Origin of the sequence: Streptomyces rhizoryzae, assembly GCF_023155275.1 — a bacterium.
Taxonomy (GTDB): Bacteria; Actinomycetota; Actinomycetes; order Streptomycetales; family Streptomycetaceae; genus Streptomyces; species Streptomyces rhizoryzae.
On record NZ_JALMUV010000004.1, the window covers coordinates 224,316 to 274,299 of the forward strand.

At 75.4% G+C, this 49,984-nt stretch carries 41 protein-coding genes (1 of these 41 running past the window's edge); 21 read left to right on the top strand and 20 right to left on the bottom strand.

What is annotated here, in order from left to right; translation table 11 throughout:
• From MUU72_RS05815 to MUU72_RS05825, 3 genes are all read right to left on the bottom strand, one after another.
• Nucleotides 1-770 carry the start of a carbamoyltransferase C-terminal domain-containing protein gene (locus MUU72_RS05815; RefSeq protein WP_248012025.1) on the bottom strand. 910 nt of this gene lie to the left of the window's left edge, so the window shows 770 of its 1,680 coding nt (coding positions 1-770); its start codon is at nt 768-770; its stop codon lies beyond the left edge, outside the window.
• 63 nt (nt 771-833) lie between these two features.
• On the bottom strand, nt 834-3,263 hold the full coding sequence (locus MUU72_RS05820) for an ATP-grasp domain-containing protein (protein WP_248012026.1): 2,430 nt from the start codon (nt 3,261-3,263) through the stop codon (nt 834-836).
• Between the two features lie 168 nt (nt 3,264-3,431).
• Nucleotides 3,432-4,706 carry a condensation domain-containing protein gene (locus tag MUU72_RS05825; protein ID WP_248012027.1) on the bottom strand — a complete coding sequence of 425 codons (1,275 nt, stop codon included), beginning with the start codon at nt 4,704-4,706 and terminating at the stop codon, nt 3,432-3,434.
• A gap of 281 nt (nt 4,707-4,987) precedes the next feature.
• Between MUU72_RS05825 and MUU72_RS05830 the strand changes: the two genes are divergently transcribed.
• The 6 genes from MUU72_RS05830 to MUU72_RS05860 all read left to right on the top strand — a co-directional run bounded on the left by MUU72_RS05830 (nt 4,988) and on the right by MUU72_RS05860 (nt 14,793).
• The gene (locus MUU72_RS05830; RefSeq protein WP_372503003.1) at nt 4,988-6,625 is read left to right on the top strand and encodes an AMP-binding protein; all 1,638 of its coding nucleotides are present in this window, start codon (nt 4,988-4,990) and stop codon (nt 6,623-6,625) included.
• Entirely contained in the window at nt 6,622-7,860 is a 1,239-nt protein-coding gene (locus MUU72_RS05835; RefSeq protein ID WP_248012029.1) for an MDR family MFS transporter, read from the top strand. Before MUU72_RS05830 ends, MUU72_RS05835 begins: the two co-directional genes overlap by 4 nt.
• Nucleotides 7,861-7,903: 43 nt before the next feature.
• Nucleotides 7,904-9,256, top strand: coding sequence for an ATP-grasp domain-containing protein (locus tag MUU72_RS36005; RefSeq protein ID WP_443743059.1), 1,353 nt, complete (start codon nt 7,904-7,906; stop codon nt 9,254-9,256).
• Nucleotides 9,253-11,496, top strand: coding sequence for a SpoIIE family protein phosphatase (locus MUU72_RS05850; RefSeq protein ID WP_248012030.1), 2,244 nt, complete (start codon nt 9,253-9,255; stop codon nt 11,494-11,496). Before MUU72_RS36005 ends, MUU72_RS05850 begins: the two co-directional genes overlap by 4 nt.
• Nucleotides 11,493-12,266 carry a uracil-DNA glycosylase gene (locus MUU72_RS05855; protein WP_248012031.1) on the top strand — a complete coding sequence of 258 codons (774 nt, stop codon included), beginning with the start codon at nt 11,493-11,495 and terminating at the stop codon, nt 12,264-12,266. The genes MUU72_RS05850 and MUU72_RS05855 overlap by 4 nt, the downstream gene beginning before the upstream one ends.
• 91 nt (nt 12,267-12,357) lie before the next feature.
• Nucleotides 12,358-14,793 (top strand): SpoIIE family protein phosphatase, encoded by a 2,436-nt coding sequence (locus tag MUU72_RS05860; protein ID WP_248012032.1) that lies wholly within the window; start codon nt 12,358-12,360, stop codon nt 14,791-14,793.
• 15 nt (nt 14,794-14,808) lie between these two features.
• Here MUU72_RS05860 and MUU72_RS05865 read toward each other — a convergent pair whose 3' ends face one another.
• Nucleotides 14,809-16,221 carry a tetratricopeptide repeat protein gene (locus MUU72_RS05865; RefSeq protein ID WP_248012033.1) on the bottom strand — a complete coding sequence of 471 codons (1,413 nt, stop codon included), beginning with the start codon at nt 16,219-16,221 and terminating at the stop codon, nt 14,809-14,811.
• Between the two features lie 128 nt (nt 16,222-16,349).
• Between MUU72_RS05865 and MUU72_RS05870 the strand changes: the two genes are divergently transcribed.
• From MUU72_RS05870 to MUU72_RS05890, 5 genes are all read left to right on the top strand, one after another.
• Complete coding sequence (locus tag MUU72_RS05870) at nt 16,350-17,537, top strand: CaiB/BaiF CoA transferase family protein (RefSeq protein ID WP_248012034.1); 1,188 nt, start codon at nt 16,350-16,352, stop codon at nt 17,535-17,537.
• Nucleotides 17,538-17,610: 73 nt separating this feature from the next.
• The gene (locus MUU72_RS05875) at nt 17,611-18,573 is read left to right on the top strand and encodes a trypsin-like serine peptidase (RefSeq protein ID WP_248012035.1); all 963 of its coding nucleotides are present in this window, start codon (nt 17,611-17,613) and stop codon (nt 18,571-18,573) included.
• A 204-nt stretch (nt 18,574-18,777) separates the two neighbouring features.
• On the top strand, nt 18,778-19,671 hold the full coding sequence (locus MUU72_RS05880; RefSeq protein WP_248012036.1) for an alkaline phosphatase family protein: 894 nt from the start codon (nt 18,778-18,780) through the stop codon (nt 19,669-19,671).
• Nucleotides 19,672-19,676: 5 nt separating this feature from the next.
• Nucleotides 19,677-20,957 carry an MFS transporter gene (locus MUU72_RS05885; protein WP_248012037.1) on the top strand — a complete coding sequence of 427 codons (1,281 nt, stop codon included), beginning with the start codon at nt 19,677-19,679 and terminating at the stop codon, nt 20,955-20,957.
• On the top strand, nt 20,954-21,976 hold the full coding sequence (locus MUU72_RS05890) for a TolB-like translocation protein (RefSeq protein WP_248012038.1): 1,023 nt from the start codon (nt 20,954-20,956) through the stop codon (nt 21,974-21,976). The genes MUU72_RS05885 and MUU72_RS05890 overlap by 4 nt, the downstream gene beginning before the upstream one ends.
• A gap of 21 nt (nt 21,977-21,997) precedes the next feature.
• Here MUU72_RS05890 and MUU72_RS05895 read toward each other — a convergent pair whose 3' ends face one another.
• The 7 genes from MUU72_RS05895 to hsaA form a co-directional block, all read right to left on the bottom strand.
• On the bottom strand, nt 21,998-22,927 hold the full coding sequence (locus MUU72_RS05895; RefSeq protein WP_248012039.1) for a DMT family transporter: 930 nt from the start codon (nt 22,925-22,927) through the stop codon (nt 21,998-22,000).
• A gap of 303 nt (nt 22,928-23,230) precedes the next feature.
• Nucleotides 23,231-24,898, bottom strand: a complete 1,668-nt coding sequence (locus tag MUU72_RS05900; RefSeq protein WP_248012040.1) for an FAD-dependent oxidoreductase — start codon at nt 24,896-24,898, stop codon at nt 23,231-23,233.
• A gap of 26 nt (nt 24,899-24,924) precedes the next feature.
• Nucleotides 24,925-25,833 (bottom strand): MaoC/PaaZ C-terminal domain-containing protein, encoded by a 909-nt coding sequence (locus MUU72_RS05905; RefSeq protein WP_248012041.1) that lies wholly within the window; start codon nt 25,831-25,833, stop codon nt 24,925-24,927.
• The gene (locus MUU72_RS05910; protein ID WP_248012042.1) at nt 25,833-26,309 is read right to left on the bottom strand and encodes a flavin reductase family protein; all 477 of its coding nucleotides are present in this window, start codon (nt 26,307-26,309) and stop codon (nt 25,833-25,835) included. Before MUU72_RS05910 ends, MUU72_RS05905 begins: the two co-directional genes overlap by 1 nt.
• Complete coding sequence (locus MUU72_RS05915) at nt 26,306-27,202, bottom strand: VOC family protein (RefSeq protein WP_248012043.1); 897 nt, start codon at nt 27,200-27,202, stop codon at nt 26,306-26,308. The genes MUU72_RS05910 and MUU72_RS05915 overlap by 4 nt, the downstream gene beginning before the upstream one ends.
• 25 nt (nt 27,203-27,227) lie before the next feature.
• On the bottom strand, nt 27,228-28,091 hold the full coding sequence (gene hsaD / locus MUU72_RS05920; RefSeq protein WP_248012044.1) for a 4,5:9,10-diseco-3-hydroxy-5,9,17-trioxoandrosta-1(10),2-diene-4-oate hydrolase: 864 nt from the start codon (nt 28,089-28,091) through the stop codon (nt 27,228-27,230).
• The gene (hsaA, locus tag MUU72_RS05925; protein WP_308403780.1) at nt 28,088-29,257 is read right to left on the bottom strand and encodes a 3-hydroxy-9,10-secoandrosta-1,3,5(10)-triene-9,17-dione monooxygenase oxygenase subunit; all 1,170 of its coding nucleotides are present in this window, start codon (nt 29,255-29,257) and stop codon (nt 28,088-28,090) included. The genes hsaD and hsaA overlap by 4 nt, the downstream gene beginning before the upstream one ends.
• Before the next feature lie 211 nt (nt 29,258-29,468).
• Between hsaA and MUU72_RS05930 the strand changes: the two genes are divergently transcribed.
• The gene (locus MUU72_RS05930; protein WP_248012046.1) at nt 29,469-30,344 is read left to right on the top strand and encodes an IclR family transcriptional regulator; all 876 of its coding nucleotides are present in this window, start codon (nt 29,469-29,471) and stop codon (nt 30,342-30,344) included.
• 58 nt (nt 30,345-30,402) lie between these two features.
• On the opposite strand, the gene MUU72_RS05935 is transcribed toward MUU72_RS05930, so the two are convergent.
• The 7 genes from MUU72_RS05935 to MUU72_RS05965 form a co-directional block, all read right to left on the bottom strand.
• Nucleotides 30,403-31,431 carry a ferredoxin--NADP reductase gene (locus tag MUU72_RS05935; RefSeq protein WP_248012047.1) on the bottom strand — a complete coding sequence of 343 codons (1,029 nt, stop codon included), beginning with the start codon at nt 31,429-31,431 and terminating at the stop codon, nt 30,403-30,405.
• On the bottom strand, nt 31,424-31,693 hold the full coding sequence (locus MUU72_RS05940) for a hypothetical protein (RefSeq protein ID WP_248012048.1): 270 nt from the start codon (nt 31,691-31,693) through the stop codon (nt 31,424-31,426). The genes MUU72_RS05935 and MUU72_RS05940 overlap by 8 nt, the downstream gene beginning before the upstream one ends.
• 11 nt (nt 31,694-31,704) lie before the next feature.
• Complete coding sequence (locus MUU72_RS05945) at nt 31,705-32,841, bottom strand: 3-ketosteroid-9-alpha-monooxygenase, oxygenase component (RefSeq protein WP_248012049.1); 1,137 nt, start codon at nt 32,839-32,841, stop codon at nt 31,705-31,707.
• Between the two features lie 13 nt (nt 32,842-32,854).
• Nucleotides 32,855-33,880 carry a 4-hydroxy-2-oxovalerate aldolase gene (gene dmpG, locus MUU72_RS05950; protein ID WP_248012050.1) on the bottom strand — a complete coding sequence of 342 codons (1,026 nt, stop codon included), beginning with the start codon at nt 33,878-33,880 and terminating at the stop codon, nt 32,855-32,857.
• Nucleotides 33,877-34,785, bottom strand: a complete 909-nt coding sequence (locus MUU72_RS05955; protein WP_248012051.1) for an acetaldehyde dehydrogenase (acetylating) — start codon at nt 34,783-34,785, stop codon at nt 33,877-33,879. The genes dmpG and MUU72_RS05955 overlap by 4 nt, the downstream gene beginning before the upstream one ends.
• Before the next feature lie 42 nt (nt 34,786-34,827).
• Nucleotides 34,828-35,610, bottom strand: a complete 783-nt coding sequence (locus MUU72_RS05960; RefSeq protein WP_248012052.1) for a 2-keto-4-pentenoate hydratase — start codon at nt 35,608-35,610, stop codon at nt 34,828-34,830.
• A 411-nt stretch (nt 35,611-36,021) separates the two neighbouring features.
• Complete coding sequence (locus MUU72_RS05965) at nt 36,022-36,723, bottom strand: lysophospholipid acyltransferase family protein (protein ID WP_248012053.1); 702 nt, start codon at nt 36,721-36,723, stop codon at nt 36,022-36,024.
• A 347-nt stretch (nt 36,724-37,070) separates the two neighbouring features.
• Here MUU72_RS05965 and MUU72_RS05970 point away from each other — a divergent pair, with 347 nt between their 5' ends.
• From MUU72_RS05970 to MUU72_RS05985, 4 genes are all read left to right on the top strand, one after another.
• A complete protein-coding gene (locus tag MUU72_RS05970; protein WP_248012054.1) occupies nt 37,071-37,409 on the top strand; it encodes a thioredoxin family protein in 339 nt (112 codons plus the stop codon).
• Between the two features lie 228 nt (nt 37,410-37,637).
• The gene (locus MUU72_RS05975) at nt 37,638-38,144 is read left to right on the top strand and encodes a flavin reductase family protein (RefSeq protein WP_248012055.1); all 507 of its coding nucleotides are present in this window, start codon (nt 37,638-37,640) and stop codon (nt 38,142-38,144) included.
• 212 nt (nt 38,145-38,356) lie between these two features.
• On the top strand, nt 38,357-39,145 hold the full coding sequence (locus tag MUU72_RS05980; RefSeq protein WP_248012056.1) for an electron transfer flavoprotein subunit beta/FixA family protein: 789 nt from the start codon (nt 38,357-38,359) through the stop codon (nt 39,143-39,145).
• 128 nt (nt 39,146-39,273) lie between these two features.
• Nucleotides 39,274-40,236: an electron transfer flavoprotein subunit alpha/FixB family protein gene (locus MUU72_RS05985; protein WP_248012057.1), complete on the top strand. Its 963-nt coding sequence runs from the start codon at nt 39,274-39,276 to the stop codon at nt 40,234-40,236.
• A gap of 99 nt (nt 40,237-40,335) precedes the next feature.
• On the opposite strand, the gene MUU72_RS05990 is transcribed toward MUU72_RS05985, so the two are convergent.
• Complete coding sequence (locus MUU72_RS05990) at nt 40,336-40,854, bottom strand: DinB family protein (protein WP_248012058.1); 519 nt, start codon at nt 40,852-40,854, stop codon at nt 40,336-40,338.
• Nucleotides 40,855-41,057: 203 nt separating this feature from the next.
• Here MUU72_RS05990 and MUU72_RS05995 point away from each other — a divergent pair, with 203 nt between their 5' ends.
• Together MUU72_RS05995 and MUU72_RS06000 are read left to right on the top strand one after the other, a co-directional pair.
• Nucleotides 41,058-42,341 (top strand): DUF6986 family protein, encoded by a 1,284-nt coding sequence (locus MUU72_RS05995; protein WP_248012059.1) that lies wholly within the window; start codon nt 41,058-41,060, stop codon nt 42,339-42,341.
• A 428-nt stretch (nt 42,342-42,769) separates the two neighbouring features.
• The gene (locus tag MUU72_RS06000; protein ID WP_308403781.1) at nt 42,770-43,564 is read left to right on the top strand and encodes an SDR family oxidoreductase; all 795 of its coding nucleotides are present in this window, start codon (nt 42,770-42,772) and stop codon (nt 43,562-43,564) included.
• A 4-nt stretch (nt 43,565-43,568) separates the two neighbouring features.
• On the opposite strand, the gene MUU72_RS06005 is transcribed toward MUU72_RS06000, so the two are convergent.
• A complete protein-coding gene (locus MUU72_RS06005) occupies nt 43,569-44,609 on the bottom strand; it encodes a LacI family DNA-binding transcriptional regulator (RefSeq protein WP_248012061.1) in 1,041 nt (346 codons plus the stop codon).
• Nucleotides 44,610-44,792: 183 nt separating this feature from the next.
• Here MUU72_RS06005 and MUU72_RS06010 point away from each other — a divergent pair, with 183 nt between their 5' ends.
• From MUU72_RS06010 to MUU72_RS06020, 3 genes are all read left to right on the top strand, one after another.
• Complete coding sequence (locus tag MUU72_RS06010) at nt 44,793-45,749, top strand: ROK family protein (protein ID WP_248012062.1); 957 nt, start codon at nt 44,793-44,795, stop codon at nt 45,747-45,749.
• 505 nt (nt 45,750-46,254) lie between these two features.
• A complete protein-coding gene (locus MUU72_RS06015) occupies nt 46,255-48,333 on the top strand; it encodes a serine/threonine-protein kinase (RefSeq protein WP_248012063.1) in 2,079 nt (692 codons plus the stop codon).
• Nucleotides 48,334-48,666: 333 nt separating this feature from the next.
• The gene (locus tag MUU72_RS06020) at nt 48,667-49,701 is read left to right on the top strand and encodes an NUDIX hydrolase (protein ID WP_248012064.1); all 1,035 of its coding nucleotides are present in this window, start codon (nt 48,667-48,669) and stop codon (nt 49,699-49,701) included.
• Nucleotides 49,702-49,984: the final 283 nt, after the last annotated feature.

The window sequence follows — 49,984 nt, forward strand, 5'->3', positions numbered from 1 at the left end:
TCCTCGGGGGCGCCGGGGCCGTCGGCGCCGGCGAGCGCCGCGTACCGCGCGCGCCAGCGGCCGACGACGGTGTCGTACTGCTCCTTGATCTCGTCGGCGGTGGCGGTGCCGCGGTGTTCGGCGAGCGGGGCGACGGCCATCCGGAAGTCGTCGGCGGTGAGCTCGACCAGGGGTTCGGTGGCCAGGCCGGCGGCGCGGCCGTAGGCGGCCAGGCCCATGGTCTTGCCGGCGTTGAGGAACGAGAAGCCGAGCCAGGTGGAGGCGGCGTCGTAGGCGTAGCCGAGGGACGCGGTGCGCTGCCAGCTGCGCTCCAGGCGCGGTTCGGCGCCGTCCTCGTAGGTCCAGATGGTGGAGGACTCGTTCTCGCCGTGGCCGTCGATGACCAGGACGCCGGCCTTGCGGAACGGTGAGGCGTAGAAGGAGGAGGCGGCGTGCGCCTGGTGGTGCGGGACGCGGACGACCTCGGGGGTGCGGGTGCCGAAGTCGAGGCCGACGGCGTAGGCGAGGAACTCGGCGTCGGAGGCGAAGCGGCGCGGGTAGAGCTGCTCGCTGTCCCAGCCGAGGGCGACCACGTCGATGTCGTCCGGGGTCAGGCCGGCCTGGGCGAGGACGAAGCGGGCGGCGCTGTTGGGCTTGCGGTAGAGGGAGTGGCGGTGGCGGTTGAGGCGCTCCTCCTCGGAGAAGGCGACGATCCGGCCGTCCTGGTCGATGAGGCAGGCGGCGCTGTCGTGCCAGCCGGTGGGCGGGGCGTTGACACCAAGGATCCACATGGGGTGATGCGTCTCTCTCTTCGTGGGCGGTGGGCGGTGGGCGGGGCGGGGCGGGCCCGGCCGTTACCGGAGGGGGGCGAGGGAGGACCGCACGGCCCGTTGGGCGCGGTCGAGGGCGGTGGCGCAGGCGCCGGGGGTGTCGCCGGTGGCCAGGAGGGCGGCCAGGCGGGGGACGATGCCGCGCGGGGGGAGCCGGAGTGCGGTGCCCGGGGCGGCGAGCGGGACGGCCCGTTCGATGCCCGGGACCCGGGCGGCGGCGGTCACGTCCAGGTGGCGGACGGTGCCGTCGCGGTCGGGGTAGAGGAAGCGGACCTCGGCGCAGCGGTCGCGGACGGCGGTCGTGTCGGGGGTGCGGCCGAGCGCGATGTCGGCGGCGGCCAGGACCGGGTCGACGCCGGTGGCGAGCGTGCCGAGGAGCGGGATGAAGTCGCCGCCGAGCCGGCCGTTGACCTCCACCACGCGGGGGCCGCCGGCGGTGAGGCGGAGTTCGGTGTGGGTCAGGCCGGTGCGGATGCCCAGGGCGGTGTGGGCGGCGGCGACCACCGCGCGGACCTCGTCGGCCCAGGGCTCGTGGCGCCAGGGGGCGACCAGGTGGCCGGTCTCCTCGAAGTGCGGGGCGAAGCCGAGGCGTTTGCGGGCGACGTTGACGACGGTGGCCTCGCCGCCGGTGACCGCGCAGTCCACGCTGATCTCCGGTCCGGCGAGATACTCCTCCACGATCGCGCCGTCGAGGGCGCCCAGTCCCGGGAAGGCGGCACCGACCGCCTGCGCGTAGGCCGCGGCGGCCTCGTCGGGGCCGGTGGCGAGGGTGACGCCGATGCTGCCGGCCAGGGCGCGGGGTTTGACCACGACCGGTGCGCCCAGTTCCGCCGCGGCCGCGCGCGCCGCGGCCGCGCTGTGGACGTGCCGGAAGCGGGCGGAGGGCACCCCGGCGCGCTCGAGGAGCCGCCGGGTGGTGAGCTTGTCGCGGCAGCGGCGGACCGCCTCGGGGCTCATGTGCGGCAGCCGGAGCCGGCGGGCGACCTCGGCGGTGGTCTCCAGCAGCGCCTCGTCCCAGGTGAGGACGGCGCCGGGCCCGGGGTGGCCGGCCAGCAGGGCGGCGGCGGCCCGGGTGGTGGCGGCCGGGTCGGCGGTGTCGGCGGTGCGGAACCGGTCGGCGACGTAGCGGCGCTGCCAGTCGGGCTCGGCGGGCTGGACGAGGGCGGTGTCGCCGCGGGCGGCGAGGGTGTGCAGGGCGTACTCGCGGTAGGGCGGGTTGCCGCAGCCGATGACGACGAGCCGGGCCGGGGCGGCGGGGTCGACGGGGGTGCAGTCCAGGACCGCGCCCCGCAGCGTGCGGTGCACGGCGGCGGTGACCTCGGCGCTGCTGCGGCCGCGGAAGCGGAACCGGGCGCCGGCGTGCTCGTACCCGCCGCCGGTGAGCAGCGCGCCGGCCGCGGGGACGGCCCGGGCGTACGGGCCGTCGGCGGGGGCGGCGGGCGGGGTGCGGACGCGGCAGGGCATCGGGACGTTCGGCGGGACCAGCAGCCAGCCGGCGACCTCGGCCGGCGGTCCGGCGGGCAGGGCGGGCGGCTCGGTGCCGGCCTGGTGGGCGCAGGCCACCGCCATCAGGTCGATGCCGTGCACCTCCCGCCAGACGAAGGGGACTTCGGCACCGCCGGGGCGGCAGCCGATCTCCAGCACGGTCAGCGCTCCGTCGTCGTCCGCGAAGAGTTCCAGGTGGAAGACGGCGGGCCCGGTGAGCAGGGCCCGGGCGGTGGCGGTGGTCATCTCCGCGACGGCGGCGAGGACTTCGGGCTCGTCGATCTCGACGGAGGCCAGTGCGGTGCCGGTGGTGAAGTCCAGGCAGGTCGTCAGGTAGCGGGAGGCGCGCCAGGGTCCGAGGCGGTCGCCGTCGAACACGCCGTCCACGTGCAGGATGCCGTGCGGCAGCCACGGCTGGACCAGCATCGCGCTGTCCGCGGGGAAGGTGTAGCGGGCCAGGTCGGCCGGGGAGTCCAGGCGGGTGATGCCGGCGCTGGCGGTGCCGCGGCGCGGCTTGACCAGGACCGGCCAGCCGTGCCGGGCCGCGAAGGCGGCGATCTCGGCCGGCCCGGGGGCGTCCTCGGTGGGCGGGACGGCGATACCGGCGTCCGCCAGCCGGCGGGCCATCAGGAGTTTGTCACGGAGCGGGGCGAGGTCGGGGCCGCGCTGGCCGGGCAGGCCGAAGGTCTCGCGCAGGTCGGCCCCCAGGTCCAGGTCGGTTTCCTGGAGGGCGACGATCCGGGTGACCGGGCCGGCGTGGTCGGCCAGGTCGTCGATCGCCTCGCGGACCGCTTTGGCGTCCTCGGTGCTGTCCACGAGCCGTATGCCGGCGGCCTGTTCGGCGGGCAGGTGGCGGGCGGCGCGCTCGGTGGTGACGTAGCTGACGCGGTGGGCGGTGTGGTCGAGGTAGGCGGCGTAGTCGGCGTAGCGGTCGGTCCAGCGGTGCAGGACGAGGACGTGTTCGGGCAACCGGGGGCTCCTGGGGCGAGGCGGGCGCGGGTGGGGCGGGTGGCCGGGCGGCGGGCGGGCCGGACTCCGATGGGGCGCGCGGGGCGGACGCGCCGGGTGGGAAGGGCGGTGGAGGGCCCGGCGGCCGGGGCCGCGCCGGGCCCCGGCCGGGTGGGGCGGGGCGCCCGGTCAGTGCGGGGCGGCGGCGGCCAGCAGGGTGCGGTGCATCCCCGTCAGCAGGTCGGCGCAGGCGTCGCGGCCGAGGTCCTTGGCGGTGAGCCGGACGGTCAGGTCGCGGTCGCTCTCCAGGACCCGGGCGTAACACCGCGGCCCGATGGTGGTGAAGGGCTCCTCCCAGGTCAGGACGGGTTCCCCGGCGGGGGCCGGGGCGACGGGGGCGTCGAGGGGGGAACTGCCGGGCAGCGTCACGTAGTTGAAGGCGCAGGTGGGTTCGGGGGCGTCGGGCCGGCTCGCGCGCAGCGCGGCGACGGCGGTGACGTCGTGCATGCCGTGCCGGACGGCGGCCAGCGCGCTCCAGTGGACGGCGTCGGCCAGGGTGACGAGGTCGTCGCGGCGGGCCTGCTCGATCAGGGCCGGGACCCACTGGTTCATGGAGGTGACCAGGTCCTTCCAGCGGCCGCCGAAGCGGTTGGCGCTCATCAGCTGGACCAGCAGGGTGTCCGCGTCGCACCGGGCGGCCACGGTGTGCACGTAGGCGGCCAGGACGACGCTGGAGACGGAGACCCGGGCGCGCTCGGCGACCGCGTGCGCGGCGGGGCGGGCGGCGGCGGAGCGCAGGGTGGCCTGGACGGTGCCGCCCTCGGCCCCCGGGGTGCGGGGCAGCGCCACCGAGGGGGCGCGGTCGAGGAGGTGGGCCCAGTGGCCGAGGGCCGCGGCCTGGCGGCGGAGTCCGGTGGGGGTGTGCTGGTCGGTGGCGAGGTCGGCGGGTCCGGGCGGAGGGGGTCCGAGTGCACCGGGGTCGGTGAGCGCCCGGCGGAACTCGCGGTGCAGGAGTTCCTGGGCCCAGGCGTCCGCGGCGATGTGGTGCTTGGCGAAGAGCAGGTGGGACGGGTCGCCCCGGCGGGTCAGCAGGCCGGCGCGCCAGCCGTGGTCGCGGCGGAGGTCGAAGGGGCGGGCGGCCAGGCCGGCGGCGCGGGCGTCAGGGTCGGCGGGGCTGCCGGGTGGTGCCTCCTCGGCCGCCACGGCGGGCAGCTGGTCGTCGAAGTCCTCGTCGGGCGCCAACTGCCGTGGGGCGCCGGCGTCCTGGACGTCGTAGCGGGTCCGCAGGGACGGGTGCCGGGTGACGATTGCGCGCAGTGCGGTGCGGGCCTGCCGGGCGGTGGTTCCCGGTGGCAGGGGCCAGGCGGCGGCGTTGTTGGGCTCGTGCCACCGCGGGGCCGGCAGGTCCCTGATGTCGTGCCACACCGAGAGCTGACCCAGCGACAGCGGTCCTGCCTCGGACATACAGATCCCCCATGACGCATTTCCGTTATGCGGAAGGTGAATTCCATGCAGAAGGTGACGCTGCCATAAACCGTTGAACGTGGCAAGAAGCTGCCGAAGTAGCCAAGTGATCTACCTCACAAGGGAAGGGCCGCGAAGACATGAGAGTCTGAATGCCGCTTCCCGGAATCTCGTTTCCAGATTCCGGAACAGGCGGGCAGGGCTTCCCACGCACCTCTCCTCCCCTGCCCCGTTTGTGCTCCAGACCGTCGTGTGTGAACGCCACAGGGGGCTTCAGCAACGTGAGTCAGCAGCCGCACACCTTCGCCGACGCCGACGCGGGCCTCCGCCAGGACTTCCTGCACTCCTTCCTGCTGGACCCGGCGCGGCACTCCCCCGGCGCCCCCGCCGTCGTCGAATCCCCCGGGGCCGGCCGCACCACCGTCACCACCTACGCCGAACTCACCGCCCTGACCGGCGAGTTCGCCGCCGCGCTGACCGCCCTGGAGCTCGAACCGGGCGCCCGGGTCATCCTGGAGGCGGACGCCGGCGCCGCGGCCATCGCCCTGCTGCTCGCCTGCTCGCAGGCCGGCCTGACCTTCGTCCCGGTGAGCCCGCAGACCCCGCGGCCGCGCCTGGACCTCCTCCTGGACACCGTCCGGCCCGCCCTGCACGTTCAGGAGGTGAACGGATCGCGGACCGACCTCCCGCCCCCCGTGGGGACCGCGCGGTTCGGCCCCGCGGGCCTGACCGTCGAGCGCGCCCCCCGGACCGGCCCGCCGCGCCGCCGCACCCCCTGCCCCACCGACCCCGCCTACATCATCTTCACTTCCGGCACCACCGGCCGGCCCAAGGGCGTGGTGATGAGCCACCGCGCGGTGGTCGCCTTCTACCGGGGCATGCTGGCCCACCGGATCGCCGCCCCCGGCGACCGGATCGCCAGCACCTCCCCCCTCCAGTTCGACTTCTCACTGCTCAACATCGGGCTGGCGCTGGGCAGCGGCGCCGCCGTCGTCCCCGTACCGCCCTCCCTGGTGCGCTGGCCCCGGCACCTGCTGCGGGTGCTGCGCGAGACCGGCGCCACCCAGGTCAACGGCGTCCCGTCGATCTGGCGGCAGGTGCTGCGCCACGAACCGCGCCGGCTCGCCGCGCTGACCGGCCTGCGCGGGGTGCTGTTCTGCGGCGAGGAGTTCCCGCTGCCCGAACTCCGGCGCCTCCAGGAGCTGCTGCCGGGCACCCGGATCGTCAACTGCTACGGCGCCACCGAGTCCATGGCCTGCTCCTTCGCCGACGTCCCGCACCCGCTGCCCGAGGACACCGAGCGGCTCTCCATCGGCGTCGCCCACCCCGGCGCGGAGATCCTGCTGGTCGGCGCGGACGGCCGGGTCATCGACGAGGCCGGGGTCCCCGGCGAGATCCACCTGCGCAGCCCCGCCCTGTTCTCCGGCTACTGGGACGACCCCGAGGCCACCGCGGCCACCCTGGTGCCCGACCCGCTCTGCCCGCAGTCCGGCCAGCGGGTGCTGCGCTCGGGCGACCTCGCCGTCCGCGGCCCGGACGGCACCTTCGCCTTCACCGGGCGCACCGACTCCCAGGTCCAGATCAACGGCAACCGCGTCGAACTCGGCGAGGTGGAGCGGCGGCTGGCCGCGTACCCGGGCGCCACCGCGGCCGCCGCGCTGCCGCTGCCGGTGCCCGGCGGCGGCCTCCAGCTGGCCGCCTTCGTGGTGCTCGCCGCCGGGGCTCCCCCGGCCGACGCCGGTGAACTCCGGGCGTTCTGCGCCGAGTCGCTGCCCTCCTACATGGTCCCGCAGGAGATCCGCCTGCTGGACCGGCTGCCGGTCACCGCACACGGCAAGGTCGACCGGGCCGCGCTGGCCGCCGGCGCGACGGCCGGCACCGGCGCGGCCGCCCCGGCGGATGCCGGGGGCGCCCGGTGAGCGGAGCCGACCGGTCCGCCGCGGTCACCCCCGGCGGCCTCCGGGAGAGCCGGCTGCGGGCCTTCGTCCGGGTGCGGGCCGGCGGGCTGCCGGGCGCGTTCTGGGTGCTGTGGGGCGGTTCGCTGGTCAACCGGCTGGGCGCGATGGTCAATCCGTTCCTCAGCCTGTACCTCACCGGCGTCCGGCACGTCCCGCTCGCCACCGCCGGCCTGGTGCTCGCCGTCGGCGGCATCGGCTCGGTGATCTCCCAGCCGCTCGGCGGCTTCCTCGCCGACCGGTTCGGCCGCCGGATCGCGCTCACCGGCGGCATGCTGGCCAACGGCGCGACGCTGCTCACCCTCGGCCACGCCCGCAGCCTGCCGGTGCTGGTCGCGTCCTGCTTCGTGCTCGGCATCACCCTGGACCTCTTCCGGCCGGCCGCCCAGGCGCTGGTCGCCGACGCGGTGCCGGCCGCCGACCGCACCCGCGCCTTCGGCCTGCTGCTGTGGGCCGTCAACCTCGGCTTCTCGCTGGCCATGGTGCTCGGCGGCTACCTCGCCGCACACGGCTTCGGGCTGCTGTTCTGGCTGGACGCCGGGGCCTGCGCGGTCTTCGGGGCGCTGGTGTGGCTGGCCGTCCCGGAGACCCGGCCGGCCGGCCGCGCCCCCACGGCCGGCGGCTTCGGCACCGTCCTGCGGGACCGGGTGATGGTGGCCTTCGCCGGGATCATCGTGCTCTACGCGGTGGTCTTCCAGCAGGCGTTCGCCACCCTGCCGCTGGCGATGCGCGCCACCGGGATCTCCAGCGGCGCGTACGGCGCGGTGATGGCCGTCAACGGCCTGGTCGTCATCGCCGCCCAGCCGCTGATCGGCCACCGGCTGGACGGCCACGACAAGAGCCGGGTGCTGGCCACCGGCTTCGCCGTCGCCGCGGCCGGCAACGCGCTGACCGCCACCGCCGCCTCGGCCCCCGTCTACGGCCTGGCGGTCGCGGTCAGCACGCTCGGCGAGATCCTGGTGTTCGCGGTCACCGCGGCCGTCGTCGCCGACCTGGCGCCGCCCGCGCTGCGCGGCCGCTACAACGGCCTGATCGGCATGGCCTGGGGCACCGGTTTCCTGATCGCCCCGGTCGCCGGCACCCGGCTCCTGGCCCTCGGCCCGGCCGCCCTCTGGCTGAGCTGCGCGGCACTGGCCCTGCTGGCGGCGCTGGCCCAGCTCGCGCTGGCCCCGGCCCTGCGCCGCCGGTCGTCCCGCTGACCCGCGTACCGCCCGCCGGCCGCCCCGCACCGGAAGGAACCCCGTGCCCGCCACCCCCCGCAGGAAAGTGCTGGTCCTGGAAGCCGACGTCGCCGCCGGCGGCGATCTGCTCGCGGCCGCCGCCGCCCTCGGCGCGGACGCGTACGTGGCCACCCGCGAGGACCTCTACGCGCGCTACCGCCCCGAACTGACCGACCGGATCGCCGGGACCGCCTTCACCGACTTCACCGACCCGGAGGCCACCCTCGCCGACCTGACCGCCTTCTGCCGGGACACCGGCATCGACGGGATCGTGCCCTGCTGGGAGTTCCTCACCCCGCTGGCCGCCCGGCTGGCCGCCGCGCTGGGGCTGCCCGGCCACCTCCCCGGGCCCGCCCCGGCCGGGCGCAACAAGCGGCTGATGGCCGAGGCGTTCGCCGCGCACGGCGTCCCCGCCCCGCGCACCGTCACCGCCCCGGACCCCGGCGCCCTCGCCCGGCGCGCCGACGCCGCCGGGCTGGGCTACCCGCTGGTCGTCAAACCCGCCGAGGAGGCCGCCTCGATCGGCGTCTCGGTGGTCGCCGCGCCCGCCGCGCTGCCCGCGGCCGCCCGGCGCGCGCAGTCGCGGCCCCGCAAGCTCCCGCACGGCATCCCGCTGGACACCGCCCTGGTGGCCCAGGAGTACGTCGCCGGGCCGGAGTTCAGCGTGGAAACGGTCCTCGCCGGCGGCACCGTCCACCACCTGGCGGTCACCGAGAAGTTCACCACCACCGGGGCCCGGCGCGCCGAACTCGGCCACACCGTGCCCGCCGCGCTGTCCCCCGCCGCCCGGGCCGCGGTGTACCGGGCGGCCACCGCCGCGGTGACCGCGCTCGGGCTGCGCGCCGGGCTCGCCCACACCGAGCTGAAGCTGGACCCGGCCGGCCGCCCGCGGGTCATCGAGGTGGGCGCCCGGCCGCCCGGCGACCACATCATGCGGCTGGTCCGGGAGGCGCTGGGCATCGACATGGCCCGCGCCCACCTCCAGGCCGTCCTCGGCGAACGCCCCGACGTCACCCCGCGGCGCGCCGCGGCCGCCGCGATCCGCTTCCTGACCGCCCCGGAGGCCGGGACCCTGCACCGGGTGGGCCCGCTGCCCCGGGGGGGCGCACATCGTGGAGACCGCGCTGACCAAGCTGCCGGGCGACGCGGTCGGCGGCCCGGACGACAACCTCTCCCGGATCGGCCACGTCCTGCTGCGGGCCGGCTCCCCGGCCGCGGCCAACGCGGCCGCCGAGGCGGCCCTGGCGTCGGTCACCGTCGAACTCGCCACCCGCTGGTAGTCCCGGCAGCCGGCCCCGGGCCGCCGGGCCTGCTTCCGGCGGCCCGGCGGCGTAACGTCAGCACTGTGCCGCGGCTGACAGCAGGTGCGCCATGACGCCCCGCGGGACCGGGGAGGTCCCCCTGGGGCGCGCGCTGCTGCGGGCGATGCGGGAGACCGGCGCGTCCGCCGCGATGGTCTACGAGCTGGCGCCGGACGCCCCGGTGCTGCGGCTGGCCGCGCTGAGCGGCATCCCGCCGCCGGTGCTGGACCCCTGGAAGCGGATCGCGCTGGCGGCGCCGCTGCCGGTCGCGGTCGCGGCCCGCCGGCAGCGCCTGGTCTGGGCGGCCGGCCACCAGCAGCTGGCCCGGGAGTTCCCCCGGACGGCGGTGGCGCTGCCGTACGACTTCGCGCTGGGCGCCGCGCCGCTGACCGACGGGAGCGGGTGCCTGGGCGCGGTGGTGCTGGTGTGGCCGGCCGGCCACCCGGCGGAGCTGTCCGGGGCCGAGCGGGCCGCGTTCGACACCGCGTGCCGCCGGCTGGCCGCGCTGCTGCCCACCGGCGGCGGCCCGGATGGACCGCTGGTGGTCGTGCCGCCGCCGGCCCGTGCGGTCGGCGCGGACGAGGCGCTGGCCGCCATGGACTACGTGGAGCGGCTGCCGGGCGGCGGCTGCGCGCTGGACCTGGAGGGGCGGATCACCATGCTCTCCACCGGCGCCGCGGAGCTGCTGGGCGTGGCGGCCGCCCGGATGCTGGGCAGGCGGCCGTGGGAGGTGCTGCCGTGGCTGGCCGGGCCGGTCTTCGAGGACCGCTGCCGGGCCGCGGTGATCAGCCGCCGCCCGGTCTCGTTCACCGCCTTCCGGCCGCCGCAGCAGTGGCTGGCGTTCCGGCTGTTCCCGGACGGCCGCGGGGTGAGCGTGTGGATCAGCGCCGACGAGGAGCCGGACCCGGTGGCGCGCCGGCCCGCCGAGGCGATGCCGGTGCGCGCGGCGCAGATGTACCACGTGCTGCACCTGGCGGCGGCGCTCACCGAGGCGGTCGGCGTCCAGGACGTCACCGACCTGTTCGCCGAGCAGATCGTGCCGGCCTTCGGTGCCCAGGGGATGCTGATGTACGCGGCGGAGGCCGGGCGGCTGCGGACGATCGGCCAACGCGGCTATCCCGCCCGGGCCGTGGAGGCGTACGAAGGCGTCCCGCTGACCGCCGCGAACAGTCCGACGGTGCGCGCGCTGGCCACCGGCGAGCCCAGCTTCTTCACCTCGGCGGAGGAGACCGAGCGGCACTTCCCGGGGCTGGCGCGGCTGACCGGGATGGCGGCGCGGGCGGTGCTGCCGCTGATCGTCTCCGGCCGCCCGGTGGGCTGCTGCGTGCTGGCGTACCGGCATCCGCGGACCTTCACCCCCGAGGAGCGGCAGGTCCTGACCTCACTGGCCGGGCTGATGGCCCAGGCGCTGGACCGGGCCTTCCTCTACGACACCAAGCAGCAGCTGGCGCACGACCTCCAGGCCGGGCTGCTGCCGCACCGCCTGCCGCCGGTCCCGGGCCTGGCGGTCGCCGCGCGCTACCTGCCGTCCACCCGCGGGATGGACATCGGCGGCGACTTCTACGACCTGATCCGGCTGGACGAGCACCAGGTGGCCGCGGTGATCGGGGACGTGCAGGGCCACAACGCGGCGGCCGCGGCGCTGATGGGCCAGGCCCGTACCGCGGTGCACGCCTACGCCTCGGCCGGCGCCGCCCCGGGCGAGGTACTGGCCCGCACCAACCGGCTGCTGGCCGACCTGGGCCCGGACCTGTTCACCAGCTGCCTGTACGTCCACCTCGACCTGCGCAGCCAGCTGGCCTGCCTGGCCAGCGCCGGCCACCCGCCGCCGGTGCTCCGGCACCCCGGCGGCCGCACCGAGGTGCTGCGGACGCCGCCCGGGCTGCTGCTGGGCATCGCGCCGGACACCCGCTACGCGGCCACCACGGTCGTCCTGCCGCCCGGCGCGCTGCTCGCCCTCTACACCGACGGGCTGGTCGAGCGGCCCGGCACCGACCTGGACGAGGGGGTGGCGGCGCTGGCCGCCGATCTCGCCGGGATCCCCTGCGCCGACCCCGGCGCGCTGGCCGACGCGGTGCTGTCCCGGCGCGGCACCCAAGCGGAGCGGCTGGACGACGTGGCGCTGCTGCTGCTCGCCCCGGACGGCGCGGAGGAGGCGGCCGGGGAGGCGGCGGAGGCGGCCGGTGCCCCGGCGGAGGCATCGGACGGGCCGGGCGGAGCAGACGCAGGAGGAGAAGCGCACGCACCGGCGCGCGCAGAAGCGGACCGTACGGACGGCGCGGAGGGCGCCGGGGAATCGGGAGGGGACGGATGAGCGAGGCGACGGGCGGGGCGCCGCGGGAGACGGCGGACGCGGCGTACCCGGCCCGCCGGGCGGCGCACTGCGCGGGGCTGCCGGACCTGGACGCCGCGGTCGCCGACTGCCGGGCCTGCCCGCGGCTGGTGGCCTGGCGGGAGCGGGTGGCGGCGGAGCGCCGGGCGGCGTTCCGGGACTGGGAGTACTGGGCGCGGCCGGTACCCGGCTTCGGCCCGCCGGACGCGTCGCTGGCCGTGGTGGGCCTGGCGCCGGCCGCGCACGGCGGCAACCGCACCGGCCGGATGTTCACCGGTGACGCGTCGGGGGACTTCCTGTTCGCGGCGCTGCACGCGGTGGGCCTGGCCTCGCAGCCGACCGCGACGCACCGGGACGACGGGCTGGAGCTGTACGGGGTGCGGGTCACCGCGCCGGTGCACTGCGCGCCGCCGCAGAACCGTCCGACCACCGCGGAGCGGGACACCTGCCGGCCGTGGCTGGAGGCGGAGCTGGGTCTGCTGGCGCCGCGGCTGCGGACCGTGGTGGCGCTGGGCGGCTTCGCCTGGCAGACGCTGTGGCCGGTGCTGGGCGCGGCGGGCTGGCCGGTGCCCCGGCCCCGGCCGGCGTTCGGGCACGGCGCCGAGGTGACCCTGCCGGGCGCCGGGGACCGCGGTGAGCTGCGGGTCCTCGGCAGCTACCACCCGAGCCAGCGGAACACCTTCACCGGCACGCTCACCCGGGAGATGTTCGTCGCGCTGCTCACCCGCGCCCGGGAACTCGCCGGGCTGTGAGACGGGGGCCGAACGGCCCGGGGCCAGTAGCCTCAGACGGGGTAAATGTCACATATAACGCAATTCGGCCGGCAGGGACGGAACCGCACAGATGGTGGAGTTCGAGGGGCACGCCCACGGCGGGCGGCGACCGGCGCTCGACATCGCCGACGCCGCGCTGGTGCTGTGCGACGCCCGGGGCCGGGTGGAGAGCTGGCCCGGCACCGCCGAACGGCTGCTCGGCCACCCCGCCGCCGACGTCCTGGGCCGGCCGGTCGCGGCGCTGCTGGACCCGGACGACGCGGCCCGGCTCCCCGAGCTGGTCGCCGCGTGCCGGGCGCACGGCGGCTGGAGCGGGCCGCTGACCGCCTGCCGCAAGGACGGCGCACGGGTCGGCGTGCTGGCGCAGCTGGCCCCGGTGACCGACCGCACCGGCGCCCCGCACTGGCTGGCGGTGGCCGCCGAGGCGTCGCCGTTCCCCGGGTGGGAGATGAGCCGGGCGGTGCTGGAGCGGATGCTGACGCAGACCCCGGTGGGGATGGCGGTGGTCGACACCGAGCTGCGGTTCGTCTGGTCGAACCTCGCACTGGAGCGGTTCGGCGGCGGCCCGGCGCGGGAGCGGATCGGCCGCCGGCTGGCCGAGATCCAGCCGGGCATCGACGCCGACGCCCTGGAGGCGCAGATGCGGCGCGTCCTGGAGAGCGGCGAACCGGTCCTGGGCTACGAGCACATCGGCCACCCCCGCTCCGAACCGGCCCAGGAACGCGTCCACGCCATGTCGTTCGTCCGGCTGGACAACGGCGGCGGCCGCCCGATCGGCGTCTGCTACACCGTCATCGACATCACCGAGCGCCACCGCAACCAGCAGCGGCTGCTCCTGCTGGACCGGGCCGGCTCCGCCATCGGCCGCACCCTGGACGTGACCCGCACCGCCCAGGAGCTGGCCGACGTGGCGGTGCCGGACCTCGCCGACTTCGTCGTGGTGGACCTGCTGGACTCGGTCATCCAGGGCGGGGAGCCGCTGACCGGGCCGCCCGGCGACAACGACCTGGTCGCCCTGCGGCGGGCCGGCCAGCAGTCGGTGCGGCCCGGCATCCCCGAGGCGGTGGTGGCGGTCGGCGACCTGGCGGCGTACCAGCCGTGGTCCCCGCCCGTCCGCGCGCTGACCGACGGCCGGTCGTGGCGCGCCGAGCGGCTGGACCCGGACGGCGCGGAGTGGGCCCCGGAGGTCCCCGGCGGCCGGCGCCGCCGGCTGCTGGCCCAGGGGCTGCACACCGCCATGGTCGTGCCCATCCGGGCGCGCGGTACGACGATGGGCGTCACCAGCTTCTTCCGGGCCGAGCGCGGGGAGCCGTTCGGCGCCGACGACCTGCGGCTGGCCGAGGAGTTCGTGGCCCGGGCCGCGGTCTGCGTGGACAACGCCCGCCGCTACACCCGGGAGCGCGAGGCGGCGCTCACCCTCCAGCGCAGCCTGCTGCCGCAGGGCGTCCTGGAGCAGAACGTGCTGTCCCTGGCGACGTGTTACCGCCCCGCCGACGAGCTGGCCGGGGTCGGCGGCGACTGGTACGACGTGATCCCGCTGTCCGGGGCGCGGCTGGCGCTGGTGGTCGGCGAGGTGCGCGGGCACGGTATCGGCGCGATCGCCACGATGGGCCGGCTGCGCACCGCGGTGCAGACCCTCGCCGCCCTGGACCTGCGCCCGGAGGAGCTGCTGGCCCGCCTCGACGACCTGGTCCGCCGGGTCTCCGAGGAGGGCGGGCAGGGCGCCGGCACCGGCGCGGTCGGCACCAGCTGCCTCTACACGGTCTACGACCCGATCGGCCGCTGCTTCACCCTGGCCAGCGCCGGGCACCCGCCGCCGGTCCTGGTCGCCCCCGACGGCACCGCCGTGTTCGCCGACGTGCCGGTCGGCCCCGAACTCGGCGTCAGCGGGCTGCCGTTCGAGTCCGTGGAGGTGCCCGTGAAGGAGGACAGCGTGCTCGCGCTCTACACCGACGGGCTGCTGGCCGGCGCGGACTCCCCGGCGGGCGAGCCGCCGCCGGAGCGGCTGCTGCGCGCGCTCACCGCACCCGGCGCCTCCCTGGACGCGCTGGGCGAGTCGGTGCTCGCCGGGCTGGTGCCGCGCCGCCGGCACGACGACATCACCCTGCTGCTGGCCCGCACCCGCGGACTGGACCCGGACCGGCTCGCGTCCTGGGAACTGGCCTGCAACCCGGCCGTGGTGGGCCGGGCCCGCGAGATGGCCGGCCGGCAGCTGGCCGACTGGGAGCTGCCGGACCTCACGTTCACCACCGAGCTGGTGGTCAGCGAACTGGTCACCAACGCCATCCGGTACGGCTCCGGGCCGATCCGGCTGCGGCTGATCCTGGAGCACACCCTGATCTGCGAGGTGTGCGACGGCTCCAGCACCTCCCCGTACCTGCGGCACCCGCGGACCACCGACGAGGGCGGCCGGGGGCTCTTCCTGATCTCCCAGTTCACCCACCGCTGGGGCACCCGCTACACCGCCGACGGCAAGGTCATCTGGGCCGAGCAGCTGCTCGGCTGACCCGCCCGGCCCGGCTCACCCGGCCGTCCCGGCCGCCTGCTCGCCGGCCCGCGCCCACGCCGCCGCCGCGCGCGCCCCGTCGCCCTCCCGCTCCGCCAGCCGCGCCTTCGCGGACCAGTTGTACGGGCAGACCGGGCGCAGCCGGCTGCGTTCGCTGAGCAGGGCGCGGGTCAGGTCGCCGCGGCCGGCCCGGAGCGCGGCCTCCACCAGGGTGCGCTGCACGGCGTCGCGCTGGGCGTGGCTGCCGCCGAACTCGTGCAGCCGGTACCGGACCGGCAGCAGCAGGTCGGCGGCGGCGCCGAACGCGCCCCGGCCGTAGGCGAGCAGCGCCCGGCAGACGGGCAGGCCGATCTCCTCGGTCATCGCACGGTTCGCGGCCGGGCCGCCGGCCGGGGTCGCGGCCAGCCAGCGCTCGCGGTCCCGGATCAGGCGCTCGGCCCGCTCCGGGCGGCCCGCGCCGACGTACGCCATCACCGCGTGGGCGTCGTTGAAGGCGTAGTGCGGGCCGTCGTCCCGGCGCTCCCAGGCATCGGCCAGCGCGGCCCAGCGGGCGGGCTCCGCACGGTCGGCGAGGTACAGGCGCCACAGCAGCGCGGCGGCGTTGACGAGTTCCAGGGCGCCGTCCTCCGCGCCGGCCTCGCACAGCACGGAGTCGTAGATCTCCAGGACCCGGCGGGTGTCGCCGCACTCCAGCGCGTAGAGGGCGTAGTGCCACCAGGTGTGGCCGGTGAGCAGGGTGCCGGCCGCCCAGTCGTGGGTCCGGGCGTCCAGGAAGCGGAGGCCGTCGGTGAACCGGCCGCGCATCTCGTAGGTGTGCACCACGCCGTGGATGCCCCAGACGTCGTCGGGGCGGCGCTCCAGGGCGGCCAGGCCGGTCTGTTCGGCGTGCTCGTAGTGGCCGTTCTCCTCCAGGCCGAAGGTGTACATGCCCAGCAGCGGGCCGTAGTGCGGATCGTCCTCGTCCCACGCGTCGAGCGCACCGCCGATCCGGTCCCGCAGCCGGGGCGCGTCGCCGACGAGGAAGTCCAGGTGGTGGCCGGCGAAGAGGGCGAGCAGATCGCGCGGGTGGGCCAGGCCGGTCTCGTCGAGGATCCGGCCGGCGGTGCGGTAGTCGCCCTCCAGCCCGGCGGCCGCGGCGGCGAGGTGGCTCCGCTCGCGCGGGGTGAGCCGGTCCGGGTCGCACTGCGCGCGGAAGGCGGTGAAGGTCGCGCGGGCGGCCGCGGCGGCCCGCGCGTCGGTGGCCAGGACGCCCAGCTGGGCGGCGAGCGCGTGGCCCATCGGCGAACGGGGCGCGGCGGCCAGCACCGCGCGCGCCGCGTCCTCGACACCGGGGCGGAAGAACACCAGGTCGTCCAGGGCCCGTTCGTAGTGGCCGAGGGCCTCGGGGCCGGTGTCGGTCATGGCGTGCCCGTGCCGGTCGGCTGTCATGGTGACTCCTGCGGGTAGGGGTGGTGCCGCCGGACCCTGGCGGATCCGGGGATCCGTCCGGGATCCACGGGCGGATAGGTACCCGCCTCGCCCGGCTCCGTCCCGTCTCCTCAGGAAAGGTCCCGTTCATGCTCCCTCTGGACGGCATCACCGTGGTCGCGCTCGAACAGGCGGTCGCGGCCCCCTTCGCCACCCGCCAGCTCGCCGACCTCGGCGCCCGGGTCATCAAGGTCGAACGGCCCGGCACCGGCGACTTCGCGCGCGGCTACGACGAGACGGTGCGCGGGATGTCCAGCCACTTCGTCTGGCTCAACCGCGGCAAGGAGTCGATCGCCCTCGACGCGAAGGAGCCCGGGGACGCCGCGGTGCTGCGGCGGCTGATCGGGCGGGCCGACGTCTTCGTGCAGAACCTCGCGCCGGGCGCGGCCGAGCGGCTGGGCCTGGGTGCCGCCGCGCTGCTGGCGGACCACCCGCGGCTGGTGGTGTGCGGGATCTCCGGCTACGGCACCGGCGGCCCGTACGCGCGGGCGAAGGCGTACGACCTGCTGGTGCAGTGCGAGGCCGGGGCGATGTCGCTGACCGGCACCGAGCGGGAACCGGCCAAGATCGGCATCCCGGTGGCCGACATCGCCGCCGGGATGTACGCCTACACCGGCGTCCTGACGGCCCTGTACGAACGCGAACGCACCGGCCGCGGCGGCGCGTTCGAGGTGTCCATGCTGGAGGCGCTGGGCGAATGGATGGGCTACCCCGCCTACTTCACCCGCTACGGCGGCACCGTCCCGCCCCGCTCCGGCGCCGAGCACGCCGCGATCGCCCCGTACGGGCCGTACCGGACCGCGGACGGCACGCGGGTCTTCCTGGGCGTGCAGAACGAGCGGGAGTGGGCCGCGTTCTGCACGCGGGTGCTGGAACTCCCGGAGCTGGCCGCCGATCCGCGGTTCGCCCGGAACTCCGCCCGGGTCGCCCACCGGGCCGCGCTGCGCGAGCGGATCGAGGAACGCTTCGCGGTCCTGCCGGCCGAGGAGGTTCAACGGCGGCTGTCCGCGGCCCGGATCGCCCACGCCCGGCTGCGCAGCGTCGCGGAGTTCACCGCCCACCCGCAGCTCGCCGCCCGCGACCGCTGGCGGACCGTGGACTCCCCGGTGGGACCGCTGGACGCGCTGCTGCCGCCGGTCACCGTCGCCGGGCGGGAGCCCCGGATGGGCCGGATCCCGGCGCTGGACGAGGACCGGGAGCGGATCCTGGCGGAACTGCGCGCCGCGGAGGGGGAAACGGACGGGGAATCCGGCCGGCCCGCCGGCACCGGCCGGTGACGCCCCTCTGGCCGGACGCCGCGCGCGGTACGACGATGTCGGCCGTACGCCGCGTCCCCGAAAGGAGCCCCCCATGGGCAGACCCCTCGCCGCCCGCGGCCGCCCGGCCCGCGCGCTGCCGCTGACCGCCCTGCTGGCGCTGGTCCTCGCGCTGTGCACGGTGCCCGCGCCGACCGCCCGGGCCGCCACGGCCCCGGCCCCGCCCGCCGCGGCCGTCGACGCCTACTGGACCGCGGGCCGCATGGCGGCCGCCCGGCCCGTGGCGGTGCCCGGTGAACCGGCCGCGGCCCGGCCCGCCGCGGCCGGCCCGGTCCCGCCCAGCCACCCCTTCGACGGGCTGCCGCAGGTCGGCACGTTCTTCTGGACGGACGCCACCGGCACCGGCCGGTTCTGCGGCGGCACCGTCGTCCGCAGCCCGCACCGCGACCTCGTCGTCACCGCGGGACACTGCCTGCGCTCCCCCGACCCGCGCAAGTACCTGGCGTTCGTACCGCAGTACCACGACGGACTCAAACCGCACGGCATCTACCCCGTCGAGCGGATCTACCTCGACCAGCGCTACTACGACCTCGGGACGGACGCCGGCGCCCGCTGGGACTACGCGGTGGTCCGGGTCGGCCCCCGGGAGGACGGCGCCCGGGTCCAGCGCGTCACCGGCGGCTTCGACCTGCTCCCCTACCCCGGCTACGACCACTCCGACGTGCGGCTCATCGGCTACCCCGGCAGCAGCGACGCCCGCTACCCCAAGCCGCTGGACTGCTCCTCGTCCACCCACCGCTACACCAGCGCCGACCCCGCCGCGCCCGGCGACTTCCTGGAGATCGCCTGCGCCGGCTACATCGGCGGCACCTCCGGAGGCCCGTTCCTGGTACGGGACGTGGGTGGCTACGCGCTGATCGGCGTGATCGGCGGCTACCACACCGGCGGCGACACCCCCGACGTCTCCTACAGCTCCTACTTCACCGCCGACCTGCTGCTGCTCTACCTGCACGCGGTGCGCGGCGACACCCCGGCGGCGCCGCGCACCCCGGCCTGACGGGCGGGCCGGGCGGGCCGGGCGGGGAAGGGTGGCCGGAACTCCCCTGTGCGGACGGGCGGTTGGCCGTCACTCTCATCTTTCCGTGGCGGCCATCGTTCGTCTGTTCTTCACCCGGTGGGCGCGGCCGCGTCCATCCGGCCGCTCCTAGGGTTACCGCGCTCCCTCCCCCGCACGCCCGTGACCGACCTCCGGAGGACCGTCATGACCGCAGCCAAGGCGCGCAAGCGCACCCGGCGTTCCCGCACCGCAGTGGCCGGCGCGGCGGCCCTCGCCGCCACCGCGGCCGGGCTGTGGGCCACCACCGGCACCACCGCGTCCGCGCAGGCCGCCAGGGTCCCCGCGCCCGACCACATCGTGGTGGTGGTGCTGGAGAACAAGGCGTACAGCCAGGTGATCGGCGCCTCCGGCGCGCCCTACCTGAACTCCCTCAGGGCGGGCGGCGCCACCCTCACCCGGTCCTACGGCCTGACCCACCCCAGCGAGCCCAACTACTACATGCTCTTCTCCGGCTCCAACCAGGGCCGCACCGACGACAGTTGCGTCCCGGTCGGCTCGATGTCCGCGCCCAACCTCGCCTCCGAGCTGCTCGCCGCCGGCCAGAGCTGGGCGAGCTACAACGAGGGCCTGCCGGCCCAGGGTTCGACGGTGTGCAGCAGCGGCAGGTACGCCCAGAAGCACAACCCGTGGTTCGGCTTCTCCAACGTGCCGAAGGACACCGCGAAGACCTTCGACCAGTTCCCGTCCGACTACACCGCCCTGCCGAAGGTCTCCTTCGTCATACCGGACCTCTGCAACGACATGCACGACTGCTCGGTCGCCACCGGCGACACCTGGGTGAAGAACGAGCTCGGCGGCTACGCCGCGTGGGCCAAGAGCCACAACAGCCTGCTGGCCGTCACCTTCGACGAGGACAACCGCCTCGCCGGCAACCGCATCCCGACCCTCTTCTACGGCGCCCACGTGGCGCCCGGCAGCTCCACCGCGACCACCTACAACCACTACAACGTGCTGCGCACCCTGGAGGAGCTGGCCGGGCTGTCCGCGCACGCCGGCAACGCCGCCTCGGCGGCCGCGGTCACCGGCATCTGGAACTGACGCCGGTGTACCTCGCGGACTCCCGCGGCGGCCCGCCCGCCCGCACCGCCGCCCCGGACCGCACCGGCCCGGGGCGGCGGCCCGCGGTGCCCGGCACCGTCCTGGCCCTGGGCGCGGTCAGCCTGATCACCGACGTCTCCGCGGAGATGATCACCGCGGTGCTGCCGCTGTACGTCGTCACCGCGCTGGGGCTCTCACCGCTCGGCTTCGGGCTGCTGGACGGGCTGAACAACGGCGTCGGGGCGCTGGTCCGGCTCGCCGGCGGCCATCTGGCGGACCGCGGCGGCCGCCGCCACAAGGTGGTGGCCGGCCTCGGCTACGGCCTGTCGGCGGTGTGCAAACCGCTGCTGCTGGTCGCCCACGGACTGCCCGCGATCGGCGCGGTGCTGGCCGCGGACCGGGCCGGGAAGGGGCTGCGCACCGCGCCCCGGGACGCGATGATCTCGCTGGCCACCCGCCCCGAGCACCGCGGCCGGGCGTTCGGCGTGCACCGGGCCATGGACACCGCCGGCGCGCTGCTCGGCCCGCTCGCCGCGTTCGCCGTCCTGCGGATCGCCGCCGACGGCTACGACGCGGTGTTCACCGTGAGCGGCTGCGTGGCCGTCCTCGGCGTCCTGGTCCTCGTCCTCTTCGTGCCCGCCCGGACGCCCGGCACCGCGCCCGCGCCCGGCACCGCCGCCCGCCCCACGCTCCGCACCTCCCTCGCCCTGCTGCGCCGCCCCCCGCTGCGCCGCCTGACGCTGTGCGCCGCGCTCCTCGGGCTCACCACCGTCAGCGACTCCTTCCTCTACCTCCTCCTCCAGCGCGGACTGGGCGTGCCCGCCGGGCTGTTCCCGCTGCTCCCCCTCGGCACCGCGGCGGTCTTCCTGCTGCTCGCCGTCCCGCTGGGCGCCCTCGCCGACCGGGCCGGCCGCCGCCGGCTGTTCCTGGCCGGGCACGCCGCACTGCTCCTGGCGTACGGGCTGGTGCTCGCGCCGCTGCGCGGCCTGCCCGCGGTCCTGGGCGTGCTCGTCCTGCACGGCGCCTTCTACGCCGCCACCGACGGCGTACTGGCCGCCGCCACCGCCGGGGTGGTGCCACCCGAGCAGCAGGGCGCCGGGCAGGCGCTGGTGGGCACCGGCCAGGCGCTGGCCCGGTTCGTGTGCTCCCTGGCGTTCGGCGCGGCCTGGAGCCTGTGGGACGGGCGGACCGCGCTGGCGGTGGCCGCCGCGGCCCTGGCGGCCGCCGCCCTGACCGCCACCCGGCTGCTCCGCACCGGCCACCCCCACCGGGAGGGAACCCGATGAACCGCCGCACCCGGCTGATCGTCCTGCTGCTCGCCGTGGCGCTCCTGGGCACCGTCGGCACCGCGGCGGTGCTGCGGGCCGCCGGCCGCTCCGCCGACCGCGACCGCCAGCAGGCGGACGGCCCGCCGGTCCGCCCCGGCACGGTCGCGCTCCACCCTTCCGGTGCACGGCAGCTGCTGGTGCGCAACCTCGCCTGGGGCCCGCACCGCGACGAGATCACCGCGGTCCCCGCCGCCCACCCCGGCGCCGCGCGCACCGCCTCCGGCCTGACATGCCTGCGCTTCCACGCCGCGGCCGGCACCGGCATCTGCCTCCAGGCCGAACGCGGCGCGCTGACGGACACCTACCGGGCGCTGGTGCTCGACGCCCGCCTCCGCGTCCGGCACCGCTTCCCGGCCCCCGGCATCCCCACCCGCGCCCGCGTCTCCCCCTCCGGCCGCACCGTCGCCTGGACCGTCTTCGTCAGCGGCGACTCCTACGCCGGCACCGCCTTCTCCACCCGCACCGCGATCGCCGACACCCGCACCTGGGCGCTCGACGACAACCTGGAGGACTACGCCGTCACCAAGGACGGCCGGCCGTACCACGCCTCCGACGTCAACGTCTGGGGCGTCACCTTCGCCGACGACACCCGCTTCTACGCCACCCTGGCCACCGGCGGCCGCACCTACCTGGTCCGCGGCGACCGCACCGCCCGCACCCTGACCACCCTGCACGGCAACGTCGAATGCCCCTCCCTCTCCCCCGACGGCACCCGCGTCGCCTACAAGAAACGCGTCCCCGGCGCGTCCCCCGACGCCCCCTGGCGGCTCTACGTCCTGGACCTGGCCACCGGGCGGGAGACCGCCACCGCCGAACACCGCAGCATCGACGACCAGGCCCTGTGGTCCGGCACCCGCACCCTCCTCTACGCGCTGCCCGGCGACTACGGCTCGGACCTGTGGACGGTCCCCGCCGACGGCTCCGGCACCGCCCGCCGGCTGATGACCTCGGCGGTCGCCCCCGCGTACACCGGGTGAGCCGGGGGCGCGGGCCGGCGGCTAGGCGCGGCGCCGGAGGCGGCCGCGCCGCGGACGGGCCGGCCGCTCCCCCGCCTCGCCGGCCACCAGATCGCGGGCGAGCGACACCTGGGAGAGCAGCACCGCGCCCCACACGATCAGTCCGCAGCCCAGCGCCTCCGGCAGCAGCCACCAGCCGGCCCGCACCCGCTCGTCGAAGAGCGTCACCCCCAGGGAGAGGCTGACCAGCGCGTCCCCGAGGGTGAGCACCGGCTGCGAGGCGGTCAGCGGGCCGGACTGCATGGCGTTCTCCATCAGGAACAGCGCCACCATCCCGGTCAGCACGAACCCGTACGTCTGCCAGGACGCGAAGAACTCGCCCGCCCCGCCCCGCTGCCAGGCGTGCGTGGCGTCCTTGAGCAGGGCGGCGGTCAGCGCGTACGCGATCGCCGTACCCGCGCCGAAGCAGGCGGCCCGGACGCTGCCGGCACCGCGGCGCAGTCCGGCGGCGACCGAGACCGAGATCACGACGGCGCAGACGACCAGGGCCGGCACCCAGCGGCCGAGCGGCGCGTGGTCGCGGCCGGCGCCGGGCGCCGCGGCCGCCAGCGCGGTCCCCAGCCCGACGACCAGCAGCGCCACCCCCGCCCAGCCGCGCCGGGAGACCCGCCGGGGCAGCCCGCCCAGCAGCAGCCGGCCGAGCAGCAGCGCCAGCGGCAGCTCCATCACGAAGATCGGCTGCACCACGGAGAGCGCGCCCAGCGACAGCGCCAGCGCCTGGAAGCAGGCGGCCGGCAGCACCATCAGCATCCCGGCGAGCCACACCGCCCGGTGCAGCAGATCGGCGATCAGCCCGAGCCGGAGCCGGGCGGAAACCGGGACGGTGCGGGCCGCCCGGCGCTGGAGCACGACGGACAGCGCGTTGCTCGCCGCCGCCAGCAACGCGAACAGGACGGCCGCCCAGGTGCCCACGCGCCCACCTCTTCCCTCGCGTCCGCTTTGCCCCCGACGCTATCCGCTGGCGCGGTGGGTTGCCCGCGTTGTCGGCTGGCCCGCCGTGGGGGGTGTGTCGTGTGCGCCTGCGGCGCGGGGGGTGGGTTTCCGCTGCGCGGGGCTGTTGGGTGCGGTGGCGGGCCCTGCGCCTGCGGCGTGCCGCGCAGCGGCACCGGACCCCGCGAAGCGGGGAACGACAGCACCCCGCACGGCGGGAAGGCCGACAACGTGCGCAGGCCCGCCGCAGGTACCCGCACGGCGGGAAGGCCGACAACGCGGGATTCAGCGGCCCCCGGCCGCAACATGGTTCAGCGCAGCCCAAGCAAACGTCATCGCGGGCCCGATCGTCGCCCCCGGCCCCGGATACGTCTCGCCCATCGCGGCGGCCGAGACGTTGCCGGCGGCGTAGAGGCCGTCGACGGCGCTGCCGTCCGGTCGCAGGACCCGGGCGTCGGCGTCGATGACCAGGCCCCCCTTGGTGCCGATGTCCCCGGGGTGGACGGGGACGGCGTAGTAGGGCGGTTTGGTGAGCGGGGCGAGGTTGGGGTTGGGGAGGGTGGGGTCGCCGTAGTAACGGTCGTAGACGCTCTCGCCGCGGTGGAAGTCCTCGTCGCGGCCGGTGCGGGCGAAGCCGTTGAAGCGGTCGAGGGTGGCGGCCAGGCGGGCGGCGGGGATGCCGGTGGCCTCGGCGAGGGCGGGGACCGAGCCGGCCTTCTTGACGAAGCCGTCGGCGAGCCACTTGCGGGGGAAGGGCTGGCCGGGGAAGAGGCCCATGAAGAGGTAGCGGGCCTTGGCGCGGGCGTCGAGGATCAGCCAGGACGGGACGGTGGACGCCTCGGCGGTGTGCCGGGCGTACATCGCGTCGACGAACTCGCTGTAGGGGGCGGCCTCGTTGGCGTAGCGGTCGCCGGCCTGGTTGACGATGACCATGCCGGGGATGCCGCGGTCGGCGACGAGGAAGAAGGGGCGTTCGCCGGGCGGGCAGACCGAGGGGGCGCCCCAGACCTTGTCCAGCAGGTCGGTGGCGGCGCCGGCCTCGACGCCGAGCTGGAGGGCGTCGCCGGTCTGGCCCTCGGAGGCGGAGGACCAGGCGGCGGAGGTGGGGGCGGGCAGGTGCTTCTCGCGGAGTTCCTGGTTGTGCGAGAAGCCACCGGAGGCCAGGACGACGCCGCCGGTGGCCCGGATCGTCACCTCGCGGCCGTTGCGGAGGGCCCGGACGCCGGTGACCCGGTCGTTCTCCTGGACGAGGCCGGTGAGGGGGGTGTCCAGCCACAGGTCGCCGCCGAGGGCGGCCAGTGAGTACCGCATCCGGGCGATCAGGGCCTCGCCGAGGGAGAGCGGTTTGGCGCCGGTGGCCAGGGCCTTGGCGGCGCGCAGGCCGACCTTGACGGAGGTGCGGCGGCCGGCCCAGGTGCGGGCGACCATGTTGAGGTGGCGGAAGTCGTAGCTGGTGATGGTGAGGCCGTAGGTGGGCAGGCCGGCCCGGCGCATGGTGCGGCGCGCTTCGGCGGTCAGGGCGGTGAAGTCGAAGACGGCCGGTTCGATGGAGCGGCCCTGGGGGTAGCCGCCGAGCCGTTCGGGGAAGTAGTCGCAGTAGCCGGGGGTGTAGACGAAGCGGACGGCGGTGCGGTCGTGGAACTCCCGCACCATCCGGGGCCCGTGGGTCAGGTAGGCGTCCTTGAGGGCCTCGGGGACGCGGTCGCCGACGGTGGCGTCGAGGTAGGCGCGGGCCTTCTCCCGGGTGTCGCCGAGGCCGGCCGCGTCGAGGTGGAAGTTGGTGGGGATCCAGATCGCGCCGCCGGACAGCGCGGTGGAGCCGCCGTAGCGGTCGGTCTTCTCGATGATCAGGGGGCGCAGGCCGCGCAGCCGCGCGGTGAGCGCGGCGGCGAAGCCGGCCGCGCCGGACCCGGCGATCACGACGTCGTAGGTGTGGTCCCAACTGTCTTTCATGGCAGCTCCGTTGGTGCGGCGGGCGGTCAGCGGACGGTGAGCGCGGCGTGGCTGAGGACGACCGCGTCGTCGCGGTCCGGGGCGGTGGCGCGGAGCAGGTAGCCGGTGCCGCCGGGCTGGTCCCACAGGTGCAGCCGCAGCGTCTCGCCGGGGAAGAAGACGCCCGCGAAGCGGGTGCGGCAGCCGGTGATCCGGGTCGGGTCGGAACCCAGCAGCCGGTCGGTGACGGCCTTGACGGCCATCCCGAAGGTGCACAGGCCGTGCAGGATGGGCCGGTCGTAGCCGGCGGCGCGGGCGGTGGCGGGGTCGGCGTGCAGCGGGTTCCGGTCGCCGGTCAGCCGGTAGAGCAGGGCCTGCTGGCGCAGCGTCGGCAGGTCGAAGAGGTGGTCGGGGGTCCGGTCGGGGGCGGGGGTGGGGTCGGCGGGGCCGCGGTCGCCGCCGAAGCCGCCGGCGCCGTGCACGAAGATGTGGTTGCGCTGGGTGAGCAGCGGCCGGTCGTCCTCGTCGCGCAGGGTGGATTCCTGGACGAGGACGGCGGCCCGGCCCTTGTCGTGGACGGCGGTGACGCGGGTGGTGGCGGTGGCCCGGGCGGCGGCGGGCAGCGGGCGGTGCACGGTGATCTCCTGGGCGCCGTGCAGGGCCTGGGCCAGGTCGATGTCGACACCGGGCAGGTCGAAGACCTGGAAGCCGATACCGCCGGTGCCGCCGGCGACGGTGCCGAAGGTGGGCAGGACGGCCAGGCCGCGGGCGTGCCGCTCGTAGACGTAGGCCAGTTCGCGGTCGTCGGTCTCGGGGACGCCGGCGCCCAGGGCGAGGTGGTAGAGCCGGACGTCGCGGTCGTCCCAGGTGACCTCGGTGCGGACCGGGGGCGCGGAGGTCACCCGCGCCACGTCGATCGGCGGGGCGGGGGCCTGCCCCGGCGGGGAGCCGGCCATCAGAAGGCTCCCGTCGCGTAGCCGCCGCGGAAGTACAGCAGCGGGGCGCCGTCCTCCCGGGCGGTCAGGTCCAGGACCCGGCCGGTGACCAGGAGGTGGTCGCCGGCCTCGTGGACGGCCTCCAGGGCGCAGTCCACGGTGGCGAGCGCGCCGTCGAGGTGGACGGTGCCGTGCGGGGTGGCGCGCCAGGGCAGGCCGGCGAACTTGTCGGTGCCGGGCGCGGCGAGCGCGGCGCACGCCGCGCGGTGCTCCTCGGCGAGGATGCTGACCGCGAAGTGCCCGGCGGCGGCGATCCGCGGCCAGCTGGTCGAGCCCTTGCCGACGCAGAGCAGGATCAGCGGCGGGTCCAGGGAGAGCGAGGCGAAGGACTGGCAGGCCAGGCCGGCCGGTTCGCCGTCCGGGCCGAGGGCGGCGACCATGGTGATGCCGCTGGCGAAGCGGCCCAGGACGTCCCGGAACGCGGCGGGTTCGATCATCCGTTCCACTGGTGGCCCCAGAAGCTGTCGGCGGTGATCTCCTTGGTGACCCAGGTCGCGGGGTCGACGATCAGGCCGTCCCAGCCGTATTCGACCTGGAAGCCGCCGGGGGCCTGGGCGTAGAAGGAGACCATGTGGTCGTTGGAGTGCCGGCCGAGGGAGGAGGCGATGGGGATGCCGGCCCGGTGCATCCGGTCCAGGCAGAAGCCGACGTCGTCGAGGGTCTCCAGCTCGACCATGAAGTGGACGATGCCGGGCGGCAGGGCTCCGGGGTAGAGGCCGAGGCTGTGGTGGCGGGCGTTGGGGCTGAGGAAGTTCATCCAGTAGTGGTCGCGGCCGGGTTCGCCGGTCGGGACGGCGATCGGCGGGAGTTTCATCCGGTCGCGCAGCTGGAAGCCGAGGAGGCCCTCGTAGAAGGCGACGGCGGCGTCCATGTCGGGGGCGGGCAGGACGACGTGGCCGAGGCCGAGGTGGTCGCCGGTGACGAAGCGGTTGCCGTAGGGGGTGCCGAGCGGGGTGTGGTCCTGGGCCTGGCCCCAGTAGATCTCCAGGGGGTTGCCGGCCGGGTCGGTGACGTGCAGGAGGCCCTGGACGCGGCGGTCGGCGAGGGTGGCGTCGTCGGCGTGCTCGACGGCGACGCCGGCGGCCTCCAGTTCGGCGGCGGCCTCGGCGAGGGCGGCGGCGCCGGCCACCTCGAAGCCGGCCGCGAGCAGCCGGTCCTGGGTGCCGGCCTCGAAGGAGAAGCGGCGGATCCGGTCGTCGATCCGGACGTGCAGCACCTCGTCGGTGCTGCCCTCGGCCGCCACCATGCCGAGGATGTCGAGGGCGTAGGTGCGCCACTCGGCGAGGCGGGCGGTCTCGATGCGCAGGTAGCCCAGCGAGCGGATGTCCATGGACGTGCCTTTCGGTGCCGTGGCGTCAGTGCCGGAAGAAGTCGAGGGCGAGGCGGTTGAACTCCTCGAACCGCTCGGTCTGCGCCCAGTGGCCGCAGTGCGGGAAGACGTGCAGCCGGGCGTCGGGGATGGTCTTGAGGGCGACCAGGGCGCCGTCGAGCGGGTTGACCCGGTCCTCCCGGCCCCAGGTCAGGAGGGTGGGGTGGGTGATGCGGTGGGCCTCGCGCCAGAGCATGGTGTCGGCGGGCCACTTGGCGAAGGAGGCGGCCATCCGGTCGTTGCCGAGCTTGGCCTCGGGGTCGGTGGCGCGGGCGTAGCGCTCCTCGACGAACGCGTCGGTGACCAGGGCCGGGTCGTAGGCGAGGGTGGTGAGGAAGTCGCGCATCATGGCGCGGGTGGGCTCGGTGGTGCCGTTGAAGGCGAAGAGCTTCTTGATGCCTTCGGTGGGGTCGGGGGCGAAGAGGTTGACGGAGATGCCGCCGGGGCCCATGAGGAGGAGTTTGCCGACCTTCTCCGGGTGGTCCAGCGCCATCCGGGTGGCGGTGCCGCCGCCGAGCGAGTTGCCGACGAAGTGGGCCCTGGCCAGGCCGATCTCGTCCATGAGGGCGGCGACGGCGTCGGCGGCGAAGGAGAAGAAGTCCTTGGTCGGCTCGGGTTTGCCGGAGGCGCCGTAGCAGGGCTGGTCGATGAGCAGGGTGCGGAAGTGCTCGGCGAAGACCGGGAGGTTGCGGCCGAAGTTGGACCAGCCGGAGGCGCCGGGGCCGCCGCCGTGCAGCATGATCACGGCGGGGGCGGCGGGGTCGCCGGCCTCGTTGTAGTGCAGGGTGAGGTCCCCGGCGGTGGCGGTCTTCGAGGTGTTCTCGTAGCTGAGGTCGTCCGGCGTGGTCACAGCATCGTGTCCTGGATGTCGAGGCCGAGGGCGCCCTGGCCGTAGAGGGACAGCGCCCGTTCCGGGTCGTTGGCGGCGTGGCCGCGGCCGGTGTGCACGTCGCGCCAGGCGCGCTGGACGGGGTGGGGGCCGGTGCGCATGGCGCTGCCGCCGGCGTTCTCCACCAGCAGGTCCACGGCGGCCACCGCGCGTTCGGTGGCCAGCACCTGGTCGCGGCGGGCGCGGGTGCGCAGGGCCATCGGCAGGTCCTCGCCGCGCACCACCCGCTCGTACATGTCGCCGATGTTGCGGGTGAGCTGGAGCCAGGCGGCGTCGATGTCGCTGGCCGCGCGGGCGATCCGGACGTGCGCGAAGGGGTCCTCGGCGACCTTCTGGCCGTAGGAGACCCGGACGCGTTCGCGGGTGGCGGCGACGTAGCCCTCGTAGGCGCCCTGGGCGATGCCGACGAGGGGGGTGGAGATGGTGGTGGTGAAGACGGCGGCGTAGGGCAGCCGGTAGAGGGGTTCGGGGTGGGTGCGGTGGCCGGGGCAGTCGCGAGCGCTGACCGGGCCGAAGCCGAGCGCGCGGTGCGCGGGGACGAAGACGTCGTCGGCGACGATGTCGTTGCTGCCGGTGCCGCGCAGGCCGACGGTGTCCCAGACGTCGATGATGCGGTAGTCGGCGCGCGGGACGAGGAAGGTGTAGACCTCGACGGGCTTGCCGTCGGCGTCGGTGACCAGGCCGCCGAGCAGGGCCCAGTCGGTGTGGTCGCAGCCGGAGGAGAAGTGCCAGCGGCCGGAGATCCTGAAGCCGCCGGGGACCGGGGTGACCTGGCTGGTGGGGGCGTAGGAGGAGCTGATGCGGGTGTGCGGGTCCGCGCCCCAGACCTCGTCCTGGGCGCGGCGGTCGAAGAGCGCCACGTGCCAGGGGTGGACGCCGACGACGGAGGCGACCCATCCGGTGGAGCCGCACGCCCGGGCGATCTCGCGGACCGCGCGGTAGAAGACCAGCGGGTCGGCGGCGAGTCCGCCGTAGGCCCGCGGCTGGAGGAGCTGGAAGAAGCCGGTGCCGGCCAGGTCCTTGATGGAGGCGTCGGGCACCCGGCGCAGGCTCTCCGCCTCGGCGGCGCGTTCGCGCAGGGTGGGGGCGAGTTCGCGGACCGCTGCCAGGACGTCGTCGTCGCGCATGCGCATCCCCTCTCGTTCGTGAGGTAGGGCCCTGCCGCGCCGTCCCGCGGCAGGGGTGGCAGGAACCTACGCTTTACTATTCCGAAACGAAATACCCTCTTCCCACTCAGCGGGAGGGCTGGCAACGTTCCCGGCAACTCGCGAAACCCCGGCACACGGCCGCCATTGGGGCCCGGACCTGGGGTTTCGCCGTTCCGTGGGAGGTGTGCCGATGCCGGAGCAGTCCGCCGGAGGTGGCTGTCCGCCGCTGTCGCTGCTGGAGAAGGCCGCGCGGGTGATGAACGCGTTCAGCGCTGCCGACGCCCGGCTGACCCTGACCGAGGTGGTGCAGCGCTCGGGCGTCCCGCGCTCCTCGGCGCACCGGATCCTGGACCAGCTGCTGGGCCTGCGCTGGCTGGAGCGGGAGGGCCGCGGCTACCGGCTGGGCCTGGGTGTGCTGGAACTGGGCGCGCTCGCCGCGCACCACCACCGGCTGCGCCGGGCGGCCCTGCCCCATCTGCACGAACTCCACGAGGCCACCGGGCACTTGGTGCACCTGGCGGTGCTGGACGAGGCCGAGGTGGTGCACGTGGAGCGGATCGGCGGGGCGGCGGACACCGCGGTGCCCACCCGGGTGGGCGGCCGGCAGCCGGCGTACTGCACCGCGTCCGGCAAGGCGATCCTGGCGTTCGGCGACGACGCGGTGGTGGAGCAGGTGGTGCGGGGCGGGCTGCGGCCGCGCACACCGCGGACCATCTGCCGCCCCGAGGCGCTGCGCAGCGAGCTGGCGGCGGCCCGGGCGCGCGGGGTGGCCTACGACCACGAGGAGGCGTACCGGGGGGTGTCCTGCGTGGCCGCGCCGCTGCGCGGGGCGGGCCGGGCGATCGGGGCGATCTCGCTCTCCGGGAACGGCGCGCACCGCGAACTGGACCGGCTCGCGCCGGCGGTGGCGGACTGCGCGCGCACGGTGTGGCGCGCGCTGTTCGGACCGGGGCGGCGCACCGCCCGGCCGCACCGGGCGACGGAGGTGCCGCGGCCGGGTCCGGTGCTGTCGCCGGCGGCGATGGCGAACACCCTGGCGTGGCTGCGGGACAGCGAGTGGGTGTGAGGCGGGGGCGGTACGGCGTGGGTGATGGGGCGGGGGCGGCCGGAGCGGCCCCCGCCGGTCAGCTGTAGCTGATCTCGACTTCGCCGCCGGCGGCGACCGCCTGGCAGGCCAGGACGTACCCTTCGGCGAGGTCGGTGGCGTCCAGCACCTCGTTGCGGGCCATGGTCACCTCGCCGCTGACCACCCGGCAGGTGCAGGCGGCGCAGGCGCCCTCCCGGCAGGAGTACGGGGCGTCGACCCCGGCGGCCAGCAGGGCGTCCAGCAGCGGGGTGCCGGCCGGCCAGCGGATCTCGTGGGTGGTGCCGTCGAGCTCCACCCGGGCGGTGGCGCCGGCCGGGCCGTCCGCCGGGCCGTCCGCGCGGCCCGGCCCCTCGAACGCCGCCGCCCCGCTGAGCGAGAAGAACCGCTCCCGGTGCACCCGGTCGCGGGGCGCGCCCAGGCCCCGCAGGGCCAGCTCCGCCGCGTCCATCAGCGGCTGCGGACCGCACAGGTAGGTCTCGCGGCCGGCGTACGGGGCGAGCGCGGCGGCCAGCCGGCCGGGGTCGGGCAGGCCCTGGAGGCTCTCCAGCCAGTGCAGCACGAGCAGCCGGTCCGGGAAGTCCTCGGCCAGTTCGCGCAGTTCGCCGCGGAAGATGACGGCGGACTCGGCGCGGTTGGCGTAGAGCAGGACGACATGGGCGGTGCCCCGGGTGAGCGCCGACTTCAGCACCGACATCACCGGGGTGATGCCGCTGCCGCCGGCGATCAGCAGCAGGTCGGTGTCCAGACCGGCCGGGGTGAAGGTGCCGGCCGGCGCCAGCACCTCCAGTTCGGTGCCGGGCCGGGCGTGGTCGCACAGCCAGTTGGAGCCGTGCCCGCCCGGAACCCGTTTGACGGTGACCTTCATCGGCTCGCCGGTGTGCGGGGAGCTGGCCAGGGAGTAGCAGCGGGCCGCCGCCCCGCCGTCCCGCCCGGGCAGTCTGAACGTGAGGAACTGGCCCGGTGCGTAAGGGAGTCGGTGCGCGGTGTCGAAGACCAGGGAGCGGGCGTCGGCGGTCTCGTCGATCACCTCGGCGATCCGCAGCCGGTGGGTGCGCGGCTCAGGCATCGGCCACCACCGGTTCCGCGGGCGCGCCCGGTACGGGGTTGCCTTCCTTGTCGGCCACCACCAGGCTGCCGTCGGCCACCGCCCGGGCGATGCTCTCGCGCAGCGCCTCGCACGAGCGGACCCGGGCACTGGGCTCCCCGGCCGCCGTCCGCTCCCGGATCCGGGGGCAGACCTCGGCGGCGTCGCCGGTCCACTGCACCTGGGTGTGGGCGGGGCTGAACTTCTCGCACAGGACCTGGTTCCCGCAGGTCCGGCAGTTCACGGGCCGCACGGTCAGGCCCCGGCCGCGCGGCGGGCGAGGTTGTCGGCGACCTCGGCGCGCCAGGCCGTGTTGGCCCGTTCGGTGTCGATCTCGAACTCGAAGCGGCGCACCATCTCGTCCTGCACGTCGGCGGCATCGACGTAGAACTGCTCGTACCAGCGGCGGAGCTGGTAGACCGGCCCGTCCTCCTCGGTGAGCAGCGGGTTGTCGATGCGGGTCTTGTTCCGCCAGATCTCCACGTCCTGCTCGAAGCCGACCTTCAGGCCCTCGGACGCGAGCCGGGCGGCCTCGGCGGCCTCCGCGTCGGACATGCCGGGGAGCTTCTTGACGATCGCGCCGTACATCAGCACGAAGCTGTTGGCGTCGACCGGGTAGTGGCAGTTGATGAGCACCGACTCCATCTCGGCCTCGGCGCCGACGTCGGTCCACAGCTTGTCGATCATGTACGAGGGGCCGAAGTAGGAGGCGTCGGAGCGCAGGTCGCCGACCGACGAGGGGGTGCTCAGGTCGATGTCCTCGCGCGGGGAGGACTCCATGTACTGGGTGGCGATGTGCCCCTCGAAGACGTTCTTGAAGTACGTCGGGAAGGAGTAGTGGATGTAGTAGAAGTGCGCCATGTCGACGACGTTGTCGACGATCTCCCGGCAGTTGGAGTTCTCCACCCGCAGGGTGTTCCAGGACCAGGCGGACCAGTCGGGGTGGCCGGCGCCCTCGATCCCGGGGATGGTCACCCCGGGCGGCGGCGGGTTGCCCTCGGGGTCGTGCCAGACGTAGAGCTGCTGGTTGCGCTCCAGGGTGGTCCAGGCGCGGGTGCGGGCGCGCGGCGGGACCCGGCGGGCGTACGGGATGCCGGCGCAGCGGCCGTTACCGGACCAGCGCCAGTCGTGGAACGGGCAGGCGACGGTGTCGCCCTTGACGCTGCCGCGGGCGAGGTTGCCGCCCATGTGCGGGCAGTAGGCGTTCAGGACGTGCAGGGTGCGGTCCTGCTCGCCCTGGAAGACCACGAGTTTGCTGCCGAACGCCTCGATCTCGTGCGGCCGGCCGTCCTTGAAGGTGTCCGCGAGTCCCAGGCAGTGCCAGCCCCGGGCGAACCGGGCGGGCGGCGCGGCCGCCTCGATGACACGGGCCTCTTCGTTGAGTGCGGTCATCGTTCTCTCCCTGCTACTTCTGCGCCGCGAGTTCTACGGCGATGTCGATGAGCTGGTCCTCCTGGCCGCCGACGAGGCGGCGTTCGCCCGCGCGGAGCAGGATCTGGGCGGCGGGCACGCCGTAGCGCTCGCCCTGCCGGAAGGCGTGCTTGAGGAAGCTGGAGTAGACCCCGGCGTGGCCCATCAGGAGGGCGAGCCGGTCGAGTTGGCATTCGCCGTCCATGACCGGGCGGACCACGTCCTCCGCGGCGTCGATGATCTTCAGGACGTCGATGCCGGTGCGGATGCCCATCTTGGCGCAGACCGCGACCAGCGCCTCCACGGCGGTGTTGCCGGCGCCGGCGCCGAGCCGCCGGGTGGACCCGTCGATCTGCCGGGCGCCGGCCTGGATGGCGGCGATGGAGTTGCCGGTGCCCAGGGCGAGGTTCTCGTGGCCGTGGAAGCCCACCTGGGCGTCGTCGCCGAGCTCCGCGACCAGGGCCTGGACCCGCTCGGTGACGTCGTCCATCACCATCGCCCCGGCCGAGTCGACGACGTAGACGCACTGGCAGCCGGCATCGGCCATGATCCGGCCCTGCCGGGCGAGCGCCTCGGGGGTGGTGGAGTGCGCCATCATCAGGAAACCGACGGTCTCCAGCCCCCTCTCCCGCGCCAGCCCGAAGTGCTGGACGGCGATGTCCGCCTCGGTGCAGTGGGTGGCGATCCGGCAGACGGCGGCGCCGTTGTCGTGCGCGGCGCGGATGTCGTCCTTCACCCCGAGCCCGGGCAGCATCAGGAAGGCGATCTTCGCCTGCCGCGCGGTGTCCACCGCGGTCTTGATCAGCTCCTGCTCGGGGGTCCCGGAGAAGCCGTACGTGAACGACGACCCGCCCAGCCCGTCGCCGTGCGTCACCTCGATCACCGGGACGCCGGCGTCGTCCAGCGCCGCCACCACGGACCGCACGTCCTCGACGGTGAACCGGTGCCGTGTGGCGTGCGAGCCGTCGCGCAGCGAGGAGTCGGTGACGCGGATGTCGAGGGTGTCGGAGTAGCTCTTCATGCCTGGATGCCCATGCCCTTCGCGAACTCCTCGCCGACCTTGGTGGCGGCGGCGGTCATGATGTCGAGGTTCCCGGCGTACGGCGGGAGGAAGTCGCCGGCGCCCTCGACCTCCAGGAAGACCGCGACCCGGGCCATACCGCCGTTGACCACCGACGGGTCGTCGAACTGCGGCTCGGCGCGCAGCCGGTAGCCGGGGACGTAGGTGGCGACCTGCTCGGCGACCTCCTTGACGGACTGCGCGACGGCGTCCCGGTCGGCGTCCTCGGGGATCGCGCAGAAGACGGTGTCGCGCATGATGACCGGGGGCTCGGCGGGGTTGAGGATGATGATCGCCTTGCCGCGGCCGGCGCCGCCGATCTCCTCGATGCCGCGGGCGGTGGTGCGGGTGAACTCGTCGATGTTGGCGCGGGTGCCGGGCCCGGCGGAGACCGAGGCGACGGACGCGACGATCTCGGCGTACGCGACGGGGACCACGCGCGAGACGGCGTACACCATGGGGATGGTGGCCTGCCCGCCGCAGGTGATCATGTTGACGTTGTCGGCGTCGAGGTGCGCGGTGAGGTTGGCGGGCGGGACGACGGCCGGGCCGAGGGCGGCCGGGGTGAGGTCGATGGCCTTGATGCCGCGTTCGGCGTAGCGGGGGGCGTGGGCCCGGTGGACGGCCGCGGAGGTGGCCTCGAAGACCAGGTCCGGGGTCTCGTCCTGGGCGAGCAGCCAGTCCACGCCCTCGTGGCTGGCCTCGATCCCGGCGCGGCGGGCCCGGGCCAGTCCCTCGCTCTGCGGATCGACGCCGATCATCCAGCGGGGTTCGATCAGCGGCGAGCGCCGGAGTTTGCAGAGCAGGTCGGTGCCGATGTTGCCGGAACCGACGATGGCCGCGGTGGCCTTGGTCGTGCCTGTCATCATCACCTCGGGTGAAGGAGGGCTGAGGGGGTCCGAGGGTCCTCAGACGAAGGAGAGCGAGACCGGGCCGAGCCCGGTGAAGTCGGCGGTGAAGGTCGCGCCGGGCGCGACGTCCACGGCGCGGGTGCAGGAGCCGGGCAGCACCAGGTGCCCCTTCTTCAGGGGCACGCCGAAGCGGGCGACGGTCCGGGCGAGCCAGGCGACGGCGAGCGCGGGGTCGCCGAGTACCGCGTCGCTGCGGCCCTCGGCGATCCGCTCGGGTCCGCGGCGCAGCACCGCGTCGACGGCACTGAGGTCCAGTTCGCGCGGGTCGCGGCCGTCGCCGATGGCGTATCCGGCGGACGAGGCGTTGTCGGCGACGGTGTCGGGCAGGGTGATCCGCCAGTCCCGGATCCGGCTGTCGATCAGTTCCAGGGCGGGCACCACGCGTTCGGTGGCGGCCAGCACGTCGGCCACCTCGCACCCCTCGCCGGGCAGGTCGTCGCCGAGCACGAAGCCGACCTCGACCTCGATGCGCGGGGCGCAGTAGCGGCCGAGCGGGACGGGGGTGCCGGGGTGCAGCTCCATGTCGTCCAGCAGATGGCCGTAGTCGGGTTCGTCGACGCCCATCATCCGCTGCATGACCGGGGAGGAGAGTCCGACCTTGTGGCCGGTGACGGTGGCGCCCGCCCGCTGCCGCTCCCGGATGTTGATCAACTGGATCTCGTACGCGTCCTCGGCGTCCATCCCGTCGAACGCCGCGGTGAGCGGGCCGATGGGCCGGCCCGAGCGCTCCGCGTCGCGCAACTGCCGTGCCGCCAGCTGCCGTTGGTGGTCCGTGAGCATGGGGTCCTCCGCGGGCCGGGGGTGGGTCTGTGCCGGGAGGCTAAGCGCGGCGGCGGACGGGCGGGGAGCGCGCGTTCCCGCTCAGCGGGAATTCTTCGGCCCCGAGTTATTCCGGTCCGAAATAGCACTCCAAGGCCTCGCCTGGGGCCCCCGCCGACTTCGGCCACCTCCCGCACCAACCCACCCACCTCAGCCCCCACCCACCTGACAACTGACCCCAGCGGGAGGGGACGGGTCTGCGGGGGTGGTGTGCCGGACGTCAAGCGAAGCAGTCCGGCACACCACCCCCGCAGGCCCGTCACCGCACCCCGAAAGCCCCGCGCAGCGGAAACGCAAGGCGCCGCAGGCGCAACGGAAACAACCCCCGCGGCGGGAAAGCCGACAACGTGGGAAAAGAGCCAAGCGCCAGCGCTACGCGCTGGGGGCGGTGCCCCCCAGGTGCGGCGGGATCCACCACGTGTCCTCGGGGTGCCGCGGACGTACCGGGTACGCCCGCTGCGCGGCCTCCAGGAGGTCCTGGACGCGGGCCCGCAGGCGATCGGTGATCTTCTCCGGGTGCTCCGCCGGGTCCGCGGCCATCGGCTCGCCGACCCGGATCGTGATCGGGAAGTGGTGGCGGCCCAGCTCCCGCTTGTGGCCCTTGGTCCACAGCCGCTGGGTGCCCCACAGGGCCATCGGCAGGAGCGGTACGCCGGCTTCCTGGGCCAGCCGGGCCGCGCCGGACTTGAAGGTCTTCAGGGTGAAGGACTCGGAGATCGTCGCCTCCGGGAAGACGCCGATCACCTCGCCCGAACGCAGCGCGGCCAGCGCGTGCTTGTACGCGTGCATGCCCTGGGCGCGGTCGACCGGTATGTGCTTCATCGCCCGCATCAGCGGCCCGGACACCTTGTGCCGGAAGACCGATTCCTTCGCCATGAACCGCACCAGTCGCTTGGCCGGCCGCGCCGCCAGTCCGCAGAAGACGAAGTCCAGGTAGCCGATGTGGTTGCTCACCAGCACCGCGCCGCCGCGCCGGGGGATGTTCTCCGTACCGGCGATGTCGAACTTCAGGTCCAGCGCCCTGAAGAGCGTGCGTGCCGCGCCGATGACGGGCGGATAGACGAACTCGGCCATGTCCGGGGGGACCCCTTCTCCTGTGCCCGGGGACGGTTCTCCCGGCGGCAACCTACGCAGCCGTAACTCCCGGCTTCGGGAGATCGTGCCCGATGTGCGCTCCGGCGGCCAGCGCGCGGGCCCCTCCGGGCGCGAGATTCTCGTCACGTGATCTCAGCGGGATGGCGGCCGGACACCGGGGGAGGGGAGGACGGCGGCGGTTTTCGGACGAGGGCGCCGCGGTGGGAATCTTCGCGGCGCCGGGAGCGCTGCACGGTGGCGGGACGGCGGTCCGGGTCGGGTGCTGGATGCCCGCCGCGGCCCGGACGGGGCGGAAGGCCGGACGGTGGACGAAGGCGGAGGGAAGGATGACGGTGGGCGAGCGGGACGGCTCGGCGCGGCTGGGCGCCGACGAGATCGGTGCCGCGCTGGGTGCGCGGGCCACCCTCGTGCAGTTCTCCAGCGCGTTCTGCCAGCCCTGCCGGGCCACCCGGCGCACCCTGGCCGAAGTCGCCGGCATGGTCCAGGGGGTGGCGCACGTCGAGATCGACGCGGAGGCCCGGCTGGAGCTGGTGCGGCGGCTGGGCGTGCTGCGGACGCCGACGGTCCTGGTGCTGGACCGGGACGGGGCGGTGGTCCGCCGCGCCACGGGCCAGCCGCGCAAGGCCGACGTCATCGCGGCCCTGGGGGCGGCGGTCCGTGATTGATCTCCCAGATGGCGGGCGGCCCTTGACGCTGCGGCTCACGCGTCGTCAGCCTGACGTCATGCGGCCAGGCATCCTCCTCCTTCTCTACGGACGCGCGCACGTCGATCTGCTGCGGACCGCCAGCGCGCGCTGTCCCGGCGTGTGAGCAGCGACGACCCCACCGCCGCCGGCCGCGCTCCGGCCGGCGGCCCCGCCCGGGCCCGTAGCCCACAGCAGAAGGACAACTCCATGACGGCCTCGCCCGACCTCGGCACGCCCGCCACCGCCTCTCCCGAGCTGCTGCGCTCGGTCTTCCGCCGGCACGCCGCGGGCGTCGCGGTGATCACCGCGTACGGCTCCGGTCCGGTCGGTTTCACCGCCACCTCGCTCACTTCCGTCGCCGCCGAACCCCCGCTGCTCTCCTTCGGCATCGGCACCGGCGCCTCCAGCTGGCCGGCCGTCGCCGAGGCCGCGCACATAGGCGTCCACCTCCTCGGTGAGCACCAGCAGGAGCTGGCCGCCACGTTCGCGCGCAGCGGTGCCGACCGCTTCGGCCCCGCCACCTCCTGGCGCACCGGCCCCGAGGGCGTGCCCCTGCTGGACGGCGTACTGGCCTGGCTGGTGTGCCGGGTGGTGGCCCGGATCCCGGCCGGCGACCACCGGCTGGTGGTCGCCGAGCCCCTCGTCGGCGATCCCGCCGGACCGGGCCGCCCGCTCCTCTACCACCAGGGCCGCTTCAACGCCCTGCGCGACTGACGCGTTCCGCGCGGACCTGCTGCGTCACCCGGTCGGGGCCGTTGGGAAGGTCACATTTCGACGGCCTTGATTCGGGGCACGAGACTGTATGTACTGGCGAGTAATATGACGGTCGGCGCGGGGATCCGCAACCGACCGGGAGCCGCCCCGAGAGGCGCCTATGCTGCCAGCACAAGGCAGTTCTGAAGAGACGAGCAGGTAGGAGAGCCGGCGTGAGCTTGAGGATCGTTGTCTGTGTGAAGTACGTGCCCGACGCCACCGGCGACCGGCACTTCGCCGAGGACCTGACCGTCGACCGCGACGACGTGGACGGCCTCCTCTCGGAGCTCGACGAGTACGCCGTCGAGCAGGCCCTGCAGATCAAGGAAGCCAACGACGACGACGCCGAGATCACGGTCCTGACCGTCGGTCCCGAGGACGCCAACGACGCGCTGCGCAAGGCGCTGTCGATGGGCGCCGACAAGGCCGTCCACGTCGAGGACGACGATCTGCACGGCACCGACGCGCTCGGCACCTCGCTCGTGCTCGCCAAGGCCATCGAGAAGACCGGCTACGACCTCGTGGTCTGCGGTATGGCGTCCACCGACGGCACCATGGGCGTGCTGCCCGCGCTGCTCGCCGAGCGCCTGGGCGTCCCGCAGGTCACCCAGCTCTCCCAGGTCGCGGTCGCCGACGGCAAGGTGACCGGCCGCCGGGACGGCGACACCGCCAGCGAGCAGCTGGAGGCCGCGCTGCCGGCCGTCGTCTCCGTCACCGACCAGTCGGGCGAGGCGCGTTACCCCTCCTTCAAGGGCATCATGGCCGCCAAGAAGAAGCCGGTGGAGTCCCTGGACCTGGAGGACCTGGACATCGAGGCGGACGAGGTCGGCCTGGAGGGTGCCTGGACCAAGGTCGAGTCGGCCGCCGAGCGCCCGGCCCGCACCAAGGGCACGATCGTCACGGACGAGGGCGAGGGCGCCAAGCAGCTCGCCGAGTTCCTCGCGGGCCAGAAGTTCATCTGAGCCGCGGATCCGGATCCGGGGCGGCCGGGGCCGGCCCCCGCTTCCCCGCCCGTACCCGACGGCACACCTGACGGGCCGTCGGACCGATGCGTCCTCCCTCCCGCCCGCACTCTTCCAGGAGCACTCCCATGGCTGAAGTCCTTGTCTACGTCGACCACGTGGACGGCGCCGTCCGCAAGCCCACCCTCGAACTCCTCACCCTCGCCCGCCGCCTCGGCGAGCCGGTGGCCGTCCACCTCGGCGCCGGTGTGGACACCGCCGCCCCGGTGCTCGCCGAGCACGGCGCGGTGAAGGTCCTGGCCGCCGACGCCCCCGAGTTCGCCGAGTACCTCGTCGCCCCCAAGGTCGACGCGCTCCAGGCCGCCTACGAGGCGGTCTCGCCGGCCGCCGTCCTGCTGCCGTCCTCGGCCGAGGGCAAGGAGATCGGCGCCCGCCTGGCCGTCCGGATCGGCTCCGGCATCATCACCGACGCCGTGGACGTCGAGGCCGGCGACGAGGGCCCGGTGGCCACCCAGTCGGTCTTCGCGGCCTCGTACACCACCAAGTCGCGGATCACCAAGGGCACCCCGGTCATCACCGTCAAGCCCAACTCCGCCGCCCCGGAGGCCGCGCCGGCCGCCGGCGCGGTCGAGCAGCTCGCGGTGACCGTCGCCGACGCCTCCAAGGGCACCCGGATCGTCTCGCGCACCCCGCGCGAGTCGACCGGCCGCCCGGAGCTGACCGAGGCCGCGATCGTGGTCTCCGGCGGCCGCGGCGTCAACGGGGCCGAGAACTTCCCGGTCATCGAGGCGCTGGCCGACTCGCTCGGCGCGGCCGTCGGCGCCTCGCGCGCCGCGGTGGACGCCGGCTGGTACCCGCACACCAACCAGGTCGGCCAGACCGGTAAGTCGGTCTCGCCGCAGCTCTACATCGCGGCGGGCATCTCCGGCGCGATCCAGCACCGCGCCGGTATGCAGACCTCGAAGACCATCGTCGCCATCAACAAGGACGCCGAGGCGCCGATCTTCGACCTGGTCGACTACGGCGTGGTCGGCGACCTCTTCGAGGTCGTTCCGGCGCTCACCGACGAGGTCAAGAGCCGCAAGGGCTGACCCGTCCGTCCCGCCCGCGGGACCCGTCCCAAGGCCCCGTGCGCCCGGTGCGTACGGGGCCTTCGGCGCGTCCGGCGGCGCTGCGGCGCCCGGCGGCCGTCAGGCGCCGGTCGCGCCGTCGATCGCCTCGCGCAACAGGTCCGCGTGCCCGTTGTGGCGCGCGTACTCCTCGATCATGTGGACGTAGACCCAGCGGAGGTTGAGGGTGCGCCCGTCGGCGACGGTGAAGGTCTCGTCCAGGCCGCGGCCGGCCGCCGCCGCGTCGCAGGCCGCGATCTCCGCGCGGAAGGCGGCGAAGTCGGCGGCCGCGGTGGCCGGGGAGCCGCCGTCGAAGTCGCCGTCCGGGTCCTCGTCGGTGAAGTGGAGGTGGCCGACGTCCTCGCCCGCGAAGCACGTGCGGAACCACCAGCGGTCGGCGTCCGTCAGGTGGCGCACCAGCCCGAGCAGGGTGAGGCCGGACGGCGGGGTGGCGGCCCGGGCCAGCTGGTCGGCGGTCAGGCCCGCGCACTTGGCGAGCAGGGTGTCGCGGTGGTGATCCAGCCAGCCTTGCAGCATCGCGCGCTCGTCCGCGGCGGCCGGCCGCTCCCGGCGCTCCACAGGGGGTGCAGTCCATGTCATGCGGGGATTCTGGGCCGCGGCGGGCGGCCCGCGCCAGGGAGTTATGGGGCCGGGCCGCGGCGGTGACCTGCGCCGCCACGGCCGGGAAGGTGTTGACCTCGCCACACGACCCGGTTAGCTTCGCTATACGGATTGTTGATTCCGTTACGCGGAAATGCCCGGGCCATGGCGGCACCGGGCACAAGCACCGGGAGGGTACCGAAATGGGGCAGCAGGAGACCGTGGCGACGAGCCTCGCAGACACCGTACGCGAGGGCATCGGAGCCGCTCTCGCCGAGGTGGACGCCGATCTGGCGCGGCGCTACCCGGGCGACCCCGGCACCCGCCAGCCGGTCCACACCGTCTACGTCCCCGGCGACGCCTTCACCGCCGGCACCATCCGCTCCTGGGGCGACCAGGCGCTGGCCATGCTCGACGAGCACGCCCCGGACGCCGGCGCCCTCGCCGCCGTCCTCGGCATCTCCGACGAACTGGCCGGCCCGGTCCACGAGCGGGTCCGCGCCAAGCTGGAGCGCGAGCCGGTCGAGGACCTGCGGATCGACTTCGAGGACGGGTACGGCCTGCGCTCGGACGCCGAGGAGGACGAGGCCGCGGCCCGCGCCGCCGCCCTGGTCGCCGCCGCCTACCGGGACGGCACCGCCGCCCCCTACATGGGCATCCGGATGAAGTGCATGGAGGCCGCCGTCCGCGACCGCGGCATCCGCACCCTGGACATCTTCCTCACCGGCCTGATGGAGGCCGGCGGCCTGCCCGAGGGCCTCGTCCTCACCCTCCCCAAGGTCACCTACGCCGAGCAGGTCACCGCGATGGTCCGCCTGCTGGAGGCGTTCGAGAAGGCCCGCGGCCTGGAACCGGGCCGGATCGGCTTCGAGATCCAGATCGAGACCACCCAGTCCATCCTGGGCGCCGACGGCCGGGCCACCGTCGCCCGCATGATCGAGGCCGCCGAGGGCCGCGCCACCTCCCTGCACTACGGCACCTTCGACTACAGCGCCTCCTGCGGGGTCAGCGCCGCCTACCAGGCCAGCGACCACCCCGTCGCCGACCACGCCAAGGCCGTCATGCAGGTCGCCGCCGCCGGCACCGGCGTCCGCCTCTCCGACGGCTCCACCAACGTGCTGCCGGTCGGCCCCACCGCCCAGGTCCACGAAGCCTGGAAGCTGCACCACGGCCTCACCCGCCGCGCCCTGGCCCGCGCCTACTACCAGGGCTGGGACATGCACCCGGGCCACCTCCCGACCCGCTACGCCGCCGTCTACGCCTTCTACCGCGAGGGCCTGGAGAAGGCCGCCGCCCGCCTCGCCGCCTACGTGGCCAAGGCCGGCGGCGACATCGCCGACGAGCCCGCCACCGCCAAGGCCCTCAGCGGCTATCTCCTCCGCGGCCTCGACTGCGGCGCCGTCGACGCCTCCGAGGTCGCCGACCTCACCGGCCTCACCCGTGCCGACCTCGACGGCCTGGCGGGCCGCGGAGTCAAGCCGGCCTGAACCGCCGCGCGTCCGGCCCGCCGCCCGACCCGGTGAGCCGGTCCGGGCCCGCGCCCGGCCGCCGCACCGCTGCCCCCGGGCGCGGCGCTCCTCCCCGGGGGCCCGCCCCGGGGCGCGGGCGCACGGACCGCCCGGCGGGCCGATGGCACCCGCGGCCCGGCACCGGCCCCGCGTGCCACCGCAGGCCGCTGGGGTCTGTTGCGAAGGTGCGGGTAACGGCCGCGTGCCGCTGTGTTGTGGTCGTCCTTGTCGCACTCGGGCGGCTGTCCGCCTTGCGATCCGCGCTCGCGGCGGTTGCGGACGCGGTCCGTCGGGACCGGGATCGGCTTGCTTGGAGTGCACTCCAAGGTCATAGCGTTGCGACGGCTGAACCGAACACCCCACGCGTCGACGCATCATCCCGCACGACCAACGGAAAAAGGGGGCACGTGATGGACGACCACTTCACCACGCACGCAGAACTCTTCGATCTGGGCGGGAAGCGCGCGCTCGTCACCGGCGGCACCCGAGGCATCGGAATGATGATCGCGCGCGGCCTTCTCCAGGCGGGCGCCCGCGTGGTCATCAGCTCACGCAACGCGGAAGCGTGCGCTCAGGCACAGGAACGGCTGTCAGCATGCGGTGAGGTGCGGGCCATCCCCGCCGATCTGTCCCGCCACGACGAGTGCCGGCGGCTGTCCGACCTCGTCACCGCCGACTCGGAGCGTCTCGACATCCTCGTCAACAACGCGGGTGCCCTGTGGGACGAGCCGCTGGCGACGTTCCCGGACGCGGCCTGGGACACGGTCGTCGACCTCAATCTGAAGGCGCCGTTCCGGCTGGTCCAGGCGCTGCTGCCCGCACTTCGCAAGGCGGGCACCATCGACGATCCCGCGCGGGTCATCAACATCGGCAGCATCGCCGCCCTCCACATCCCCCAGCGGCCCAACTACTCGTACTCCAGCAGCAAGGCCGCACTGCACCAACTCACCAGGGTGCTCGCCAAGGAACTGGGACCGCAGCACGTCACCGTGAACGCCGTGGCGCCGGGGCCGTTCCCGTCGGCGATGATGGCGGCGACCCTCGACGAGTTCGGCGAGGCGATCGCGGCGTCGGCCCCACTGCGCCGGATCGGCCGCGACGACGACATGGCGGGTGTCGCCGTGTTCCTCGCCAGCCGGGCAGGCGCGTACCTGACAGGCGCCGTGATCCCCGTCGACGGCGGCATCGCCACCACCGCGTAGGCCCCTAGCCGTCCGTCGGCGCGATCTCCCCCGAGCCGCGGGGGATCAGGCGGGTGGGGATCTCCAGGCGCCGCGGCGGCTCGCCGGCGCCGTCGAGGTGGCGGAAGAGGAGGCCGGCGGCGGTCCGGCCCAGGTGGGCGGCGTCCTGGGCGACGACCGTGATGGCCGGGTGGACCAGATCGGCCAGTTCGAAGTCGTCGAAGCCGACGAGGGCGACCGGCCGGTGGTGGGCGCGCAGGACCCGGACGGCGGTGACGGTGACGCGGTTGTTGCCCGCGAACAGCGCGGTGACTGGCTCCCGCGCGGCCAGCATCTCCGCGGCCGCGGACCGCACCCGGTCCGGGGCGGTGGACCCCAGGGAGACCCAGGAGCCGTCGACCGGGAGTCCGGCCGCGGCCATCGCGGTGCGGTAGCCGCGCAGCCGCTCCTTGGCGGTGTGGATGCGCGGCTGGTCGCCGATGAAGCCGATCCGGCGGTGGCCGTGGGCGATGAGGTGGGCCACCGCGTCCCGGGCGCCGCCGAAGTTGTCGGAGAGCACCACATCGGCGTCGATCCGGCCGGCCGGGCGGTCGACGAAGACGGTCGCCACCCCGGCGGCTATCTCCGGCTCCAGGTAGCGGTGGTCGTCGCCGGCCGGGATGACGACCAGCCCGTCCACCCGGCGGGCGCACAGCGCCAGTACCAACTCCTGCTCACGGGCCGGGTCCTCGGCGCTGGAACCGTTGATCAGCAGCGCCCCGTGGCTGCGCGCCACCTCCTCCACGGCGCGGCTGAGCGGCCCGTAGAAGGGGTCGGCGAGGTCTTCGAGGACCAGGCCGATGCTGGCCGTCCGGCCCTTGCGCAGGATCCGGGCGGAGTCGTTGCGCCGGAAGCCGAGGGCGGCGATGGCCTCCTGGACGCGGCGTTCGGTGTCCGGGGTGACGCCCGGTTCGCCGTTGACCACCCGGGACACGGTCTTCAGGCCGACGCCGGCGCGCGCTGCGACATCCTTCATCGTCGGGCGGGTGCCGTAGCGAAGGGAGGTGCCGCGGGCGGTCTCGGTCACGGGTGCGGTCCTGTCGTGCGGGGTTGGCTGCGGTGCCGGGCGCGCGGGCGGGGAGGCGTGCGGCGTGCCGGTGTGTGGCGACGAGCATAGCCCCTAGACAACGTTGTCAAATGCCGGGAGACTGGCGTTCTCACGCCGGGCCGGCGCCCCGGCCCCCGGGCCCACCAGGAGACTTCGACACCGATGCAGACGGACCTCAGCGCAGCCCTGGACATCGGCGGCACCAAGATCGCCGGCGCTCTGGTGGACCCCCGCGGCAGACTCCTCGTCCGGGCCGCCCGGCCGACCCCCGCGGACCAGGACGGGGCCACCGTGATGCGCGCGGTCGCCGAGGTCGTCCGGGAACTGGCCGCCGGGCCGCACTGGGCTCGGGTGGCCGCCGTCGGCATCGGCAGCGCCGGCCCGGTGGACGCCGCGGCCGGCACCGTCAGCCCGGTCAACATCCCCGGCTGGCGCGACTTCCCGCTGGTCGCCGGGGTCCGCGCACTGGTCGGCGACCTGCCGGTGACGCTGGTCGGCGACGGTGTCGCGATGACCGCCGCCGAGCACTGGCAGGGCGCCGCGCGCGGCCACGACAACGCGCTGTGCATGGTGGTCTCCACCGGGGTCGGCGGCGGCCTGGTCCTGAACGGGCGGCTGCACCCCGGCCCCTCGGGCAACGCCGGCCACATCGGGCACATCAGCGTCGATCTCGACGGGGACCCCTGTCCGTGCGGCGCCCGCGGCTGCGTCGAACGGATCGCCAGCGGCCCGAACATCGCCCGGCGCGCCCTGGCCAACGGCTGGCGGCCGGGCCCGGACGGGGACACCAGCGCCGCCGCGGTCGCCGCCGCGGCCCACGCCGGCGACCCGGTCGCCCTGCGCTCCTTCGAACGGGCCGCCCAGGCGCTGGCCGCCGGGATCGCCGCCACCGCCACCCTCGTCGAGATCGACATCGCGGTCGTCGGCGGCGGCGTCGCGGGCGCCGGCGAGGTCCTCTTCGCCCCCCTTCGGTCCGCCCTGCGCGAGTACGCCACGCTCTCCTTCGTCTCCGGCCTGACCGTGGTCCCGGCCCGCACCGGGACGGACGCCGGCGTCGTGGGGGCCGCCGCGGCAGCCGCCGAACGGTCCCGCGTGGCGGCGTTCGCGGTGGGGGGTTAGCGCCGGGCCCGGTTCCGGACGGTTCCGGCCCTGGCCCCGCGGCGCCCCCGTCCCGAGCGGACCGCGGACGGCGGTGTCGTAGGAAGTCGTACGAACGCGGCCCCGTCCGCGGACGCGCCGTGCGCGAGCCGGCCGCGTCCCGGCCTCCCTTCGCCGAGGGGCCGGCGGCCGCGCACGCGCTGACGGCTCCGCTGCCGGACGTCGCAGCCCCGGCGGCGGGCCGGAAGCGGAGCCGGAGCCGGGAGCCGGTCGTCGGCGGTCGGCAATCAGCAATGGGCAGTCAGCAATGGGCAATCGGCAAGTGGCGGGCGGCGATCGGCGGGCGGCCGGGGCCCGGTCGGGCCGCGGGCGGCGGGCGGGAGGAAGGCGACCCGGTCGACGTGGTCCGGGGGCGCCCTCCGCCCCGTAGTCTGGTGGCGGCCGCCCAGAGGGCCGGGCGGGTGCCGCGGTGTGCCGGTGTACGGGCCGGCGCCGGTCACGAGACGGGCAGCGAGGGGTCGGCAGGGTGACGTCGGGGGAGCACGAGCAGCACGGGGCGGACGGGTCCGGCGCGGCGGGCGGGGCGGACGGCCCCGGGCCGGCGGGCGGACCGCCGGGGCGGCCGGAGGGCGGGGTACCGCGGTCGGCCTCCCGCAGCGGGCCGCGACGCGGCCCCGACGACGACCTCACCGGCCGGCTGCTCGGCGGCCGTTACCGCGTCACCGGCCGGATCGGCCGCGGCGGGATGGGCGTGGTCTGCCGGGCCGAGGACCAGGTGCTGGGCCGCGAGGTCGCCCTCAAGGTCCTGCGCGCGTACACCGACGCCTCCGCCCCCGAACTCGCCGATCTGCGGACCCGCATGCAGCGCGAGGCACGGGCCGCGGCCCGGATCCGGCACTCCGGGGTGGTGACCGTCCACGACGTCATCGACGAGGCCGGCCGCCCGGTCATCGTCATGGAACTGGTGGACGGCCCGTCCCTGGACGACGCCCTCGGCGCGCACGGCCCGCTGGACCCGCGGCAGGCCGCCCGGATCGGCGCCGCCGTGATGGACGCGCTGGACGCCGCCCACCAGGCCGGCGTGCTCCACCGGGACGTCAAGCCCGGCAACGTCCTGCTGGAGGGGTGGGGGCGCCCCGGCGGCGGCCGGGTGGTGCTCACCGACTTCGGCATCGCCAGTATCGAGGCGCCCGGCGACGGCGCCAGCACCAACATCACCCGCAGCGGCGAACTGGTCGGCTCCCTCGACTACTTGCCGCCCGAGCGGGCCCAGGGCATGGACCCCACCCCGGCCTCGGACATCTGGTCGCTGGGCATGACCCTGTACGCGGCGGTGGAGGGCGGCGGCGCGCCGTTCCGCCGGACGTCGGTGTACTCGACGCTCACCGCCATCGTCACCGAACCGCTGCCGGCGCCCCGGCGCGCCGGTCCGCTGACGCCGGTCCTGTACGCCCTGATGGCGAAGAGCCCGGCCGACCGCCCGTCCGCGGCGCAGGCCCGCAGCATGCTCCAGGCGGTGGCCGACGGCCGCGACCCGGGTGCGGCGCTCCCGCCGCCCGCCCCGGCCTCCGGCACCCCCTACGCCCCCACCCAGACGGACGCGACGTCCGGCGCGGGCCCCCTGCCGCGGCCCGCCGCCCCCTGGACGGCACCGCCGGGCGTCGCCACCGGGCCGGGGGGCGCGTTCACCGGTCCGGTGGGCCAGGTCGGCCCCAACGCAGCGGCCCCACACGGAAGTTCCCCGGGACCGGGCACCCCCGGCCCGTTCGGTCCGTACCCGCCGGGCCCGTCCGCTCCGACCGGCCCCACCGGCCCGACCGCTCCCCTCCCCGGCGCGACCGGACCCCACCGCCCCTACCCCCACCCGGGCCCCGGCCCGGAGACCGCACGGGTGCCGGTGCGCCGGCCCCGTCGGGTGGTGCTGGCCGCGGCGGCCGCTCTCGCCGTGCTGGCGGCCGGTGGCGGGATCACCTACGCGCTGATCGGCGGTGGCTCCGGCGGCCGGGACACCGCGGGCGGCCGGCAGCCGGCCGTACCGGCCACCACGCCGGGCGCGACCGCGGGCAAGGGCGGTACGGCCGGCGACGGCAAGGCCAACGGCTCGTCCGCGTCCGGCCCGGCGACACCGTCGCACGACGCCTCGCCCTCGGGCAGCCCCGGTCCGGGCGGCCCCGGTGGGCAGCAGGGCGGCCGGAACGGCGGCGCCACCACGGGCGGCGGCCAGGGCGGCGCGGGCACGGGCGGCGGCACGACGGGTGGCACCACCGGCGGGTCCGGGGCCGCGGCCGGCGGCGCCACCGGCGGCGGGGGCCCGACCCACGGCCCGGCCTGCGTGGACATCGGCGGCGGCAAGGCCAACTGCGATGTGTGGCGTACCGCGGCCTCGTACACCGCCTCGTTCCAGCAGGTCGGGCACCTGAACATCGGCACCAACTACTTCTACTGCCAGGCGAAGCTGGGCCGCCGCGAGACGTACGGGAAGTGGACCAACGTCTGGTGGGCCAGGACCGATGACGACAGCGGCAATTCCGGTGTCTACGTCAGCGTCGTCTACCTCACCGGCGGCGACAACGACCAGCCGGTGCCCGGCCTGCGGACCTGCTGAGCGCCGCCGGCCGGTCAGCCGGGCCCGGCCCGGGCCCGGTCCACGGGCGCTTGCCGCACGGCCTCGGCCCGCCGCCCATGGGACTCCGGTAGATGCGGCGCACCGCCCCCGGGCCGGGCCCCGCAGGCCGTAGGCGGGTGGGGGTTTCGGTGCTGGAGGGGCGGGGGAGCGCTTGTTTGCCGGGGCTTCGCGGCGGGGGAGACGGACCGGCATCCCCCGGGCGGGGTGTTCCTCAAGCGGTGTTCCCGGTGCTGCGCGCGGCCCGTGGTCCCGAGCGTTTCCGTGGCAGGGTGTTGCGGGCAACTCACCTGGGTCTAGGGAAGAGGGGAAACCGTGATCGTCTGGCTGAACGGCACGTTCGGTGCGGGCAAGACCACTGCGGCTCATGAACTGCTCGACCTGCTTCCCGGAAGCACGCTCTACGACCCCGAACTCCTCGGCGACGGGCTGCGGTTGATGCTGCCGGCCAAGCGGTTCGAGGAGGTCGACGACTACCAGGACCTGCCCGCCTGGCGGCGGATGGTGGTGGACACCGCGGCCGCCCTGCTCACCGAGGTCCCGGGCCCGCTGGTGACGCCGATGACGCTGCTGCGCCAGGAATACCGCGATGAGATCTTCGGATCCCTCGCCGCGCGCCGGATCCCCGTCCGACATGTCCTCCTCCATGCGGAGGAAACGATCCTGCGTGCCCGGATAGCCCAGCGCGAGGAAATCCCCGGCGACCCCGAGGCCAGCGCCTCCGTCCGCCGCTGGTGCCTGGAGCACCTGGGGCCCTACGCGCGGGCCCTGGACTGGCTCAAGGGCGACGCCCACGTCGTGGACACCAGCACGCTCACGCCCCGTCAGGCCGCCGAACGGGTCGCCGAGGCCGTCCGCACCGGCGCCGGCGCCTGCGACATCGTGCAGACCCCCGAGCCCACCGCGGAGACCCTCGCCGCGGGCGTCCTCCTCTTCGACGACCGGAACCGCGTCCTGCTGGTCGATCCCACGTACAAGCCCGGCTGGGAGTTCCCCGGCGGCATCGTCGAGCCGGGCGAGGCCCCCGTCCGCGCCGGCATCCGCGAGGTCGCCGAGGAACTGGGCATACAACTCCCGCGCGCACCACGGCTGTTGGTGCTCGACTGGGAGGCCCCCAAACCGCCCGGCTTCGGCGGTCTGCGCCTGCTCTACGACGGCGGGATCCTCCCCGGCGACGTCATCCACGACCTGCTGCTGCCCGGCGCGGAACTCCGCGCCTGGCGCTTCGTCACCGAATCCGAGGCCGAGACGATGCTGCCTCCGGTCCGCTGGAACCGCCTGCGGTGGGCCCTTCGGGCCCGGGAGCGGGGGTGTCCGCTGCATCTGGAGGCTGGGGTTCCTGTGGGCTGAGTCTCCGCGTTCGCGGGGGGCTTCCCACGTTGTCGGGTTTCCCGCCGTGGGGGTTGTTTCGTGTGCGCCTGCGGCGCGTTGCGTTGCCGCTGCGCGGGGCTGTGGGGTGCGGTGGCGGGGCTGTGGGGTGGGGGGTGTCCGGGCTGCTTCGCTTTACGTCCGGACACCCCCCCCCCCCCCCCCCCCCCCCCCCCCGCCCCCTCCCGTGGGGGTCAGTTATGAGGTGGTTGGGCCCTCACGTGGGTGGGTTGGTGCGGGTGGTGTGTTGCGGGTGAGCGCCCGT

Coding starts and splice junctions, on each gene's coding strand:
- MUU72_RS05825 (WP_248012027.1), bottom strand. CDS start 4,706: ATGTCCGAGGCAGGACCGCTGTCGCTGGGTCAGCTCTCGGTGTGGCAC.
- MUU72_RS05850 (WP_248012030.1), top strand. CDS start 9,253: ATGACGCCCCGCGGGACCGGGGAGGTCCCCCTGGGGCGCGCGCTGCTG.
- MUU72_RS05855 (WP_248012031.1), top strand. CDS start 11,493: ATGAGCGAGGCGACGGGCGGGGCGCCGCGGGAGACGGCGGACGCGGCG.
- MUU72_RS05860 (WP_248012032.1), top strand. CDS start 12,358: ATGGTGGAGTTCGAGGGGCACGCCCACGGCGGGCGGCGACCGGCGCTC.
- MUU72_RS05865 (WP_248012033.1), bottom strand. CDS start 16,221: ATGACAGCCGACCGGCACGGGCACGCCATGACCGACACCGGCCCCGAG.
- MUU72_RS05870 (WP_248012034.1), top strand. CDS start 16,350: ATGCTCCCTCTGGACGGCATCACCGTGGTCGCGCTCGAACAGGCGGTC.
- MUU72_RS05875 (WP_248012035.1), top strand. CDS start 17,611: ATGGGCAGACCCCTCGCCGCCCGCGGCCGCCCGGCCCGCGCGCTGCCG.
- MUU72_RS05880 (WP_248012036.1), top strand. CDS start 18,778: ATGACCGCAGCCAAGGCGCGCAAGCGCACCCGGCGTTCCCGCACCGCA.
- MUU72_RS05890 (WP_248012038.1), top strand. CDS start 20,954: ATGAACCGCCGCACCCGGCTGATCGTCCTGCTGCTCGCCGTGGCGCTC.
- MUU72_RS05900 (WP_248012040.1), bottom strand. CDS start 24,898: ATGAAAGACAGTTGGGACCACACCTACGACGTCGTGATCGCCGGGTCC.
- MUU72_RS05905 (WP_248012041.1), bottom strand. CDS start 25,833: ATGGCCGGCTCCCCGCCGGGGCAGGCCCCCGCCCCGCCGATCGACGTG.
- MUU72_RS05910 (WP_248012042.1), bottom strand. CDS start 26,309: ATGATCGAACCCGCCGCGTTCCGGGACGTCCTGGGCCGCTTCGCCAGC.
- MUU72_RS05915 (WP_248012043.1), bottom strand. CDS start 27,202: ATGGACATCCGCTCGCTGGGCTACCTGCGCATCGAGACCGCCCGCCTC.
- hsaA (WP_308403780.1), bottom strand. CDS start 29,257: ATGCGCGACGACGACGTCCTGGCAGCGGTCCGCGAACTCGCCCCCACC.
- MUU72_RS05930 (WP_248012046.1), top strand. CDS start 29,469: ATGCCGGAGCAGTCCGCCGGAGGTGGCTGTCCGCCGCTGTCGCTGCTG.
- MUU72_RS05935 (WP_248012047.1), bottom strand. CDS start 31,431: ATGCCTGAGCCGCGCACCCACCGGCTGCGGATCGCCGAGGTGATCGAC.
- MUU72_RS05945 (WP_248012049.1), bottom strand. CDS start 32,841: ATGACCGCACTCAACGAAGAGGCCCGTGTCATCGAGGCGGCCGCGCCG.
- dmpG (WP_248012050.1), bottom strand. CDS start 33,880: ATGAAGAGCTACTCCGACACCCTCGACATCCGCGTCACCGACTCCTCG.
- MUU72_RS05955 (WP_248012051.1), bottom strand. CDS start 34,785: ATGACAGGCACGACCAAGGCCACCGCGGCCATCGTCGGTTCCGGCAAC.
- MUU72_RS05960 (WP_248012052.1), bottom strand. CDS start 35,610: ATGCTCACGGACCACCAACGGCAGCTGGCGGCACGGCAGTTGCGCGAC.
- MUU72_RS05965 (WP_248012053.1), bottom strand. CDS start 36,723: ATGGCCGAGTTCGTCTATCCGCCCGTCATCGGCGCGGCACGCACGCTC.
- MUU72_RS05970 (WP_248012054.1), top strand. CDS start 37,071: ATGACGGTGGGCGAGCGGGACGGCTCGGCGCGGCTGGGCGCCGACGAG.
- MUU72_RS05975 (WP_248012055.1), top strand. CDS start 37,638: ATGACGGCCTCGCCCGACCTCGGCACGCCCGCCACCGCCTCTCCCGAG.
- MUU72_RS05985 (WP_248012057.1), top strand. CDS start 39,274: ATGGCTGAAGTCCTTGTCTACGTCGACCACGTGGACGGCGCCGTCCGC.
- MUU72_RS05990 (WP_248012058.1), bottom strand. CDS start 40,854: ATGACATGGACTGCACCCCCTGTGGAGCGCCGGGAGCGGCCGGCCGCC.
- MUU72_RS05995 (WP_248012059.1), top strand. CDS start 41,058: ATGGGGCAGCAGGAGACCGTGGCGACGAGCCTCGCAGACACCGTACGC.
- MUU72_RS06010 (WP_248012062.1), top strand. CDS start 44,793: ATGCAGACGGACCTCAGCGCAGCCCTGGACATCGGCGGCACCAAGATC.